We start from the raw sequence: 55182 nt of genomic DNA, 5'->3' as shown, positions 1-55182 counted from the left end.
ACCGAGCGGATGGTGTGGCAACAGGCTGCCGCGCGCATGTCCCTTCCCTACGATCCGGACATGGAGATCTACAGCCAGGACAACGACTTCATGACCCTGGAGCCGTGGGACTGGTCCACGCCCCGGTCCAAGTACCCGCTGCTGCTGAACTTCCACCCGCTGGTGATCTACCGGCACCAAGTCCTCAAGCAAGCGGACACGGTACTGGCGATGTTCCTCCAGTGGCAGGATTTCACGGCCGAGGAAAAGCAGCGCGCGTTCGATTTCTACGATCCCATCACCACCGGCGACTCCACCTTGTCCGCCTGCGTGCAGGGCATCATGGCGGCCGAAGTGGGCTACTCCGACGTCGCGCTCAAGCATTTCACCGAGGCCCTGTTCATCGACCTGGACAACACGCACAACAACACCGTCGACGGCGTGCACATCGCGTCTACCGGCGGCATCTGGAGTTCCTTGGTGTGCGGGTTCGCGGGCATGCGGGACCAGGGCCAGGTCCCGCACTTCGATCCGCGGCTGCCGGCCGAGTGGGACAGCCTGTCCTTCCGGCTCAAGATCCGCGGGCGGCTCCTCTCCGTCGAGCTGCGCCCGGGGTCCATCAGCCTTGCGCTGGTTCTGGATGCAGCTTCAGGTTCAGCTCCCGACGCCGGTGCCGAACCTTTGGAGGTCAGCGTGCGTGGGCAGCGGCTCGTCGTCGGCGTCGAGACGGTCACTGTGCGGCTCGACGAAGTGCCGGTCCCCGCGCCGTCGGTCTTTCCGAGCCTCTTCCCGACGGCGGGCCTCCCGGTGATCGGGAGCGCGCGGGTCTAGGCCATCGACTGCTCCCCACCGGCCCCCAGCCTTCGCAAGCTCAGGCCGGGGCCATCGACCGCTGAGTAACTGTCGTTCTGGGCGCTCAGAACGACAGTTACGGAGCACTGGATTCATGCCGAACCGCCAACGCCCGGCTGTAGATCGCGGGCTCTTCTCCGCTGACTGGGCGGCCTGTCCTCCGGAATGGCGACACACTTGCGACGGCTCTGACTGAGCCCGGGTCGTCAGCCCACGCGGATGTCATTGTCAGCGAGGAACTCGCGGGAGCGGCCCATCTGGCGGTCGGTGGAGAAGGCGTACCATTCTTCGCTGAGGTTCTCGCCGTGGACGAGGTCGCGGAACCGGGCGAAGGCACCTTTGCCCTCGATCGCGTGCTCAAGCCGCTCCCGGAGGGCTTTATCCTGCTGCCGTTCCGCGAAGGCCGCCATGTCCCGCCAGCCGTCCCGGGAATCGGTGCGGTCGATTCGAAGCCAACGCTCCGGTTCTTCCTCAACATCGACGGCGGCGTCCTCCCCGACGATCATCGGGTCGGTGGCGGCGTCGTCGTACACCTGCCCGGTATACAGGTCGAGGTAACCGCCGGTTGACAGTCCGGGACCCCCTTCCAACACGGCACTGAGCATGTCGAGGTCGACAGGCACGGCCTTGCCTGTCGGCGGCACGCCGCGAAGATACCCCAGAAGGTAATCGGCCAGCAGCTGGTCACCGGCGCCGCCGCGCCACATCAGCCGGTTGATGACCGACAGTGCCACCGGCTCGGCCTCCCGACGGCGCTGCTCCAGGGCCATTGGTATCCCGGCCCCCACCTGCTGCAGAACATCATCGATATCGTGTCCCATCACCGCTGCGAGGAAACGAGCAGCATTTGCCGCCGCGATGGCGCCCCGCAGTTCGGGCAGGTCAAGCCTGGGCACCTGCACCTGTAAGGGCCAGGCATGCAGCAGCATAGGGTGCGGCTGGCTCGGCTTCCGCGGCGCCCGGCCTTCCCCGTCGTCATCTGCCCACCGGCGCCCGTACTGGTCCGGGATACTGCCCCAACCCCAGTACGGCAAGGGGACACCAGGGCGGACACCCAACACATCCAACGGGTCCACTTTCACCTCCCCGACCACGCACCGGTGTATCCAAGAGTCACCGAGGTCAAACGTGAACTGAAACTCAGCCCCGGGCTCCAGCGTCCGGACGACCTTGAGAGCAGAAATGTCCATCGGCGCGATGATCGGGCCGCCGATCGATCCGGCCATCTCAGCTCCCGTCTCTTCATCAGTAATAACCCGGCCATCGGCCAGGGTAAACAGTGACAGGTGCGAGCGGTCCCACCGGGCGAAGGCATCATTGATGGCATTCGCGAGATCCATGAAGGTATGCGACGGCCCGACCGCGAAGACGCGCCCGGGCCACGGCCACAGCTCCTCCCCACGACCGCCGAGCAGTTCCACCGTCACCGATAACCAGGTACGTGCCATGACCCAAGGATGGCACGAACCGCTACGTAGCCATAAACTGCGCACTGGATCGATCCAGGAGCAAGCTCGCCCGCCTACACAGCACTCGATCGGCGAGCGAGGAACTCCTCGATAGCGTCGGCGGCTGCGGGGGCTCCGCCGGAACCGCGGACACGGGCACTCATCGCTTCAAGATTGTCCAGGATCGCCTGGTCGCCGCTGACTTCAAGGACCGTTTCCCGGATCAGCTCTGGGGAGAGCCCCTCCAAGGGGAGACGGCGTCCGAGTCCCAAGTCCTCCACGCGGCGTGCATTGGCGACCTGTTCCGGCTGCAGCGGGAAAGCTATCAACGGCACTCCGAAATAGAGCGACTCCATGGTCGAGTTCATCCCGGTGTGGGAAAGGAACGCATCGGCGCGGGGAAGGACATCCAGCTGCGGAAAGAAGGGCCGTACCTCAACGTTATCCGGGACATCCCCCAGCTCGGACTCCTCGACGCGCTCGCCGATTGCCATGGCAACTTGCCAGCCGGTGTCCGCAAATCCTTCCAAGCACATCCTGAAGAAGTCCGGCCGGTCATTCAACGGCGTGGTGCCCAGCGAGACGAACAACAAAGGCCCGTCCTTCTCCCGTGGCTGCCAGGCTTCCTCGTTGCCCCGCAGGCCAAGGCAGGGACCCACGAAGTGGAACCGGGCATCGAATGTTTCTCCCGAGGGCTGGAACTCCCTCGGGATGAAGGAGATGTTTAGCGACGCAGGAGGGCCTCCCATGAATTGCAGATGGCCCACGCCATGCTCCGCGGCGAAATCGTTGATCCGTTGGCTTACCTGTTTCCAGGCCTCGACCATCCCCGGCGGCGGCGGGCCGGGCATGAGATCCCGCATGGAGAAATGCTCATTGGTGGCATAGCTCGGAAGCAATGCGATATCGGGCAACGCCAACTTCGCTGCAGCCATCTTCCCCGAGAGCGTCATGGCGTCGTAGGCCACCCCGTCCGGCGGGTCCCCGGCCAGACGGGCCAGCAACGCCGGGAATTCCTCCCGTGCGCCCTTGAGAATCCGCTCAAGCAGTCCCGACATCATTCCGGACGGCATTCCGGCGAACATCCCCGTCATCTGTGACGGATCTCCACTGGCGGGCGCAGGGCCGCCCCCTCCCGGGGTCGGACCGCCTTCAGCGGAACGCTCGCGCGGCGGGAGGAAGGCCGCCAGGTCCTCTCCACTGGGAAAGAATGCGGCACCGGCAGATTCAACGGCTTTCGCGTACTTCGCCGACGTCGCATACGTGACCCGGTGGCCTCTGCGAACCAGCTCGGCGACCACTGGCAACGTCGGGTTCACATGGCCCGCTGCAGGCAGACAGATGAAGGCTATATGCATGGCTCCACCCCCAAGAACAGTGGAGGCGTCATTTGGAAAGTTCGGCGCCATGGACGCTGCGCCGGCGCGATTTCAGCCCGGTCTCCAACTTGGTCCGCACCTCGCGCTTCACGCGGGCGGCAAGCTCAGTCTCATGCATTTCAAGGAAAGTCCGGACGGCGCGCGGATCCCATGGCACCAAGGACCGCAACGCCCAGCTGACCGCCTTGACCACGGTGTCGTCGCGATCGTTGATCAAGATGCCGACGACGGCGAGCGTCCGTTGCGTATCACCCGTTCCCCACCGTGATCTCGTATTGAGGACGGTCGTGGAGACAAGGGCTATGCGCCGCCACCAACGGTCCGGGCTCCGCGCCCAGCGGTCGACGTCGGCGTCCGAGATGAGTCCTTCGCGCCACGCCGGCCCCACCAAGTCGGCCGCGAAGGCATCGGCCTGGCCCCACGTAGCGATGCCTTGTCCCAAATATTCAAGCCGGGCCGGCGTCAGCTCAGCGAAAGCCGCCCGATGGGAATTGATGAACTCCCATCCCTCCCAGTCAAAGCCCGCTTGTACGAGCCCTTCGGCGAGACTGAAGACGACGGCGGCGTCCATCGTGGCGATTTCCGCGGAAATCCTGCGTCGGACGGTGCGGAAGCTCGCGGCGTCGTGCTTCTCCAAAGCGCGCAGCTCGTCGAGGACGCGCGCCAACAATTGGCCCGGTTGAGTATCCCCGGGAGGGACGAGTACTCCGTGCGAAGCCACTTTCGGGCCCCCGATTTCGCAGGCTGAACGCTATTATGCGGGGGCGTCGTCGGTATCCGGCCCTTCGGCGGGTTCCTGGCTATGGAGGCCGGTATCGTGCGATACCCAACCCTCCGTTTCCCCTTCGGCAGGGGCGTCGCTGTGATGGCGGACCTCGTTGGGATCTGGTGCCTTGTTCATTCCGGATGCTTCCTGTCCTTCGTTGGACTGTTCCCGCGAACGCCTTAAAGTCTACGCCGGGGAGGGGGCGTGTGGCCTAGGCTAGGCCAAGGAACTACCGAACGAATCAACGGCTGAATGCAGAGGTGAAGAATGGCAAAGCGACCCAACCATGCAGTAAGGATTGCGCAGGAAACGGCCCACAACGCCATGTTCGACGCCAGTGGCAATGCCAAACCCGGTGTCCACAACGTGCTGCTCCGGGCCGTCGAGGTCCAACGTCCCCTTGTCCTGGCCAACCTGCGCCGCCTGCAACGCAAACACCCGCAGGCCACGGCGGCGCAGCTCGCCGCCAAACTGGAGCGCGACTACCTCGCCGCAGTCACCGGCGGGGGTGCCGCCGTCGGGGCAACCGCCGTCGTGCCCGGCATCGGCACCGCGGCCTCGCTGGGCCTTTCCGCGCTTGCCACCATCGGGTTCCTGGAAGGAACCGCACTGTACGCCGCTTCCCTGGCCGAACTTCACGGAATCCGCCTCACCGATCCGGACCGTGCGCGAACCATGGTCATGGCCATCATGCTCGGCGAGGAAGGCACAGCCCTGCTGGGCGCCCTGAGCGGACAATCGCTCGGCAGGGGCAAAGGAATCACCCAGGCCTGGGGCGTGACCCTCACCAAGAAGCTGCCCGGCGGAGGATTCGGGGTCATTCGCGATGCCATCCAGCGCGCCTTCCTCAAGCGCCTCGTCCAGCGCCAAGGCGCCGCTTTCCTCGGCCGTGCACTGCCTTTCGGCGTGGGAGCCGTGGTGGGCGGCGTCGGAAACCGCGTCATGGGCCGTGCCGTAGCGGCCTCGGCGAGGGAAGCATTCGGTCCCATGCCGGACATCATTCCGGGCGAGCTGCTTCCAGCCGTCCGCCAGAACGCGCTGGAAGGCGGAAATAGTGGATCTCAACGCTGATTCGGGGGAGTCCTTCGGCTCCTGGACCATGGGAAACGACGCTTCAATGTTCCGGATTGTCAGCAGCGCCAATGTCGCGTGCGGCTTCCATGCCGGGGATCCGGTGACCATGCTGGACAGCTGCCGTGCCGCCTTCGAGCTCGACGTCAGGGTCGGCGCCCACGTGGGCTACCGGGACCTGCACGGCTTCGGGCGCCGAGCGATGGACATGTCCTTCGATGAGCTCTTTGGCGACGTTCTGTATCAGCTCGGTGCCCTGGACGGCGTGGCCCACGCTGTCGGAGCCTCCGTGGACTACGTCAAACCCCACGGCGCCTTGTACAACAGGATCGTCCAGGACGTCGAGCAGGCCGAAGCCGTAGTGGCGGCGATTCACGCATACGATCCCGGGCTTCCTGTCCTCGGCTTGCCGGGCTCGGCGTTGCTGCGCCTCGCCGAGGAATCCGGGCACCCGGTCTTCCGGGAGGCTTTCGCGGACCGCGGCTACCTGCCGGACGGCACCTTGGTGCCGCGCTCGCAGGAAGGCGCAGTGGTGCACGACGCTGCCGCGGTAGTCGAGCGGGCCGTACGCTTTGCCGTGCGGGGCGAAGTGCTGGCGGTGGACGGCACGGTGGTGCGGGTGAAGCCCGATTCGTTGTGTATCCATGGCGACACTCCGGGTGCTGTTGAGCTGGCTGCGGCGGTGCGCGCTGGCCTTGAGGAAGCTGGTGTGGAGATTGAGTCCTTCGCCTGACCGGATCCTTCTGCCCTGCGGCGACAGCGCTTTCTTGGTGGAACTGCCTGAGCTGACCGCCGTCGTCGCGTACTACCGCGGGCTGACCGGGGCGGGCGCTTCGGTTGGCGTTTCGGCGCCGCCGGGGATCATCGACGTCGTGCCCGCCGCCCGCACCGTCCTCGTCACCTTCGATCCCGAGACGATCCGTGCTTCCGACGTCCGCAACTGGCTGGAGTCCGCGGAGCCTGCAGCGGGGGTCTCCGCCTCGGGCCGCGAAGTGACCATCGAGGTCTCCTACGGTGGCCCCGACCTTGCCGAAACGGCACAATTCCTCGGCATGAGCGGGGCCGAAGTGGTCAAGCTTCACACGAGCTCGGAGTGGACGGCTGCCTTTTCCGGCTTCGCGCCCGGTTTCGTGTACCTGGTCACCACGCATGAGCGGCTCCGCATTCCGCGTCGGAACACTCCGCGCACTGCCGTGCCGGCCGGCTCGGTTGGCCTCGCAGGCGAGTTCAGCGGCGTCTACCCGCGATCCTCGCCAGGCGGTTGGCAATTGATCGGAACCACGACGGCGGCACTGTGGGACGCGTCCAAAGCCGAGCCAGCGCTGATCCGGCCGGGCGACCTGGTCCGATTCGTGGAGGCCTGATGGGGATCGTAGTGGTGAACCCCGGCCCACTCACCTTGGTGGAAGACCTTGGCAGGCCGGGCTGGGCTTCGTTGGGGCTGAGCCCTTCCGGCGCCCTCGACCGGCAATCACTCCGGCTTGCCAATCTGCTGGTGGGGAATCCTGCGGAAGCGGCCGGATTGGAGATATTGCTGGGTGGGCTTCGCTTGAGGTTCGTCACCGCGTCGACGGTCGCGGTGACAGGGGCGGAGGGAATCGTGACACTCAACGGCGCCGAGATTCCGCTGAACCAAGCCGTACGGGTGGCGCCGGGTGCGGTGCTGGACTTCGGTGCTCCAGTGTTCGGACTGCGATACTACCTGGCGGTACAGGGCGGCATCGATGCTCCCAAGCTCCTCGGTTCAAGCAGCACGGACATGCTCTCCGGTGAAGGCCCCGCGCCGTTGAAATCGGGTGGGCAGTTGGGAATCGGGCATGCTTCCGTGGGCAACGGCCTGGTTTCCGGTATGGGTTCCGTTCCCGGTCCGGGATCTGGGTCCGGTGCGGGCATGGGGACCCTCAACAATGCGCATGCCCTCCCTGCCATCCGCCGCGCCCCTGATCCCGAGCGCGCGATCACGGCCCGCGTGGACCGCGGCCCCCGTGCGGACTGGTTCGACGACGACTCCTGGCGCCGCCTTGTGAGCCAGGAATGGACCCTGTCGCCTGATTCGAACAGGATCGGTGCCCGGCTGGTGGGCCGCCCGCTCACCCAGACCCGGCTCGAGGAGCTGCCCAGCGAAGGCATGGTGCTCGGCGCACTGCAAGTGCCGCCGTCGGGCCTTCCCACGGTATTTCTCGCTGATCATCCCGTGACGGGTGGCTACCCCGTGATTGCCGTGGTGCGTCGCACGGATCTGGACTTGTTGGGCCAAGCACGCCCCGGCCAGCGGATCCGTTTCCTGGGCTGAGGGTCCCCCCCACTGGACATGCGTCAGCCGAAAACCAAGTGCGCCAGGGTGAAGATCGCGAGCCCGGCAAGCGACCCCACCACGGTGCCGTTGATGCGGATGTATTGCAGGTCCTTGCCGACCTGGAGTTCGATCTTTTGCGAGGTTTCCTCGGCATCCCAGCGTGCGACGGTGTCCGTGATGACCCCCGCGATATCGGAACGGTAGGTTTTGACCAGGTATCCGGCAGCATCACCGATCCAGGCATTGACCTTTCCCGCGAGCTCGTCGTCGTTGACAAGCCGTGAACCGAAGTCCCGGACGGCACTCTTGAAACGCTGTGTCAGTTCGCTGTCGGGATCGTCGACGGCGGTGAGCAGCGCGTCCTTGATGGTGCCCCACGTGCGGGAAGCTAGTTCGCGGACCTCGGGATCACCAAGGACCTGGGTCTTGATTGCCTCGGCCCGGGCGATCATTGCGGGATCGTGCTGAAGATCCTGGGCAAGATCGCCGAGGTAGGTATCAATCGATTGGCGCACTTGATGATCCGGATCCTGCTGTACCGCCCGGACGAACTTGGCGATTTCGTTGTAGACCCTGTCGCCAACGATGTCGTCCACGAAGGAAGGAACCCAGAGGGGTGAACGGTCGGACACGAGCCGGTTCACCGTGGAGTGGTTCGCTTCCACCCAATCCGCCGCACGGTCAACCAACAGATCGACCAGCTTGTGGTGGTGGCCCTCGGCAAAGATCCGTTCGGCCATCCGGCCCACGGGCGGTCCCCATGGCGGAGTGAGGAGGTGCTTGCGGACCATGCCCTCGATCACTGCCTGGACGTCGTCGTCGTTCAGCACGGTGAACGCTCCGCGGATCAGTGCTGAACCTTCCTTTGCGATCCGCTCCGGGCCGCCCGGGGAAGCGAGCCACTTGCCGGCTTTCCGGGCGAGGTCCACGCTCGCGAGCTTCTCCTGGACCACCTGCTCGGACAGGAAATTAGTCTCCACGAATTCCCCGAGCGAAGCGCCGATCTGGTCCTTGCGCCGCGGAATGATGGCCGTGTGCGGGATTTTCAGGCCCATGGGGTATTTGAACAGCGCAGTGACGGCGAACCAGTCGGCCAATGCTCCCACCATGCCGCCCTCGGCAGCTGCCCGCACATATTCCAGCCACGGATACTGCCTCTGCAAGGCGAACGCGGCGGTGAAAACCACGGCCATCACAATCAGGAGCGCCAGCGCCACCGATTTCATCCGACGCAGGGCAGCGGCCTTTTCGGCGTCACCGTTTCGTTGCCCGACGCCGGCCGCAACCGTAGAGCTGGTCCCGGCACCTGCGTGCCGCGTGGCCTCCGCCGTCGGGTCGCTATCGCTCTCGGTCACCGGGATTTGTTCAGAGTTCACCTGCATGTGCCCAGCGTAGCCCCGTCGCCGTCGTGGGCGTGGGCTACCGTATCCCCATGACGAATGACGAGCCCGGTCGCCCAGAGCAAAGCACGGAGCAAAACACGCGGCCTATGGTCTACGCCCACCGCGGAGCGAGTGCCGCATTTGCGGAGCACACGCGTGCCGCGTACCTGAAGGCAATCGCCGACGGCGCCGACGGCGTCGAGTGCGACGTCCACCTGACGAGGGACCAGCACGTTGTCCTGCTTCACGACGCAAACTTGGACCGTACCTCGGACGGCACCGGTCCCGTAGCTGAGAAGACGCTCGAAGAGCTGCGGCAACTGGACTTCTCCTCATGGAAGGGCGCCCGGATTCCGGACCAGTACGGCGCAAAGTCGGACCAGCTCCTGACGCTCCCGGAGTTGCTGGAAATCCTGCGCGGTGCCGGCAGGACAATCGGCCTGGCCATTGAGCTCAAGCACCCCAGCCCTTACCAGCTCAAGCTTGAAGACCGCGTGCTCGAGCTTCTGGGCAACGAAGGGTGGAACGCAGAGACTTCCATGCTGGACAACATCCAGGTTTCCTTCATGAGTTTCAGCCCGGATTCGATCAAGCACCTGCTCCGGTTCGTTCCCGCGGAGCACATCTGCCAGCTCGTGGACGACGTCACTGTGGAGGAAATCCGCGATGAACTCGGCCTGGGCGTCATCACCGGGGGAGCGGTGGCCAACGTGATGAAGGCGGCCCAGCAGGAAGGCGAACGGATCCTGGACGACTGTGAGGTTGGACTGGCCGGCCCGGGTATCGACTACGTCCGCAAGCACGCCCGCACCGTCCAGCGCTGGCTTGAATCAGGCCGCCGCTTCCGGGTGTGGACCGTCGATTCGGAGAATGATGTAGCGCTTTGCCAAGGCCTGGGCATCCACGAGATCACTACGAACAAGCCGGCGCAGGTCCTGGCCCAGCTTTAGCATCCCAACTAGTCCCCACCGCCACCCTCGCCTCGCAAGTCCCACCGGCTCCCAGCCTTCGCAAGCTCAGGCCGGGGCCCTCGCCGGTGTGGCCCCACGGCCAGGGAACCCTGGCGGCGTGGGCCCACGCAGTTGTTGTCGTTTGCCCGCCCCAAAACGACAACAACTGCGAGTCAGATGACCGTGTTGCTGAGGGTTCCGATGCCGCCCAGGGTGATGTCCACCCGGTCGCCGGGCTGGACAGCCACGAAGGTGTTCGGAGCTCCCGTCATGATGATGTCTCCCGGTTCCAGGGTCAGCCATTCGGTGACGTAGACGAGGCACTCCGTGATGGAGGAGGGCAGGTTGAAGGAGCCGGACCTGGCTTTGACCTCGCCGTTGACTGCGACCTCGGTGCTGACGTTGTCCGGGTTTTCGATCTCTGTTTCGATCCACGGCCCCAGCGGCGTGTAGTTGGTGCCTGACTTGCCCTGGAAGAGCTTTTCGTCGACCTGGTTTTGATCCACGTTGGTGACGTCGTTGACCACGGTGTAGCCCAGGACGTGGCTCAAGGCGTTCTCGGCCGTGAGCTTGTCCGCCCGTTTTCCGATGACGGCGGCCAGCTCGCCTTCCACGTTCACCGTGCCCGCGTTGCGCACCGCCACGATGTCGTCACCGGGGCCGGCGATGCTGTGGACGGACTTGTGCCAGGCCTGGATGGGCAACACGTGGTTGTTGTTACCGAGGTTGTGCCCGATTCCGAGCACAACGGAAGGCCGGACCGGGGCGAGGAACACGGCGTCGTCAGTGGAACTGGATTCTCCGGTGAAGGAAAGAACCTCAGCAAAGGGATCCTCGATGTGGTCCCAGCTTCCATTGCGCAGGACTGCGTGCGTCGGGCCGGAAGGGGTCTGTAGTCGGGCGATGCGCATGGAACTCCTCATTGAATTTCTTGTGGCAGTGGACGGGCGGTGGACGGTGACAGGTACGGTCTAAAGAAAAACATACATCATGCTGAACTAAGTCCAATATTCTGAACGGGTAGGAATTGCATCCGACCGACCCGCCAACTCTTCGGTTACCGCGCCGGGCGGGGCTGTGGTTGCATGAATACATGCCTTTTTCATGGTCCGCCCGGACAACCCAGACAATCTCCGCGGCGGCCATGAGTGCACTGTTACTCGTCAGCGCCAGGAAGCACTTCCAGCAGCCGAAGTTCTTTGCCCCGGTCGTCCCGGATTATCTATGCCGCGTTGACAATCCGGGAGACGCCGAACTCGAAGCCGGCCAAGGCAAGGCCAACGCGACCGCACCTCGGAACGGCGCCTTCGCGGTCATGTCCCGGGAGGAATGGATCGCGGTGAGTGGACTGCTTGAGGCGGTTGCCGCCGTCGGACTCCTCATTCCTGCCACGCGTAGGGCTGCAGCCCGCGGCACTACGCTGATGTTCACGGCGTTCCTGGCCGGCCACGTGGACGCGCTCCGTCGCGCCTACTCGCCTACAGGGACGGTGTCCGCTCGGCGGATCCACACACTGCGGCTGCCCTTGCAGATCCCTCTGATCCTGTGGGCATGGAGCTTGGCCGGAGCGAAACGGGGCGCATGAAACTCCTCGAATCCCCGGCGGTGAAGGTGGGTCTCTCCATCAGCATCGCAACTGGCCTCTACGGCATCTCCTTCGGGGCGTTGGCCTCAGCTTCCGGGTTCAGTTTCTGGCAGACCATGGCGTTCAGCCTGCTCATGTTCAGCGGCGGCTCGCAGTTCGCCTTCATCGGCGTCGTGGCCGGCGGCGGTTCCGGCATTGCGGCCATGACCGCGGCCGCGTTGCTGGGCTTGCGCAACGGCATCTACGGGATGCAGATGAACGCGCTGTTGCGCCCCCGCGGTTGGCTCAAGTACCCGCAAGCACACATCACCATCGACGAGTCCACGGCCACTGCATCTGGACAAAGCGATTCCGACGAACAGCGCCGTGGCTTCTGGACCGCCGGACTCGGCATTTTCGTGCTGTGGAACATCTTTACGGCCGTCGGCGCGCTGGCCGGCGATGCCTTGGGCGATCCCAAGCAATGGGGGCTCGACGGCGCGGCCGTGGCAGCGTTCCTCGGCCTGCTCTGGCCGCGGCTCAAGGGTCATGAACCTTGGGCGATTGCCGCGGCGGCTGCCCTGGCAACCATCATCGCGGTCCCGTTCGTTCCGGCGGGCGTACCCATCCTCGTGGCCGCCGTCGTGGCCGGGGCCATCGGCTGGTTCAGCCACGGGCGCAGCGACGAAGGCATGGAGCCCGACGTCGATCCCTACCCGCACGGTCATTCCAGCGCCGACGCTGCCAGCCGCGAAAGGAACGCCGAATGAACCTTTGGCTCTGGATCCTCATCGCCTGCGGACTGGCGTACGTCACGAAACTTTCGGGCTATTTCGTGCCGGCGAAACTGCTGCGGAGTCCCCGCATGATGCGCGTGGCCGGCACGATGACCATCGGCCTGCTGGCGTCCCTGACAGTCGTCAACGCGGTGGCATCCGGACAGTCCCTCGCCTTCGACGCCCGGCTCGGTGCGCTGGCAGCGGGGGCCGTCGCGCTGTGGCTCCGTGCCCCGTTCCTTGTGGTGGTCATCGTCGGATCGGCGGCGGCCGCCTGCCTGCGGCTGCTCGGTTGGCGCTGAACCACCACGCGGGGTTTCCAACCATCGCCGCGGCGCGCAACGTCGTCGTGCGCTGGTTACTGGAAAGTCATCCCTGGGATGGGGGTCTGCTGCGGCAGCGGGCGCGACGGGCGTTCGGTGCGGATGGCGTCCTCAAGGAGGGCAACCGGCCGTTCCCAAGCGCGGGACCCCGGCTCCATGGTGTCCACGGCGCCGATCAGCATGGCAACAAGGCGCACCATGTCCTCAATGGTAATGTCCCGGCGCAGCGAACCCTGGCCCTGGCCGCGGCCAAGCAGCTCGGCCAAGGAATCGATCAAGCCGCCCGTGATGCCCACCAGGAGTCCGCGTCGGCCGGCGACGGCACCCAGCAGGTTCGCGTCTTCGCTGGCAACCTGCACCACGGCGTCGATCACGTTGATAAGCCCGACGGCGGCATCCATGCCCGCGAGGGCATCTTCCACGACCGGGTCCACATGAAGCCTGAGTTGCCGCGACAGGGCGGCCAAGACGAGTTGTTCTTTGTCAGCGAAGTTGCGGAACAGTGTAGCCGGGCCAACACCTGCGGTGGTGGCGATCGTCTGGAGGGGAACCTCCGGGCCCAGCTCGCGGAAGCACTGGCGCGCCGCCGTGATGATCTTGTCTACATTGCGCGCAGCATCAGCTCTAAGTGGCTTGCGTTCCAAGGGCCGGTCCATGCTGCTCACAGTAGCAACGGAGGGGCTCCAATCACTTTTGTGACATTCTTGCCCGTGAAAGACTGGATTCATGTTGCTTGCCTTTTCAGTTGCCCCGTCCGGCCAGCCCGCTGCTGGCGCCGCATCCGTTGATGGCTCGGTGCACGATGCCGTTGCCGAGGCCGTGAAGATCGTCCGCGAATCCGGGCTCCCCAACCAGACGGACTCGATGTTCACCACCATCGAGGGTGAGTGGGATGAAGTGTTCGACGTCGTCAAGCGCGCCACCGAGGCGGTGAGCAAGTACGGGAGCCGGGTGTCCCTGGTGATCAAGGCGGATATCCGGCCGGGATATGCGGGGGAGATTACGGGCAAGGTCGAGCGGCTCGAGAAGGCGATCGCCCAAGGCGAGTAGCCCTTGACGTGCTTGGCGATCTGGACGCCACCGCAAACTAAACAGATGAGCGGTAGACATCGTCGCTGGGCGCGCCCAACCCGCAGCAGGTCCACGATTTTCTGTACGTCGGTCTCCCGCGTTAGGAAATGTGCCGGGACCAGAAGGCGTCCTGCGCCCAGTTTTCGGGCACCCCCATCCCCGCGAGGTTCATCCGCGGGCGGGCGCTGACGAGACTATGGAGGCGTCCCGCCCAGCTGCTGCGCGGTGATATTGCGTCGAGCACGGACTGCAGCGAGACCAGGACGGGATAAAGGCGCTTCCTCGACCGCTCGGGCAGGGCGTCCTTGCCCCTCAGCCACGAGACTGCGGGCGAGGTCGGGATCGCTGGGTAGACACCGAGGCCGACGTTCCATAGCCGCCCGTGGTGCGCGCAGATGTTCCGGACGCGGACATAGCTCTGCAGCCAAGACTCAAGCAGGGGCGCAGTTAGGCCGATGCTTTTCGCGACCGCGGTCCGATCTGAGCGCAGATCCAGGTTGCGGTACACACTGCTCAGTTGGCCGATGGTCAGCGTCTCCACCATGAGCCATGAGGGCGGCAGGTCGGGCGAGCCGTAGGTCGTCAGGTAGTGCTCGAGAGCCGAGCGATGGACAAGCGAGTCCTCGCCCGCATCCGGCGATCCGCGCAGCCGCTCTGCGCACGTTTCGTTGACGATCCGCAGTAGGCCCGCATGCCTCCCTCGGTGCCGGAACCGGGACGGGTCCACGTACCAGTGCGGATCCCCGTACGCCGTCGACATGTGGTCGGTGAGCGCCGCGCGCACGGCGACCTCGACGCGCTCTAGCGCATCCATGACGAGTAGCCGGAGCGCGCGGTCGAAGACGTAAAGGTCGAGTACGTCGTCGAACGCAGTCCCCTCGCGGAAGAGGTGGTCGGGCCGACCCTGCTGGAAGGGAATCGTGTACGGCGAGAGCCGGTAGTAGCCGATATGCCGCAGGTATCTGGCCGCCCTGCTCGCATCGGGGATCCGAAGCCCCCGCTCGGCGAGTCGGCCCACGAGCTCTTCGTGCGTCATCGGCGGCTTGTTGTAGGGGAACGTGCCGCGTGGGCGCGGTGGTCGGGACATCGGCGCTCCTCCTCGCCCGTGGCAAAGAAAATCCCCCAAGTGCGCATCGCAGAGAGGCGTGGGGGATGTAGTGCGGCCAGTTTAGCACGGTCACCGAGCTAAAAAGACGCGCCTCCGTATAACAAATGTTGTTATACCTTCCGGAATTGAACCGGCGAGTATGCCTCGTTAGCCGGTCCTTCCCTCTGTCGGTGCCCGGTGCAAGACTGGGGCCATGTTTGAACACAAGGCCCAGCCCGGCTGGGTGGCTGTCGAGGAATACTTGTCCACCGCCGTCGTCCGCCCGAACGCCGCGCTGAAACACGCGGTGCAGTCCGCCCTCGACGCCGGGATGCCGCCCATCGAAGTAGCACCCAACGCCGGCAAGCTGCTCAAGATGCTGGTGCAGCTGTCGGGTGCGCGGCGCGTACTGGAAATCGGCACGTTGGCCGGCTTCAGCGCGATCTGGATGGCCCAGGGCCTGCCCGACGACGGCCGCCTGGTCACTTGCGAATACCTCCCGAAACACGCTGAAATCGCGCGGGCGAACGTGGACATGGCCGGGATCGGCCACAAAGTGGACATCCGGATCGGCCCGGCGTTGGAGACCCTGGCTGCGCTGGCCGAAGATCCCGAGCGGGACGGCCAGTTCGACTTCGTCTTCATTGATGCCGACAAGGAGAACGATTCCAACTACCTGGACTGGGCCATCAGGCTCGGGCGGCCAGGCACGGTGATCGTGATGGACAACGTCATCTGGGAGGGTGCCATCCTGGATCCTTCCATGGATGAGGTGAACGCTCCGGGCATCGTGGGGGCGCTGGAGATGATGGGCAGGGACCCGCGACTCGACGCAACGGCCATCCAAACAGTTGGATCCAAGGGATGGGACGGGTTCGCGATAGCCCGGGTGGTGTGACGCTAGGCTGAGCGAATGGAATTTACCCTCCGCCCGGCAACCGTGGACGACGCCGAGCCCTTGACCCGCATGCATCTGGCTGCCTGGCGGGAAAGCTACGGGCACCTCTTGCCCGAGGAGTTCTTTGCTCTCCATGAGGCCACCATCAACACGCGGATCGAAAGGCAACGTGAAGCCTTGGCGGGTTCGTACAAGCCGATGCTCGCCCACGATTCCGACGGCGCCTTGGTGGGCATCGCCTTCGCTCGCGAGGCCCCGGAGGAGGACCGGCCTTGCGAACTTCAACTGCAGGTGATCTACACCCTTCGTCGCGTGCACGGTCTGGGCGTGGGGCGAGCATTGATCGACGCCGTGATCGGCAACTCTGCCGCCTTTCTGTGGGTGCTTGAAGACAATCCGCGTGCCCAGGCTTTCTACCGCAAGAACGGTTTCCGGCCCGACGGAACACGCCAGCTCTTGCCGCCGGAGTGGCACGAACTACCGGAAATTCGGATGGTGCGTTCCGCCGTCGGGAGCTGACTGCACGATGGGGCGTTCCGCCGTCGGGGGCTGACCGCAAGGCTGCGGCTTCAACTAGGGTTGAAGCATGACCGGAAGAGGGCGGCAGTAGTGGCGAAGCGTGGCAAGGGCAGGGGAGCCGGGCAAGCTGCCGGGGTCATCGAGGTGCCCGCGGGCACGAAGCCGAACGGTCCCATGGAGGGCGTCTACTACATCGACACCGGCGACTGCGAGTTGGTTGCCGACCCCGACAATTCCAACGGCTGGCTCCTGAAGATCAACGGCGTCATGAGCTCGCATATCGATGTTGCAGAGCCGCTGTTCCTGGACTTCGAGTACATGCGCTGGATAGCCGCGCTGGTTGAATCCAAATGGCCGCCCGAATCCAAGCCGAAGTTGCGGGCCCTGCATCTCGGCGGCGGAGCATGTTCCCTCGCCCGGTACTTCCACGCCGCCTACCCGGACGCGCGCCAAGTGGTGGTGGAACTCGACGGCAAGCTGGCCGACTACGTGCGCGGTTGGTTCGATCTCCCGAAGGCCCCGCTGCTTCGAATCCGGGTGGGCGAAGCCAGGGAAGTCACGGAAGGCCTCACTCCGGCCACCCGCGACCTCATCATCCGGGACGTCTTTGCCGGCGCCCTCACACCGAGGGCGCTCACGACCCGCGAATTCAACGATCACGCGCAGAGGGTGCTGGCGCCGGGCGGCCTTTATGTGGTGAATTCCGGAGATGCGCCGGACCTCAAGAACGCCCGCGAGGACGCCGCCACCATCGCAGACACCTTCGCGCACACGATGATTATTGCCGATCCCGCGATGCTCAAGGGCAGGCGGTACGGAAACATGATCATGGCCGGCAGCCACAAGCCCTTCGGCGACGATCCCCAACTGGCCCGGAAGCTGCTCGGTGGGGCGGTTCCCGCGCATATCTGGAACGATGCCAAGGTCCGGGCATTCGCCGTAGGCGCCCAGATCCGGCACGACCCGCGGCCGGCCGCCTGACGGTCGAACATATGTGAGCGAGCGTCGGCCGGGGAAGGCTCATATGTGAGCGAGGGTCGGGACTCTAGCGGCGCGCCAGCAGCAGCTCGTGGTGGGCGGCCGTCTCTTCTTGAAGCGCATGCACGACGGCGGCAACGGCGGGGCGGCGCATCGAGTCGGGCCGCAGGACCATCCAGTAGGGGAGCAGCTCCGAGAAGTCCGAGGGCAGCAGCCGCACCAGGTCCGGGTGCCGGTCCGCCATGAAGCACGGCAGGAAGCCGATGCCGGCCCCGGCGCGCGTCGCCTCGACGTGGACGAAGACATTGGTGGAGCTCAAGCCGTCGCGCATGGAGGGGACCAGCCGGCGAGGGGCATCGAGATCGTCCACTTGCAGCATGGAGTCCACGAAATAGACCAGCTGATGCCGCGTCAGCTCTTCCACGGTGCCCGGCACCCCGTGAAAAGCCAGGTACTCACGCGATGCATACATTCCCAGCATGTACTCGCCCAGCAACACGGCCTCGGCCCGGTGCACCTGGGGTTCGCCAACCACCACCTCGAGGTCCAGGCCGGAACGCTGCTGGAGCGCCCGGCGGGTCACGGTGATGATCTCCACCGTGAGGCCGGGATGCGATCGCCGCAAGCGCGCCACGGCCGGTGCCGCGATGTAGGCGCTGAAACCGTCAGTTGCGGTCATGCGTACGACGCCGGCAATGGGGTCCGGCGCGCGGTCCTCCGGTCCCAGCGCGCCCACCGCCGCTTCGATCCGCTCTGCCACGTCCACGGCCTCCGCTCCGAGCTCCGTGACTTCCCATCCGCCTGCTGCCCGCGCGAGGACCCGGCCGCCGAGCGCCTTTTCGAGCGCGGCGATCCTGCGGGAAACAGTGGTGTGGTTCAATCCCAAGGCTTGGGCCGCCGTCGTGAACTTACCTGAGCGCGACACCGCGAGGAGGACGAGGAGGTCGTCGGGATTCGGATTCATATCTGCAATTCTGCACACACTTAGTGCCATTTTGGTTATTGAAGCCGCAGAAATGTGCGGCAATACTCATTGGAGCATTTCGTGTTGTGGATCACAACACGTGTCAGTGTGGACACTAAGGAGATGGACATGAGCGTAGGACAACGCTCCGCAGCAGGCGCCGCCACAGGCAAAGGCTCAGGCCTCAAGAAGATCGTCGCCGCCTCAATGGTGGGCACCGTTGTGGAATGGTACGAATTCTTCCTCTACGCCACCGCCGCAACCCTGGTTTTCGGCAAGTACTTCTTCCCGCCCACCGGCAACGACCTTGACGGCATCATCCAGGCGTTCCTGACGTACGCGGTGGGCTTCGTGGCCCGGCCCTTGGGCGGCATCGTCTTCGGCCAGATCGGAGACAGGCTCGGCCGCAAACCCACCCTGCAGCTCACCATTGTGATTGTCGGCGTGTCCACTTTCCTCATGGGTTGCCTCCCGGGCTTCGCCGACCTCGGTTACTGGGCGCCGGCCATGCTCGTGGCGCTCCGTTTCATCCAAGGCTTCGCACTGGGTGGCGAATGGGGCGGCGCGGTGCTGCTGGTGGCAGAGCACAGCCCCAAGGAGTCCCGCGGATTCTGGTCGAGCTGGCCGCAGGCCGCGGTTCCCGTCGGCAACCTCCTCGCCACGCTGGTCCTCTTCATCATGTCCACCACGCTCAGCGGCGCAGCATTCCTCAGCTGGGGATGGCGTGTGGCGTTCTGGCTCTCCGCCGTGATCGTCTTCGTGGGCTACTACATCCGCACCCACGTGACCGAGGCCCCGATCTTCCTCGAGGCGAAAGCCCAGGTGGAGAAGGAACAGGCCATCAGCTACGGTGTCGGCGAAGTCATCCGCAAGTACCCCAAGGGCATCCTGCAGGCCATGGGGCTTAGGCTCGCGGAGAACATCATGTACTACCTCGTGGTGAGCTTCTCGATTGTGTACCTCAAGAGCGTGGACAAGTACGACACCTCGTCCTTGCTGCTCGCACTGCTGATCGCACACGTTGTCCACTTCGTGGTCATCCCGCAGATCGGCCGGCTTGCGGACAATTGGGGGCGCAAGCCGGTTTACCTGATCGGTGCCATAAGCGGTGCGACCTGGCCGTTCTTCGCCTTCCCCATGTTCGACACCAAGAACCCCGTGGTAATCGTTGCCGCCGTGACCATCGGCCTCTGCCTGCATGCCTTCATGTACGCAGGACAGCCGGCCATCATGACCGAGCTCTTCCCCACCCGGATGCGCTACTCGGGCGTCTCCCTTGGCTCGCAAGTCACCTCGATTTTCGCCGGTTCGCTGGCCCCGCTCTTGGCGACGCAGTGGCTCAAGGACACCGGTTCCTGGATGCCTACGGCGATCTACCTGGTGATCGCCTGCGCCATCACTGCCGTCGTCGTCTTGACGCTCAAGGAGACCCGCGGAGTGGCGCTGGAAGACGTTGACAAGGCCGACGCTGTTCGCCACGGCCTCCCCATGGGTGTCCGCGCATGAGCCTGGAGGGCCGCAAGGCCCTGGTGACCGGCGGAGCGGGCGGCATCGGCGCAGCATGTGCCACGGCCCTCGCCGCGCGGGGCGCGAAGGTTGTGGTGGCCGACGTCGATGCCGCCGCAGCCGCGGCGCTCGCCGACAAGCTGGGCGGCACCGCCTGGGCCGTCGACTTGCTCGACACCGAGGCCCTGGCGGGACTCAGCCTGGATTGCGACATCCTCGTGAACAATGCCGGCATCCAGAAGGTTGCCCCCATCGAAGAATTCGAACCGGCAGACTTCCGCCGCATCCTGACCCTTATGCTCGAAGCCCCTTTCCTCCTTATCCGGGCAGCACTTCCGCACATGTACACCAACGGATTCGGCCGGATCATCAACATCTCCTCGGTCCATGGGCTGCGGGCATCGGCATTCAAGAGCGCGTATGTCTCGGCCAAGCACGGGCTCGAGGGGCTCAGCAAAGTGACGGCCTTGGAGGGCGGCCAGCACGGGGTCACCTCCAACTGCATCAATCCGGGATACGTGCGTACGCCCCTCGTCGAGAAGCAGATCGCGGACCAGGCGCTGCTGCACGGCATCCCTGAATCGGAAGTCCTGGCGAAGGTCATGCTGACGGAGTCCGCGGTGAAGCGCCTCGTGGAGCCGGAGGAAGTCGCGTCACTGGCCGCGTGGATAGCGTCCGACGACGCCGGCATGGTCACCGGAGCCAGCTACACGATGGACGGGGGCTGGTCCGCCCGTTAACTTACCCCTCGATGTCGTAGGCTGGTGCCCACGAGGGGAGCGAATATGGGTCTCGATCCGGTCAGCCTGAAGATAGCTCTGGGCATTGTCGCTTTTACGCTCTGCCTGCTGTTTTTCGGATCGTTCCGCCGGACCCGCTCCGCGTACAGCGGGTGGTGGTGCCTCGCCCTCGTTTTCTTGCTCTCGGGGAACATGGCGTACCTGCTCGCCGGGACTCCCCAGCAAATCTGGGCGGGGCCACTCGGCAATGCTTTGCTGGTGGCCGGGGCGTTCAGCGTGTGGGCGGGCTCGCGCTCCCTGCGCTTGCTTGCGACGCCGCGATGGCAGCTCCTCACCGGACCCGTCGCCACGGCTGTTGCCGCCACGCTGGAGAACCCAGCCACCAACGCATGGTCCGGCGGCCTGGTGTATTTGGCCATGATGTCCTTGGGCATGGGTTTGGCAACGGTTGAACTCTGGCGGTTGAAGCCCGGCGTTTCACGGGCCCATCGCTCCTTGGCGCTCGCCGCAGGAGTGCTGGGGTCGTTCTTCTTCTGCCGCGGGATCGCATATGTCGTTGAAGGACCCGACGGTCCGGATTTCGGCACCTTCCTCAGCTCGGCAACCACCAGCGTGGTCACCATCGTCCTTCTTGTCACTGTGTCCTTCAGTATGACTGCGCTAAGTAACGAGCAGCTCATCAACGGGCTCAACGAACGCGCCACCCGGGACGGCCTGACGGGGCTCCTTAACCGTACCGCCTTCATGGAGTTGGCCACCCAGGAGATCGGCAGGCTGCACTCTGCCGGATCGATCTCCACGTTGATCCTCGCCGACCTCGACCATTTCAAATCACTCAACGACAAGCATGGCCACGCCGCGGGCGACACCGCCATCCAGGCCTTCGCCGCGGCGTGTCAGGCCTCGGTCCGCCACACAGACCTTGTCGGGAGGTATGGCGGAGAGGAATTCACCATCCTGCTTCCCGGGGCCGATCTCGAGAGTGCAGAAATCATTGCCAACGAAATCAGCCGCCGTTTGGCCTCGGCAGAACCGCCGGACGGCGTCACCTTCCCCACTGTGAGCTATGGCATCGCCCCCAGCACCCTCGCCAACGCCGACGTTGCCCACATGATCGTGGCCGCCGACAAAGCCCTGTACCAGGCCAAGTCCTTTGGACGGAACCGCGCGGTCTGCGCAACTGCCTAGCCGCGTAGCCAGTCGCTGTGCGCTAACTCCCGCACCGCCGGGGCAACCCCGCAGCCTTCGGACCAGTCCGCCAAAACAATCTGCTTAAACGCTTGATCAAAAGTGTGACCTCGGTTACGCTTGCAGTGATCAAACGCTTTAGCAGAAATGGACATCAACGCCGATGACTTACTCAGTCTTCTTCCAACCCACCGATGGATGGGTCGGAGACGTGATCCCGTTCCAGAAGGACGGGGAGTTTTGGCTTTTCTATCTGCACGAGGTGCGGAACGACCCGAAGCCGGGAACGTCCTGGAATCTCGTGACCACCAAGGACCTGACCCGGTTCGAGGACCATGGAGTGTCGCTGCGCCATGGCGGGGAGGGCGAGGCGGACTTCAACGCATACACGGGCAGTGTTGTGTGCGACGATTCCGGGACACACCACCTGTTCTACACCGGACAGAATCCCCGGCACCTCGGCTCCGACGGGGTCCCGCTGCAACTCGTCATGCATGCCACGAGCACGGACGGAATGCTGACGTGGGTCAAGCATCCGGAGTTGACCTTCGGCGCCCCGGCCGGCTACGAATCCGGCGACTGGCGCGATCCTTTCGTTTTCAAGGACGAGGCCAGCGGCCTATGGCGGATGCTCCTGGCCGCACGGCACGCGGACGGTCCGGACCGCCGTCGCGGGCTGGTCGCCCAATGCGTCTCACCGAACCTGATGGATTGGGAGCATGCCGAGCCGTTCTGGGATCCCCGCCGGTACATCACGCACGAATGTCCCGACGTTTTCGCCTGGGGTGACTGGTGGTACCTGGTCTATTCGGAGTTCTCCGAGTCCTTCACCACCCGCTACCGTATGGCGAAAAGTCCCGATGGGCCATGGATCGTGCCGCCGCGGGACAGCGTTGACGGCCGCGCCTTCTATGCCTCGAAGACGGCCGAGCGGGATGGCCGCCGGTTCTTCTTCGGCTGGATCGCCAGCAAGACGGACAACCGCGACGACGGCGCCTGGCAGTGGGCGGGCACGATGTCCGTCCTCGAGGCCCGCCAGAACGACGACGGCACCCTCGCGTTTTCCCTCGCCGACGAGCTTGTCGAGAGCTTCTGGGACGAGATCCCGGTAACCTTCGGCAGCGCCCTTCCGGAGGTGCTGCATGCTCCCGACGGGTACTCGGCCTTGGTGTCCGATGAGGTCCTCCCGCGGCAGTTCTACGCCCGGGCGGTGCTGCAGATAGAACCCGATACCACCGAATGCGGCCTGCTGCTCCGCTCAAGCCCGGACGGAGACGAGTCCTACATCATCCGCCTGGAACCGAAGCGCGGACGCATGGTGTTCGACCGATGGCCCCGTCAGATCAACGGCGACGCGCAATGGCACGTCTCGGGGGATGTTCCCTTCGAGATCGAGCTGGAACGCCCCTGCGAGCTCGCTCCCGGAGAACACACCCTCGAAGTTGTCGTGGACGGGGACCTCTGCGTCGCCGTCGTCGACCGGCAGGTCGCCTTGAGCACCCGGATCTACGGGCTGCCGGACGGCCGGATCGGCGTTTTCGCCGGTGAAGGCACCATCACCCTCACTGACCTTGAGATACGTAAGCGCACTGACAACTAAATACCCAGCGCCAGACCTCCGTTCAAATCAAAGGAGATTTCCCCCATGAAGAAGCTCATACGAACGGCCGCCGTAGCAGCGGCCGCAGCCCTCGCACTCTCCGCCTGCGGCGGTGGAGGGGCCGGCAGCGCCTCCAACGTCAACCCCACCGGAGACATCAAACCGCGGCAAATCTCGTGGCTGCTGTCCCGGCCGGCCGACGGTGCAGTCATCAACGTCATGAAAAAGGTGGCCGACGAGTACGCCCAGACCCATCCCGGCTTTTCCCTCAACCTGATCACGACCCCTGACCGGCCCTCGTATATCCAGAAGTACGAAACCCTCGCAGCTGCGAACAAGCTCCCGGAGCTGTTCGATACGGACGCCACGCCCTTCGCCCAGCAACTCGCCAAGCAAGGCAAGATGGTCGACGCCGAGAAGCTGCTCAAGGACCTCGGTGTCTACGACACCTACCGGACGAACGCCCTGAATTACCAACGTTTCGACGACGGATCCCTCTACATGATCCCGTTCCAGTTCGAGCTCGAGTACTTCTGGTACAACAAGGCCCTTTTCCAGCAGGCTGGAGTGTCCGTGCCGAAGTCACTCGACGACATCCCCGCGATGTGCACCGCCCTGCGCAAGGCCGGCATTACGCCCCTCGCCCTTGACGGACAGGACCAGTGGCCGCTTGAGCGCTATGTCTCCTACCAGCCCTTCCGCGACGCCGGGCCCGACTTCTTGCAGAAGCTCAAGAAAGGTGACGCGAAGTTCAGCGACGCCACAGGCCAGAAGACAGTCAACTGGATAAGCCAGCTCGGAGGGGCAGGCTGCTTCCAGGACGGCTTCTCCTCGCAGGGCTACTCTGACGCCCAGAACCTCTTCACCTCCGGCAAGGCCGCCATGTACAACATCGGTACCTGGGAACTGCCCAGCCTCGCGACCGACAAGCTGAATCCGGCGGTGCGCAACGACGTCGACTACTTCACGCTTCCGGCCACGCCAAGTTCCGCCACGGCCGCCAACGAGTACGTGGCAACCTCAGGTATAGGCATGGCGGTCAACTCGAAGACCTTCGACCCGCTCGTGAGCGACTTCCTGAAATTCGCCCTCGCCAAGTACCCCTCGGAGTACGCGGCCACGGGTGCCCTCTCGCCGACGACGAACGTCCAGACGACGATTCCAGCCAACGCCACGCCACTGTACAAAAAGGCAGTTGACCAGGCGAAGGATCTCGGGTCGAAGCTCGCGATGCCGTGGGACACGCAGCTCGATCCGACCACCAACAGCAGGCTGCAACAAGAGCTCGTGCTCTTGGCCCAGGGCAACGTCAAACCTGCCGAGTTCACCAGCACGATGGATAGCACCATCGCACAGAACGCTCCCAAGTTCTTCAAATAACACGCAGCGGTGGGGGGCCCAGGCCCCCCACCCGAAAGGCCCTCCCATGCTTCCCAATCGATCACGACTCTCGGTCCTGGTCTTCCTGCTTCCGCCGCTGCTTCTCTACGGCGTCGCGGTGCTGTTCCCGATACTGCAATCGCTGTTCCTCAGCTTCTTCTCCTGGAACGGCATCAGTGACATGGAGTTCGTGGGCTTCACAAACTACGTACACATGCTCACCGGCGACGGCGTGTTCTGGCGTTCCTTCTTCAACGCCCTCGGCTACCTCGCCATCTGCCTCGTCCTCCAATTGGGCGGCGCATTGTTCGTCGCCAGTCTCCTGACCTCGCTGCGAAGAGGCCGCGAGCTCGTCAAAACCCTGTATCTCCTGCCGGCGGTGATCTCGACGGTTGCCATCGCCTTCCTCTTTGTGAGGATCTACTCGATCGATCCGGTGGGGCTCCTCAACCAAGTCCTCGGCTGGATCGGGCTGGGCAGCCTTGAACGCCCCTGGCTTTCGGACGTCAATACTGTCCTGGCGGCAGTTTCAGCCCCCGAAGGCTGGCGGTTCACGGGGCTCTACATGCTCATCATCTACGCCGCGCTGCTTGCCGTCCCGCAGGAACTTGAAGAGGCGGCACGCCTGGACGGCGCCAACCGGTGGCAGCTGTTCACCAAGATCAGGTTCCCGCACATCCGGCCCGTGTGGATCACCACAACCATCATGGCCACGACCTACGGCCTGCGTGGATTCGATATCCCTTACCTCATGACGAACGGCGGCCCTGGCCAGTCCTCGGAGCTCCTGACGACCTACATGTACAAAACCGCGTTCACCAGCACCGACTTCGGCTACGCCAGCACCATCTCGGTGTTCATCGTGGTGGAGTGCCTCGTCGCCGTCGGATTCATCTTGCTCATGCTCAAACGAAAGGCTGACGCATGACCGCGCAAACAGCCCCGGTTACCCGGCCGATCCCGGCCCCGCCAAGCAGCCCGGCCCCCCGACGTCGGCGGCGCAAGCCAAACGTCTTCCGAAGCTTGTCGAGGGTGCTGATCGTCCTCATCGTCGTCGTGCAGGTCTACCCCCTCGCCTGGCTGTTCCTCACGAGCCTGCGCAACGAGCACGACTTCGCCACGGGTGATCCCTTCGCGCTGCCGAGTTCCATCAGCTTCGACAACTACGCCCGCGCTTTCCAGACCGGCAACCTCGGCCAGAACATCCTGAACAGTTTCATCGTCACGATGGGTGCCAACCTCCTGATCGTCCTGCTGGGCATGATGGCAGCCTATGCCTTGCAGGTCCTCGGATTCCGGTTCAGCAAATTCGTCCGGGGCCTCTTCCTGATCGGCATCATCGTGCCGGTGCAGATCGCGCTGGTGCCGCTGTTCATCGACTACTCGTCCGTGAACCTGCTGGACACCTACCAATCGATGATCATCCCCTTGGCGGGGTTCGCCCTTCCCATGTCGATCTACCTCTTCTCGTCGTTCTTTGAATACATTCCCCGCGAGACCTATGAGGCAGCCTCCCTGGACGGCGCCGGCCCGTACCGGATCTTCGGGCTCATCACCCTTCCGCTCTCCACCAACACGGTAGTGACAGTGGTCCTGGTGAACAGCATCTTCATCTGGAACGACTTCATCTTCGCGAACACCTTCGTGCTTTCCGAAGGGCTCAAGACCATCCCTCTGGGGCTGCAGAACTACATCGGCGCAATGGGCAAGGTCGACTGGACCGCGACGTTCGCCGCTGTCTGCATCACCATCACCCCTTTGCTGCTCGTGTTCCTTGTCCTCAACAAGGCGATGATCCAAGGCCTCGAGAGCGGGGCGACGAAGGGGTGAGCACGAGGCCACTGGATAGACTGTGAGGGGAGGGCCAATGACGTCTGAAAAAAGCTTGAGAGAACCCGAGGTTAACCCCTCGCATCCACCGGCGACTCCGAGGACGAGTCATCCGGTCACGATGCGGGACGTGGCGGAAGGGGCTGGAGTCTCCGTTGCTACGGTTTCCCTGGTTGTTAACAACAAGAAAGACGCCAGGATCGGCGCCGGGACCCGCAAGCGCGTCCTGGAGACCATCCGCGAACTGGGATACCGCCCGAACGCCCTCGCGAAGAACCTCGTGAGCGGCAGTTCGCGGTTCATTGGCCTCGTCGCTGACGCGATCGCCACGACGCCCTTCGCGGGGCAAATCATCCACGGCGCCCAGGACGAAGCTTGGAAACACGGATTCGTGCTCCTGGTCGCCAACACCGAGGGCGACGAGCCTGTCGAAAAAGACGCCATCTCGATGATGCTCGAACACAAGGTTCGCGGCATCCTGTACTCCACATGGTTCCACCGCCCAACTCAGATCCCCGCAGCGTTGCAAGAGACAGACTTCGTGCTGGTCAACTGCTTCTCCCCGGACTCCGACGCCTTGGCCGTGGTCCCGGATGAAGTCCATGGCGGACGGGAAGCCACCGACATCCTTGTGCGCAAGGGACACCGGCGGATCGCCTTCATCAACGCCACGATTCCTGCACCGGCGAAGGACGGACGCCTCCAGGGCTACCGGGAAGCGCTCGAATCCGCCGGAATCGCATTCGATCCGCACCTCGTGTTCGACGCATATCCTGACCAGGAAGGTGGCTACGGAGCAGTCGAGGAACTCCTCAAACGCGACGTCACGGCAGTCTTCTGCTACAACGACCGCATGGCCATGGGTCTCTACGACGGGCTGAAGCAAGAGGGGCTGTCCATTCCCGATGACATGGCCGTGGTGGGTTTCGACAACCAGGAAGTCATCGCCGCCCACATGCGGCCACCGCTGTCCACCGTCGCGCTGCCGCACTACGAGCTAGGCGCCGCGGGTGTGCGCTTGCTTCTCGGCGTCGACGAACCGGCGGGGAGCCCGGTGCTTAAGCTTGAATGCCCGCCGGTGGAGCGGGATTCCGTTGGACCGATTACCCTCACGGGTTCCCGGCTGCTTTAGGGGGATTCTGCTCGGCTTCGTCCACGGCGGAATGCTCAATGTAGGACTCCACCGCCGACTCCGGAACGCGGTATGACCGCCCGAACCGCACCGCGTGGATGGCGTGCGAGTTCACGAGCCGGTAAACGGTCATTCTGGATACCCGCAGCGCCTGGGCAACCTCGGCGATTGTCATGAACCGGTTGCCTGGAATACCGGCGGCGGACATATTCACCACGGCCTCCGCAATTGGCGGTAGTCGTAGTAGACCAGGGTGCCACCTGTTGGCACGACGGTTCTCAAGCCAATCGATGGACCTTTGATGACGACCACCACGCCTTCCTTTGACCCGTTGAAGGGATCGTCTCCAGCCAGGTAGTCTCCCACCTTGAAAGGGGAGACGGTCGTTTTGACCTGCTTGGATGCGCGCGAAAATACCTGGCAAAGTCGCAAAGCCAGCGCATGGCGGCGCTGCTTGCGCATCCGAGCAGCGTGCCTTGAGTAAGGATCGAACATCGGAATCACTCCCTTGCAGTCGCGATCTTCCAACGGTAGGCGCCGACCACACGCAACACATGAGTGACTTGCACCCGTTATGGCACATGGGCCACTCACGTCACTTGGACCACTACTCGGACAGGCACCCCAGCGCAAGCAAGTGGTGACCCGAGTAGTCCGTGCAAAAGACGGGTAGGGGTTACGCATGCCAGGCCGGGCGAACAGTCCATACGCTCAAAGCAAATGTTCCGTCAGGTCTGGGAGGGGGAACAATGCAACGAGCGGCAAAAGCAGGAATTGTCGTTGCGGGGGTGGTGGCGGCCGGGCTGGCGGGGGCGATAACCCTCAACGCCACGCAGACATCATCAAACTCGATGGCCGGCGCCGCGCCGTCGGCCATTGTCAGTGCGGCGGCTCCTGCATCCGGTGCCACCAGGACACCGGCCACGACGCCGAGTGCCACCGCTTCAGCCCCAGCCGCCAGCGCTTCCGCCCCAGCCGCCAGCGCTGCTTCGGCCAGCGCTGCTTCTGCCAGCGCTTCCGCCAGCTCTGCGCCTTCAAGTCAGGCCCCGGTCCCTGCCCCGGCGAGCAGTGCCAAGCCCGATGCCCCGGTGCCGGCACCAGCCGCGCCAGCGCCGGCTCCCGCGGCGCCTGCTCCTGTGCAGCAAGGCCTCGACGCAGCCGGGATCCAGCGCATCAAGGACAGCTGCACCGCACGGCTGCAAAGCGATGCGGCGCACTCCTCAATTGTGACCGGAACGGTGGTACCCCGGCCATTCACAGTGGTTTCCATCGCGTTCTCGGGAAACCCCGTGCAGTCAACGGCGGCCTCCGGTCTGGCGTCGTACGACATCCTCATGAAGGTCACCCTCAAGCTTGTCGATGGTCCTGCCCAGGACAGCGTGCGGGTTTGCCGGGTCTACGACTCGGACTCGCACGTGGATTGGCTTCCTGCCGGCTGAGTCCGCAGTTGCATCTGGTCCTAGGCGCTAAGACTTGGTGCCTGTAAGCGCCAAGGTTCCGCCGAGCCCGATCATCATGACCCCGCCCGTGGCACCCAGGGTGGAGATCCGCCGCGGGGAGCTGGCAAACCAGTGGCGTGCCGTGCCCGCTGCGAGGGCCCAGATACTGTCGGAGACCAGGGCGATCACCAGGAAAACACTTCCGAGTTCGGCGAGCTGAAGCGGAATGCTGCCGCTCGAATATTCCACGAACTGGGGCAGCACGGCCACGAAGAAAACGATCGATTTCGGGTTGCTCGCACCGACGACAAAACCCTCGCGGATGAGCCGCCACATGGACCGCGACGGCGCGGGGCCAGCCGCCGTCGAACGCCCGCTGCGGTGGCGGATCGCCTGCACCCCGAGATAGACCAGATACGCCGCGCCACCGAACTTGATGATGGTGAAGAGCACGATCGATTGCGCCAGGACCGCACCAAGCCCGAGCGCCACGGCGATGATCTGCGGAACCATGCCAAGCGCGTTTCCGAGCACGCTCAGGAGTCCGCCTTTGCGGCCGAGGGCGAGGGAGCGTCCAATCACGAACAGGACGCTGGGACCGGGGATGGCGATGAGGACCAGTGCGGCCAGCGCAAACGCCAGGAGGTTGGTGAACGGAACCATGCCTGATGATAGCGCTGGCCGGCGGTGACGGTCGATGGCTAGCGCTGGCCGGCGGTGACGGTCGATGGCTAGTGGGGGCAGCCGCCGTCGGGCAGTGTCCGCTAGTGCCGCTGGGCGATCACGGGGATCGAGGCTGTTTCGTCCACGAGATCCGCACGAATGCGCCCGCCGCCGCGGACCCACAGCTTGTAGGCCAGCACCAGCAGTCCGAGCCACACGGCGCCCACGTACAAAGCCACTCGGGTGTCCTCGAAGACGCCAAGGATGACGATCACCAGGGCCATGAAGGCGATGGTCAGCACGGATGCTGCCGGCCACCATGGCGATGCGAATTCCGACGCCGGGAGTCCCTTGCGCTTGATCTCGCGCTTCATGGCGACGTGGGAGGCGAGGATCATGACCCACACCCACACCGTCGCGAAGGTGGCGATGGAAGCGATCACGAGGAACACGTCCTCGGGAATCACCGCGTTGAGCACCACGCCCACCAGCAGGATGCCACCCATGAGGACCACAGTCATCCAGGGAACACCGTGCCTTGAGATCTTGCCGAAACTCTTCGGAGCATGTCCTTGCTGGGAAAGACCGAAAAGGATGCGTCCGGCGCCGAAAATGTCGCTATTGATGGCTGACAGCGCAGAAGTGATGACCACGGCATTGAGGATGTGGGGCGCTGCGGGGATGCCGAGGCCGCTGAAGATCTGCACAAACGGGCTGCCGTTGTTCCCGATTTCATTCCAGGGGAACAAGCTCATGAGCACGCCGAGCGTCAGGACGTAGAACAGCAGTACGCGCACCGGGACGGTGTTGACGGCCTGCGGAATGACCTTCTTGGGGTCGGCGGCCTCGCCTGCCGTGATGCCGATCGTTTCGATCCCGCCGAAGGCGAACATCACGACGGCGAACGAGGCCAGGAGCCCGCCGAAACCGTTCGGGAACATGCCGCCGTGGTCAACGAGGTTCCCCAGCCCTGGTGCGGCGCCGCCGTTGCCCGAGTGGAAGCCGAACACGATGATCGCAGCGCCGCCCGCAATCATGGCGATGATGGCCACCACCTTGATGAGCGAGAACCAAAACTCAAGCTCGCCGAAGACCTTCACGCTCAGGAGGTTCATGGCGCCAAGGAGGAGGATGATCGCCAGGACCCAGATCCATCGGTCCACCTGCGGGAACCAGAAGCCCATGTAGATACTGAATGCCGTCACGTCCGCGATCGCCACGATGGCCATTTCAAAGACATAGGTCCACCCGGTGATGAATCCTGCCAGCGGTCCGAGGTAGCGGCTGGCGTACTGGCCGAACGAGCCGGAGACGGGGTGGCGGACGGCCATCTCGCCGAGGGCCCGCATCACCATGAAGACGGCGGCGCCACCGATCATATATGCGAAGAGAACCGACGGGCCGGCCTTTTGGATTGCAGACGCAGAACCGTAGAAGAGACCTGTTCCGATGGCCGAACCGAGGGCCATGAAGCGGATGTGGCGGACATTGAGGCCACGGCTGAGAACGGTGGTTACTGCGCCTTCGACGCCTTCGACTACTTTGGCGGCCGGCGTCCTGACGGCTGTTGGGGCTTGCTGCATGCGAATACCTTCTCGTCATTGGGAGGGGGACTGTTAACCAGCAGACCATTTCGGAGCGTCCTGTGATGGGTCTCACGGCGCATCGTTGTCTCGGTTCTCAGACGCTGCGCCGCGGAGTGATTGTCTCGCGGGCAAATGTCTGGTATTCCAGACACCTTAATGTTCTGATTGGCTTTTAGATCCGCTCCATGGGGCGCACGCTTAAGTACGGGATCCCGGACACCCACCTTGCCGTCTTTGTGGCGGAGGGGCGGGCCGGGCATTACCGTGCACTCGAAGAGGAGCCATGACCATACAGCCGTCCACCCAAGGCCGGGCCGCTTCCAAAGTCCCGGCCGCCGAGAACACCCTGCGCATCCTGAAGTTGCTCGCTTCCCGGCGTGGCCCGATGGCCGCGTCAAACATCGCCACGGCGCTTGGCCTTCCCCGGTCCAGTGTCTATCACCTGCTTGGCGTCATGGAGGCCAACGGCTTCGTCCTCCACCTGCATGAGGAGCAGCGCTACGGGCTGGGTATCAGCGCCTTTGAACTCAGTTCGGCGTACTCGCGGCAAGAGCCTTTGTCGCGGCTCGGCCGCCCCATGCTTGCCGCCCTTGTGGACGCGATCGGCGAGAGCGCCCACTTGGCCGTCCTGCACGGCCGCGATGTGCTTTACATCGTGGAGGAGCGGGCCAAGAACCGCCCGTCCCTCGTGACCGACGTCGGGGTGCGGCTTCCCAGCCACCTCACGGCCAGCGGGCGAGCGATCCTGGCCGCCCTGCCGAAATCGCAGGTCAGGGCCCTGTACCCGAATGCTGCCGCCTTTACGGCCCGGCACGAGATGGAATCGCCCATCATGAAGTACTCGGCCTTGTCCTCGCACTTGGACCAGGTCCGGCAGCGCGGCTACGCCACCGAACACGGCGAAGTCACCCCCGGCTTCGGCTCGGTGGCCGCAGCCGTCACCGACCATTTGGGATGGCCGACGGCGGCAGTCGCCGTGACATTCCTCGAGGACCGGGTGCCGGCTGAGGAATGGCCCGCGCTGGCCGCCCGAATCCAGAAAACAGCGGACGAACTGTCGATCCGCATCCACGGCCGCCCTTCCTAGCCCGCCCGGCCCAACTGACTCGCAGTAAGTGTCGTTTTGGGCGCTCATAACGACATCTACTGCGGGGCCCACGCCGCCCGGGTTCCCTGGCCGAGCTTGCGAGGCGAGGGTGGCGGTGGGGACAGTTGAGTCTGGTATTCCGGACAGCACCCTCCATAAAGCCATTCCAAGACCCTTGCGGAGGGGCTCTACTGGATACAGAAGGACTTCCACCTAGCAACCTCCAGAGACGAAGGAGTCATCATGGCACCCGCCGATTTCACTACCGGAGCCCGTCCGGTCAAGGCCGCGCGCGGCACGGAGCTGACCGCGAAGAGCTGGCAGACCGAAGCGCCGTTGCGGATGTTGATGAACAACCTGGACCCGGAGGTCGCCGAGCGTCCGGATGACCTGGTCGTGTACGGCGGCACGGGCCGGGCTGCCCGGTCCTGGGCCGCGTTCGACGCGATCACCCGGACCCTGGAGACCATGGAGAAGGACGAGACCCTGCTGGTGCAGTCCGGCAAGCCCGTCGGGGTGTTCCGCACCCATGAGTGGGCGCCGCGGGTGTTGCTGGCGAACTCGAACCTGGTGGGTGACTGGGCGACGTGGCCGGAGTTCCGCCGCCTGGAGGCCGAGGGCCTGATGATGTACGGGCAGATGACGGCCGGGTCCTGGATCTACATCGGCACCCAGGGCATCCTGCAGGGCACCTACGAGACCTTCGCCGCCGTCGGGAACAAACTCCGCGCCGCAGGCCGCCTGGCCCCGACCCCGGAAGGCTCCACCGAGGGGCCGTTGGCCGGGACCCTGACGCTCACCGGCGGGTGCGGTGGCATGGGCGGGGCCCAGCCGCTCGCGGTGACCCTGAACGACGGGGCCTGCCTGATCGTGGACGTGGACGAGTCCCGGCTGCGCCGCCGCGTGGGCAAACGCTACCTGGACGAGGTCGAAACCGACCTGGATACCGCCATCGCCAAAGTCCAGGCCGCCAAGGCCGAGCGCCGCGGCTGGTCCGTCGGTTACGTCGGCAACGCCGCCGAGGTCTTCCCCGAGCTCCTGGCCCGGCACCGGGCCGGGGAGATCAGCATCGATGTCGTGACGGACCAGACCTCCGCGCACGACCCGCTCTCCTACCTGCCCGAGGGCATCACCGTGGCCGAATGGCACGCCGAGGCCGAAGCCGACCCGGAAGGCTTCACGAAGAAAGCCCAGGCCTCCATGGCCAAGCACGTCCAGGCCATGGTCGAGTTCCAGGACGCCGGGGCCGAGGTCTTTGACTACGGCAACTCCATCCGCGACGAAGCCCGCAAGGGCGGCTACGACCGGGCCTTCGAATTCCCCGGCTTCGTCCCGGCCTACATCCGGCCCCTGTTCTGCGAAGGGCTGGGCCCGTTCCGCTGGGTCGCGCTCTCCGGGGATCCCGAAGACATCGCCGTGACCGACAAGGCCATCAAGGAACTGTTCCCCGAGAACACCCACCTGCACAAATGGCTCGACGCCGCCGCCGAACGGGTCGAGTTCGAAGGCCTCCCGGCCCGGATCTGCTGGCTCGGCTACGGCGAACGCGCCAAAGCAGGGCTGCTGTTCAACCAGCTCGTGAAAGAAGGCAAAGTCAAGGCCCCCATCGTGATCGGCCGGGACCACCTGGACTCCGGCTCCGTGGCCTCCCCCTACCGGGAAACCGAGTCCATGAAAGACGGCTCCGACGCGATCGCCGACTGGCCCCTGCTCAACGCCCTGACCGCCGCGTCCTCCGGCGCGACCTGGGTCTCCATCCACCACGGCGGCGGCGTGGGCATCGGCCGCTCCATCCACACCGGCCAGGTCTCGGTCGCCGACGGCACCGAGCTCGCCGCGCAGAAACTCGAACGCCTCCTCACCAACGACCCCGGCATGGGCGTCATCCGCCACGCCGACGCCGGCTACGACCGCGCCATCGAGGTCGCCCACGAACGCGGCGTCCGCATCCCCATGGAAGAAACCCGCTAACCAGACCCCACAACCCCAAATAGCTCGCACTAGATGTCGTTATGGGACCCCAAAACGACAACAACTGCGAGCCAGTTGGGAAGAACGAGGAAAGATGACTTTGACAACCCACGAACCGCTGACCGTTACCCTCGGCTCCAGCGGAGTCACGCCGGAGGACGTCGTCGCCGTCGCACGCCACGACGCCAAGGTGACCATCTCCCAGGAAGCCTTGGACACGGTCGCCAAGGTCCGCGCCCACATCGACGGCCTCGCCCACAGCGAGGTTCCGGCGTACGGCGTCTCCACGGGCTTCGGTGCCCTGGCCAACCGCCACATCCCCAACGAACTCCGCACCCAGTTGCAGAAGTCGCTCATCCGCAGCCACGCCGCCGGCATGGGCCCGGCAGTGGAGCGCGAAGTGGTCCGCGGCATCATGTTCCTGCGCGCCAAGACCCTGGCCTCGGGCCGCACGGGCGTTCGTCCCGTGGTCCTGCAGACCATGGTGGACGTCCTCAATGCCGGCATCACCCCCGTCGTGCGTGAATTCGGCTCCCTGGGTTGCTCCGGCGACCTCGCGCCGCTGTCCCACTGCGCACTGGTCCTGATGGGCGAAGGCGAAGCCACCGGCCCCGACGGCGAGCTCTACGGCGCCGCCGGTAAGAAGCCGGTTGCGGAGCTCCTCGCCGCGCACGGCATCGAGCCGGTGGTCCTCGCGGAAAAGGAAGGCCTCGCGCTGGTCAACGGCACCGAGGGCATGCTCGGCATGCTCCTCATGGCCATCGCCGACCTGCACCTGCTGCTCACGACGGCGGACATCACCGCCGCGCTCAGCGTCGAAGCGCTGCTCGGCACGGACCAGGTGTTCCTGCCTGAGCTGCACGCGGCCCTGCGGCCCCACCCGGGCCAGGCTGCAAGCGCGGACAACATGTTGCGCGTGCTTTCCAACTCGCCGATCGTTGCTTCCCACCGCGTCAACGACACCAAGGTCCAGGACGCGTACTCGCTCCGCTGCGCACCCCAGGTTGCCGGCGCGGTCCGCGACACAGTGACGCACGCTGAACTCGTGGCCTCCCGCGAGTTGGCCGCAGCCATCGACAACCCCGTGGTACTCCCGGACGGCCGCGTGTCCTCCAACGGCAACTTCCATGGCGCTCCGGTGGCCTACGTGCTGGACTTCCTTGCGATCGCAGTGGCGGACTTGTCCTCCATCGCGGAACGCCGTACGGACCGCATGCTGGACCCGGCGCGCTCACACGGACTCCCGGCCTTCCTTGCCGACGATCCCGGAGTGGACTCGGGCCTCATGATCGCCCAGTACACCCAGGCCGGGCTCGTCTCGGACAACAAGCGTTTGGCCGTCCCTGCGTCGGTGGACTCCATCCCGAGCTCGGCCATGCAGGAAGACCACGTCTCCATGGGTTGGCACGCTGCCCGCAAGCTACGCAAGGCCATCGAGAACCTGCGCCGTGTCCTGGCTGTGGAACTCGTCACGAGCGCCCGTGCCCTCGACATCCGCACCCAACTGTCTGGTGGCGAACTTACCCCGGGGCCGGCTGGCACCGCCGTGATCGAGGTACTGCGCGGCGTCGTCGACGGGCCCGGAACTGACCGTTTCCTCTCACCTGAGCTGGAAGCTGCAGACCGTCTTGTGGGCGCCGGCGAGGTGCGATTGGCCGCCGAATCCGCCGTCGGAATTCTCGCCTGACGCCGAACAAAATACGGTTCGAGTGAACAATAGGAAGCGCCCCGGAAATGTTTGGCAATACGCGCCCCGGGGCGCTTTCTGTGTAGTAAAACTTATGGGGTACGGCATGTCCACGCCGACGATGTCGTGGGCCTGCCGGGGAATATCCGTTTACAACTGAAAACAACGAACATCCACAAAGGGGTAGAAGTTCAATGAAGGCACGCGGGACAGTTCTGTCCAGGCGAATCGCACAGTCCGCCGTCGTTTCCAACTGGGGAACGTTGAAGGTGGGGGAGCGGATCGAAGTCGTAAGGCACGCACATGTGGTCGCGGCGGGGGAGGTGCAGGAAGTCTCGGGCAGCGGCAACGTTGTGTGGCTTGAACCCGCAGGGCCTGGCGCCGATGAAGCCGCCAAACAGCTTTTCATGAAGTCCGACGGCGTGGAGTTGCGCCGGGTGTAGCGACCTGCAAGAAACCGAGTTAAAGAACCGGGGCTTGTTTCCCATTCCGCGCCTTCTTGGCGTTGTCTGGAAAACAAGCCCCGGTTTTGTTGTACCTATTTCTAGGAGCGATCCTATGCGGCGAGGACCTCACGGGTCTGGCCGAACGGGACCGACTCGTCCAAGGCAACCGTGTAGCTTCCGGGCTCCCGGCGGGTCACCAGGATCCCGCAGCGGCCGTCTTCGGCAGCGGCTTCGATGAGCGTGCTGACGGCTTCGTCAAGTCCGGCATGGACTTCGTCGACGGACGCAAAGGACAAATGGATCTCGTTGTTTTCTATCGTGGCAGTGCTCATTGGGGGCCTCCTTCTGCAGGATGCCGCGTTGGGGAGCGGCAATTCCTGCATAAAAGATAGCAAAGTGTCATGGGATGTCTGTCATTCTGGGAGCTGGATCACCGGCGTACCATCGCGCGCAACAGCTTCACGGCCACGGAGAGTGCCGCGATATCCACCGGGCCGGGCTTGATCGCTTCCTTGATGGTGTCCTGGATGCGGGCGAGTTGTTCGATGTTTCCGCGTTCCCAATCCTCGATCCTCCCTACGGGGTCGGCGCTTGCCTCAGAGGAGCGGGGCGTGTGCCGGACCACGGCCTTGGTCATGTCGGCAAGCACCAGGTACATGTCGTCGCGGAGTGCTGCACGCGCCAAGGCTTCCCAGTGGGTGTCCCGCCGCAACAGAGTGATGTGTTCCAACAGGGGAATGGCTGAAATCCGTTCGAACACGGCGAAGTACACCTCGGCCACGTCCTCAACGGGCTCCTGCAATTCCTCGGCGATCGCGGAAATGTCCAGGAGGCCGTAGCTGACCAGGAGTTCGGAGGCCCGAAGTCCCAATTCGTGTGGCAAGCCGACAGAATCGGAGTGGGCAAGGCGCGTCAGCGAGTGTTGCAGGTTGATCCCGTGCAGGAAGCGCGCGAAGTTCGCCCGCATCAGGGACATGGGCCGCTCGAGCCGCGCAAAGGCGTCCGCTATGGGCTTGTCCCGGAAATCGTGGGTGACGTACCAACGGGTGGACCGGTCGAGGAGGCGGCGCATGTCCAGGGCCACGGCGCATCCATGTTCGCTGGGGACGTTTGCCGGTATTTGGGCGATGGCCGCAGTGACCGAATCGAAGTCCCAGATCCGGCGCATGACCACGAATCCACGCGCCACAGCGGCCGCCGAAACCGTGGTCTCTTCCATGGCACGGAACGCGAAGGCTATGCCGCCGAGGTTGATCATGTCGTTGGCCACCACCGTGGCGACGATTTGGCGGCGCAAGGGATGCGTGGAGAGGTCCTCGCCGAACCGTTCCGAGAGCTGACGGGGGAAATAGTCGCGCAGCGTTTTCGAAAACCACGGATCGTCCGCGAGCCCGCCCTCCGTCAGTTCCCGGGCGAGCTCGATCTTCGCATAGGCCGCCAGCACGGCGAGTTCAGGTGAGGTCAATCCGACTCCGGTCTCTACGCGGGCGTGGATTTCCTCGGTAGTCGGCAGGCCTTCGAGATGCCTGTCCAGGTCCGTGGCCGATTCGAGCCAGTCCATGGTCCGTTCGAAGCTCGGGCTCCACTCGAGGACCAGTTGCTTGTCGTTGAGGAGGAGGACGTTTTGGTCAACGTTGGTTTTCAGCACGAGCCGCCCCACCTCGTCCTGGAGTGAGTGCAGGAACTTCGTTCTTTCGTTCGGGGACATCTTGCCCGCGGCGATCATCCGGTCCAGGAAGATCTTGATGTTCACCTCGTGGTCCGAACAGTCCACGCCGGCGGAGTTGTCGATGGCATCGGTGTTTACGAGGATTCCGGCCAGCGCAGCCTCGATCCTGCCGCGTTGGGTGATGCCGAGATTGCCGCCCTCGGCGATGATCCGGGTTCGCAGTTGGGCGGCGTCGACCCGGATGGCATCGTTTGACTTGTCTCCGACGTCGGCATGCGTCTCGGTTGAAGCCTTGACGTAGGTGCCGATCCCGCCGTTGTAGAGCAGGTCGACGGGGGCCGTGAGGACGGCCCTGAGCAGCTCAGGCGGGCTCATCGCCGTCGTTCCGTCCTGCAATCCCAAGGCGAGGCGGACCGGTTCGGTGATGCGGATTGATTTGTCGGCCCGGGAGAACACTCCTCCACCGTGACTGAGCTTCGCGGGGTTGTAGTCGGCCCAGGATGAGCGGGGGAGCTTGAAAAGCCGTTTCCGCTCGGCGAAGGAAATGGCCGGGTCCGGGGTTGGATCCAGGAAGATATGCCGGTGATCGAAGGCTGCCACCAGCTTGATGTGATTCGAGAGCAGCATTCCGTTGCCGAACACATCGCCGCTCATGTCGCCGATGCCCACCACGGTGAAATCCTCGGTCCGGGAGTCGATGAGCAGTTCGCTGAAATGGTGCCGCAGGGACTCCCATGCGCCGCGGGCCGTGATGCCCATCTGCTTGTGGTCATAACCCACTGAACCGCCGGACGCGAACGCATCGCCCAGCCAGAATCCGTATTCTGCCGCGAGGTCGTTGGCAATGTCGGAGAACGTGGCTGTGCCCTTGTCCGCGGCCACCACGAGGTAATAGTCGTCGCCGTCGTGCCGTACCACGCGGGCCGGCGGAACAACCCGTTCGGCAACCAGGTTGTCCGTGATGTCCAGTAGTCCACGAACGAAGATCCGGTAGCTTTCCTGGCCCTCGGCCAGCCAGGCCGCCCTGTCTTCGGCGGGGTCAGGGAGCTGTTTGGGGTAGAAGCCGCCCTTGGCTCCGGTGGGAACGATGACGGCGTTCTTCACGGTCTGGGCTTTCACGAGTCCCAGGACTTCTGTGCGGAAGTCCTCACGGCGATCGGACCAGCGCAAGCCGCCGCGGGCAAGCGGGCCGAACCGCAAGTGGACGCCTTCCACCCGTGGCGAGTAGACCCAGATTTCGAACTGCGGCCGGGGCGCCGGTGCTGCAGGGATGGAGGAGGGAGTGAGCTTGAAACTCAAATACGGCTTGTTCAGGTAGAAGTTGGTGCGCAGGGTGGCCTCCACGAGGCTCGCGAGTGAACGCAACAGGCGGTCGGCGTCGAGGACCGGTACGGCGTCGATCGCTTCCGCCAGTTCCTTGCGCGCGGCGTTGGTGGCTTGTGTCCGCGAGCTGTACTTGCCGCGGTCCGTTTCGAACAGGTCGCTTCCAGCCGCCATCTGCTCAGCAGGCGTCTTGTCAGCGGGCGTCGGGGCACGCAGTTCAGGATCGAACAGATCGGGTTCGAACCGGTCCGGATCGAACTTCGCCTCGAAGAGCGAAAGCAAAGCGCGGGTTGCACGCGCATTCTCACGAAGGGTATCCGCGATGAACCCGTACGAATTGGTGCTCCCCAGCTGCCGAAGGTACTTCGCATATGCCCGCAGGATGGCTGTCCGCCGCCAGTCGATCCCCTCCCGGATGACCAGGGCATCGAAGGCGTCGGACTCCGCGTCTCCCCGCATCGCGGCACAGAACGAAGCGGCCAGCAGATCGCCGGTTACCACGGGATCAACTCCGCGCGGGTAGACGAGGCCCAGGTCGTAAAGGAAATAGGACCGCCCGTCGGCACGCTGCACGTCGAACGGCCGCTGGTCGAGGACGCGCAAGCCCAGGTTGTGGAAGAACGGCAAAATCTGACTCAGGCTTTGCGGGCGGGTCAAATAGAGCCGAATCCGCGCATCCTCGGCGAGGACGGCAGTTCCCTGTCGCTTGTAGACGGCGAGCAGCGGGTCCGCGGTGTCGCCGTCGGGCAGGTCCGCTTCCGGGGATGGGAAACTTTCGAACCGGACGATGTCCTGAACCGCGTCTTCCACCTCGTAATCGGCCTTGTAGCTGGCCGGGAAGGCTGTGGCCCACTGCCGGGACAGCCGGGCGGCCTCGTTCGCGGGGAACCTTGCCCGCAAGGCTTCGTCCAGGCCTTCCGCCCAGGACCGCGTCGCGGCGATAATCCGCTGCTCCAGTACGGCAGGGTCGACGACGGCGCGCGCTCCCTCCCGTGGCAACAGGACCCGGAAGGACACCCGGGCCATGGCGGATTCGCCCAAGCGGAGTTCGAACTCGATGGCCCCGGAACCGAAGGCCTCACGAAGTTCGCGTTCAATGTTGAGCCGGACGGCCGTGCTGTAGCGTTGCCGCGGCAGGAAAACCAATGCCGTCATGAAGCGGTTGTGCGAGTCCGGACGGAGGAACAACCGGGTGCTGTGCCGTTCTTGGAGGCGCATGATGTCCCGCGCGTGCTCCGCCAACTGCCTGGCGTCGATGTGGAAGAGCTCGTCGCGCGGATAAGCCTCCACCACGGCCAGGAGTTCCTTGCCACGGTGTGACGCGGGCGGGTAGCCGAACGTCCGCAGTACCTCGTCCACAGTGTCCCGGATGACGGGAATCTGGAGTGCCGAACGGGACGCCGAGCTGGGAGCGAAAAGGCCGACGAAGGTGCGCTCGCCGATGTTGTCAGCGCCGCCGAGGCTGATTTCGTCGAGGTAGGCGCGCCGGAGCACGGTCGAGCGGAGCGTCGATTTGGTGAGCGTCAGGAGGGGCCTTGCCGACGGCCCACCTTCGGACGGCTCGGATTCGGACGCGTCGACCGCCACCTTCCGGAGCAGGCCGAGACTCCTCCGGCCGCGGTAGCCGAGGAAGACGAAATTCCCGTCGTCCAGCCAGCGCAGCAACTCCTGGACCTCCTCGCCGCCGGACAAACCCTCCAAGCCCCTGATCTCGTCGGCAAGTTCCTGGTGGATGGCAGCCGCGTCTTCCGCGGCGGCCCGGACATCGCCAAGGACGCTCCGCAGCCGTTCAACGAGGTGTTCGGCACTCGTTTCGTCCGGAAGCCGGGAAATCTCGACGGCGATCCAAGCCTCCGTGAGCGGCCCGCCGTCGTCGTGGTCCAGAAGGGTGACCGGGGCGGAAGGCTCGACGCCGGATGGCAGTCCGGCCCGCAGGGGGCCGCGGTGGACGTCGGTCAGGCGATGGGTGGCTGGATCCCGGGTGACGGTGAAAGTGGGGTGGACCAGGAGCCGGATGGAGGCGTTGTCCCTGGCGATTTCCGCAGTGACCGACGGGACGAGATAAGGCATGTCCTCGGTGACAATGGCTACGAGGCTCGCGTCGGCCTCGTTCAGGACGCCGATCACAGCTTGCCCGGGAGCACGACGTTCCGCCAATGAGCGGTGATACCGGGCACGCTCGAGGAGTGTGTCCGTGGTGTAGTTGCGGACATCATCATCGGCCACGTGCTCGTAGTAGTCGGTCAGGAACCGGTCCGGGGTCCCGGGAGCCGCGCCTCCCAATGCGTGGTCCGCGGGCTCGATCCTGGGTGACATGTCGCTGCGCCTCCGCCGCGCAAGGAGCGGCCGTGCTGTAGCGGTCGGCGAAGTCCTGCGCCTGATTTCATGATGGCTGGCGCGGGGCGGGGCGTAAAGGCTTGGGGTGCCGCGAGTGGTGATAACGCAATGAGACGTGGTGGCGGGATTCGAACCCGCGTGCGCTGCTTTGCAGGCAGCTCCCTGGCCTCTTGGGTACACCACGTGCATCGAGGTTAGGCAGGCTGCGGCGCGCGATCCAATAATCGTTTCGAAGCCTTTCGCCGGGTTTCGGGGCGTTGCTTCAGGTGACCTCCCGCGACGCGCCTGGGGAACGCCTACGCCAGCAGCGTGTTCACCAAGCGCGCGGCCACCTTGGCGGTCCGGGAGTCGATATCGAACTCGGGGTTGAGCTCGGCAACGTCCAAGTGCAGGAGTTTCCCGCTCGCGGCAAGCTGCTTGCACACCGCGCTGATGACCGGCAGTGGCACGCCATACGCTGCGGGGGCGCTCACCCCCGGAGCCACCGACGCCGGCAGCACGTCCAGGTCAATCGTCAAGTAGAGCACGTCCACGGTGTCCAGGAACCGCGCCACGAATTCCTGCACACGCTCGGCGGAGCAGTCCTCATCCAGCAGGTATTTCACGCCCAGCCGGTCCGCCGTGTTGAAGAGGGTGCGCGTGTTGTTGGGCTCGGAGATTCCGACGACGGCGTAGTTCAGTTCGCGGCGCTCGGCGGCTTCGGCCCGGGCCATCTGCAGGAACGGCGTGCCCGAGCTTGGCGCCGGCTCATCCCGCAAGTCGAAGTGCGCGTCCAGGTTCAGGACGCCGAGGCGCTTGCCGCTTGTGACAGCCTCCGAGCCAGCCACGCCCAGGTAGCTGGCGAAGGCGGTTTCGTGCCCACCGCCGAGCAGCACCGTGAGTTTGCCGGCGTCGAGCAATTCCGAAATCACGCGGCCCGCGCGCTCCTGCCCTGCCTCCAGCGATCCTTCCTCGACAACGACGTCGCCGGCGTCGAACACGTCCCGGTCCAGATGGAAAGCCAGCGGGCCCAAGGCTTGGCGGATAGCTTCCGGCGCGGCAGCCGCGCCAATACGGCCCTTGTTGCGCCGCACGCCTTCGTCACTGCGGAAGCCTACGACGACGGCGGGCCGGGAGACCGCTTCAGTCGCGCCGCGGGCGGCCATATCGGGAGTGTGGGGCGCCACGGCTTGCCACCAGCGGCGGTGCTCGTCGCCGTCGCCGTCGAAACGGCCGGTCCACGGCGTCGGGCGGACATCGGCAACAGCGGGGGAAATCTCCATGATTCAAGCTCAGCGCATGACGGTGCCGAAAAGTACCGCTTGCAGGCCGCGGGTGTCCGGTATTCCGGAAAGGCTTATTTGACGCCCAGGATTTCCTCGACGGGACCGATCCCGAAGAACAGCAGGAACGCAGCGGCCACGGCCCACATGAGCGGATGGACTTCGCGGGCCCGGCCCTGGAACGTACGGATGAGTGCGAAGGAAATGAACCCGGCTCCCAGGCCATTGGCGATCGAGTAAGTGAACGGCATGAGGGCCATGGTCAGGAACGCGGGAATGCCTACGCCCCAGTCTTGCCAGTGGATCTTGCCCACCTGGGACACCATCATGAAGCCCACCACCACCAGGGCGGGGGCGACGGCTTCGAACGGGACCAGGTTGATGAGCGGGGTGAAGAACATGGCCACCAGGAACAGCAGGCCGGTCACGATTGAGGCCAGGCCGGTCCGTGCACCTTCGCCGATGCCGGCACCCGATTCCACGAAGATCTGGTTGGAGGACACGGATGAGCCGCCACCGATGATCGCACCGAGCGCGTCCACTTGCAGGACGCGGTCCACGTTGGGGATGTTTCCGTGCTTGTCGATGTTTCCCGCTTCCCTGGCGAGGCCCACCATGGTTCCCATGGCGTCGAAGAAGATGCTGAGCAGGATCACGAACGCCAGCAGCGTGGCTGCGATGATGCCAAGGTGCTGGAACGCGCCGATGGGGTTCGCCTTGCCGATGAGGGACAAGTCCGGCGCGGCCCACTCGGTGAACTTGGGCGCCACCAGCGACCAGCCACGCGGGTTGTAGGTCTTGCCGTCGAAGCTCGGGCCGATGTGGAGGGTGAATTCCAGGATGGCCGCGAGGGCCGTGGAGACGATGATGCCGATCAGGATGGCGCCGCGTACCTTGCGGACCACCAGGGCGATGGTCAGCACGAGACCCACGACGAATACCAGGGTGGGCCAGCCAAGCAGCTTGCCGTCGACGCCCAGGCCAAGCGGGACCGTGGTGCCGGCGGCGTCCGGGATGCGGCGCACGAAGCCGGCGTTGACCAGGCCGATCAGGGCGATGAAGAGGCCGATGCCCACGACGATCGCGGTTTTCAGGGCCTCAGGTACGGCTTTGAAGACCGCGGTCCGGAACCCGGTAAGCACGAGGATCAGCATGGTGAGGCCCGACAGCATCACGAGGCCCATCATGTCCGGCCACGTCAGGCCGGGGTGCGAGGCAATGGTGACTGCCACGAAGGCGTTGACGCCCAGCCCGGTAGCTATGGCGAAGGGGTGCTTGGCCCAGGCTCCCATGAGGATCGTCATGATGCCGGCTACGAAGGCCGTGGTGGCAGCGACCGCGGCGAAGCCAAGGGAAGCACCACTGGAGTCCGTCCCGGAAAGGATCAAAGGATTGAGGACCACGATGTAGCTCATGGCAAAGAACGTCGCGAAGCCGCCTCGGATTTCTCGCGAGTAGTTGGATCCGCGTTCCGAAATCTTGAAGTAGCGGTCGATGGCTGAGCCCTGCTTGAGCATGGAAGTCTCCGGGGATCGGGGAAGTGTGCTCTCAAATCCTATGCCCGCGGCTTCGGCCATCCCGCGAATTCGCCTAGTCTGTAAGGAATCCAACACCAAGGGAGTCATTCGCTCATGCGCCCTATCCGCCAGCTGCTGGCCGTCGTCGTCGCTTTCGCAGCGGTTCTTTTCTCTGCCGCGCTTCTCTCAGCGGCACCCGCCTTCGCGCACGACGTCGCCGAGTCAACGTCACCGGCCAATGGCTCAACGGTTGCCAACGTCCCGGACTCCGTGTCCATCACGTTCAACAACCGGCCGCTCCTGCTCGGCTCGCAGATCCGGGTGAACGACGCCTCAGGTCAGAACTGGGCAGATGGTTCCGTCGAGATTGTGGACGCCGTGGTGTCGCAGAAGCTGCGGCCGGGCGCGCCTGCCGGTGCCTTCACCGTCATTTGGCGAGTTGTCAGTTCGGATTCGCACCCCATCGAAGGCACCTTCACGTTCACCGCCAAGGCAGGGAGTACGACGGCGGGCAGCGGCTCCGCGAGCACCGCACCATCCGTGGAGGTGCCCACCGCAGGCACTGCCGCACCGGGTTCCACGGCGACGCCGGAGAAGGTACCCGATGCCTCCCAGCCGTTCCCTTGGAGCATTGTGGTGTTCGCGGTGGTTGCCGCGGGCCTGCTGGTCTTCCTGGGCATCACGGCACGACGCCGGCTCGCAGGCGGGGGTTCTGACGACGCCGAGGATTCTGACGATATCGAGGATGACGAGGACGAGCCTGGCAGCCTAGAGAAGAAGCCCTAGGCCAAGGCAGGAACAGCTGCAAAGGTGCCGGTGAGGGCCCCATGGACACTGTCCGGGTAGACCTTGGCGGATATCGCCTGGCCCACCACCTTGGCTTGGCGCAGGACTTCCTTCGGGGTGGGCGTGGCAAGTTCGCCGACGCCAACAAGGTACATTCCAATCGCGCGCATGGCTGCGACGAGGTTCTGGCCGATCGCGATGCCGAGCTCGGCGAGCATCCGCCGCAACTGGCTTTGTCCACAACGGGTGACAACGACGTGGTCGGCCAGGAGAACTCCGTTGGCGGTGTGGACGGCCCACTGGGTCCCCACGGCGGCTTCGTCCATTCGATCGAGCCGGACGGTTCGCGTGGTGCTCCGCACATCGAGCCCGTGACTGGCTGCGTAATTGCGCAGGTGCCGCAGAATTTCGCTGCGCTCCTGGAGGCACGCGGCGTCCGCGGCGTCGCAGCGCTGCAGGATCCCGGTGTTGAGCGGCTGCAAGGGTGCGTGGACATACATTCCGTCCACCACGATGGCGTCTACGCCGTAGCGGCTGAGTTCACTGGCCACGGCCAAGCCGGGCATGCCGGCACCGATGACCACAGCAGTGGTGCGTTCCGTACTCGCAGCAGGCATGGTTGACACAGCTTGGCTCCTCTTTGAAGGTGCGTTGCCGAGGCAACACCGTCGGTGGCGTCCGGGTCCCCAAACGGTCGCGAATGATGGCCGTTGATGTGCTGAAAAACACGATCCCCGGTCACCAGTGCCTCGAACATTACAGAAGAAATCGCGTGGTGGATAGCCCCGGCACCGGCATGTCCGCCGATGCGTTTTTCGCGCCCCGATTCGGCGGATTTCCACGCCCTCCTGCGGGTTTCCACATGCGCTTCTTCCGGCTTGATTCGCCCCTTGCAAACGAGAATAGTGAGCATTGGAGGCCGCAACTCACGGCAGTCAAGCGAGAAACACGTTGTGGGCGCGGCCTCTGGCAGAATAGCCGCAACATCAGCAGCAGTGCGAGGAGGCAGGCCCCATGGACCAGCACGGCAAACACTCTGAGAGCCATCGACCAGAGACCGAAGGCAACAGGGAGGAACCATCCATTGCCCCAGGCGGGATTGTGGTGGGCGTTGACGGCAGCGAACACGGCCAATGCGCCCTCATTTGGGCCGCCCGCGAGGCTGAACGCAGGCAGCTTCCCCTGCATGTAGTCACGGCTTACTCCGTGCCCATCTTCGCGGCTTCCGGGCTGGACGGCGGCTATGCAACAGTGGATGACTCCGTTATCCGGGACGGCGCCGAAGCAATCGTCAAGCAGGCCCTCGAGAAGGTTTCCGGCTACGCCATCGACGTCGATGGATCGGTGGAGAACGGAGATGCCTCCGGCGTGCTGCTCGATCTGTCCGAAACGGCCGAGCTCCTGGTCTTCGGCACCCGGGGACGCGGAGGGTTCGTCGGCCGGCTCCTGGGCTCCGTGAGCAGTGCCCTGCCGGCGCACTCCAAGTGCCCCACCGTGACAGTCCCGCTCTTCTGCGCGGACCGGTTGGGAGAAACCACAGAGGACAAGCACATCAAGGCCGAGCGGGCGAAGGCCGGTTCCCGCGTGATCGAAAACGTCGTCGCAGTCGGCGTGGACGGCTCCGAGCAGGCCCGCGTTGCCGTGCTGGAAGCCGCAGAGCAGGCCGAACGCATGGGCGCCAAGCTGCGCGTCATCTGCGCCGTACCCGAGTACAGCGGTTCCTTGGCGTGGGTTCCGGCACCCCTGGACCGGGAGGCACTCTTCAAGGACATCAGGGTTCAGCTCGACGCAGGCCTAGCGTGGCTCAAGAGCCACTTCCCCAAGCTTCAAGCGGAAACTCAACTACTTGATGGTTCGCCCGTGGAAGTTCTCGTGGAAGTGAGCCGCAGCGTCGAACTCGTGGTGCTGGGCACGCGCGGGCGGGGAGGCTTCGCAGGAATGCTCCTGGGGTCGACTTCGGATGGCGTCCTGCACCATGCCAAAGGGCCCGTGCTGGTTGTTCCCGACCGCGAGGACCCCAGGCTGGCGGACCGCGCCAACTTCGGTCCGATGCTCGCCGCATAACAGCCAAACCCAAGGACCGGTGGACGCAGGCGGACGGCAATGGTGGAGCACGCACAGCCCGGTGAGGCATCGCGCTTGATCGTCGAGCTGCGCCGGATCCGGGCAACCATGCTTCCAGAGGTCGGCGGCAAGGCGGCCAATCTCGGCGAGCTGATCTGGGCGGGACTTCCGGTCCCGCCCGGGTTTTGCCTGACAACGGAGGCTTACCAGCGTGCGCTTCAGCCCGATGGCAGCTCGGGGTCGGCGCTCCCGGACATCCTCCGTGGCCTTGGGGCCGTGGAACCCGGCGACCTTGAAGGGCTCGCTTCCCTCGCGGCCCGCGCCAGGGAAGCGGTGCTCGACGCCGGGATCCCGGCCGAGGTCGAAGACGCCGTTCGCTTGGCCTACTCCGCGCTGGGCTCGGAAGTGCCTGTGGCCGTCAGGTCCTCTGCCACGGCCGAGGACCTGCCCTTTGCCAGTTTCGCCGGCCAGCAGGACACCTACCTGAACGTCGTGGGTGCCGACGCCGTGCTGCAGGCCGTCCGGAAGTGTTGGGCGTCCCTGTGGACCGACCGGGCGGTCAGCTACCGGGCAAGCAACGGGATCGACCACGCCACGGTGACGCTCGCCGTCGTCGTCCAACGGATGGTGGAGGCTGAAGCTGCAGGGGTGTTGTTCACCGCCAATCCCGTGACCGGGCGGCGCTGCGAGGCGGTCATCGACGCCAACCCGGGGCTCGGTGAGGCCGTGGTGTCCGGCGCGGTGAATCCGGACCATTTTGTGGTGGATTCCCTCACCGGCAGGATCACGGAACGAAGGATCGGCGACCGGAAGCTCGTGATTCGCTCCATTCCCGGCGGCGGGACCGAAAGACTCGGCCCGGCGGCGCTGGCCGAAGACGGAACGGCCGGGGATGCCTGCCTTGCCGACTCCCAGATCAGGGCGCTCGCTGTCCTTGGCCAGCGCGTCGAGGAGCATTACGGAGCACCGCAGGACACTGAATGGGCCATCGATGGCGAGGGCAAACTGTGGCTCACCCAAGCCCGGCCTATCACCACGCTCTACCCCCAAATGACCCGCCAACCCGCAGTCCCCGGGCCCCACGCGTACCTTTGCTTCAGCCTCGCCCAAGGACTCACCCGTCCCCTGACTCCCATGGGCCTCGCGGGCATCCGGCTCATGGGGTCCTCGGTAGCCGACGCGGCGGGATTCCGGGTTCCCGAACCGCGGGACGGGCCTTCGCCCTACTACGAGGCAGGGCAGCGGATCTATTTTGACCTCACTTCCGTGTTCCGAAGCAAGGCCGGGCGGGCCATCGTGCCCAGGATCTTCGACGTCATGGAAGCACGTTCCGCGGCTATTGTGCGCGGCCTGTTCGAGGACCCGCGTTTCGCCGTCACCAGCAAGACGCCCTTCAAACTGCTCAGGCACATTGGCCCGATCGTGCTCCGCTTCCGCCTTCCGGAGATCCTCCTGCGTGCCCTCTTTCGGCCGGACGTTGCCCTCGACAAGGTGGAACAGCTGGGCGGGAAACTGGAGGCCATACATGAAGTTCCCGCCGATGCCGCTCCCCGTGAAAAGCTGGACAACGCCGAGCGGATACTTCGCGAGGGATTATTCCCCATACTGCCCAATATCCTGCCTCCGGTAGCTCTTGGTTTCGCGATGATCGGGGTGGTCCGGAAGATACTTGGCGAGCAGGCCTCCTGGGGTGAGCTCCAAACCATCATCCGCGGCCTGCCCAACAACGTCACCACCGAAATGGACCTTGCTCTGTGGCGGCTCTCGGCCAGCATCCGCGACGATCCCGCTTCCGTGGAGGCCTTTACCGGTGGCGATCCCGCTGCGCTCGGGGAGCGCTACCGCGGCGGCGGGCTTCCGGTCCTCGCGCAGGCGGGATTGGCCTCGTTCCTGCGCGACTACGGGCACCGGGCCATCGCGGAAATCGACCTGGGCATGCCCCGCTGGTCCGACGACCCCACCCACATCATCGGAGTCCTGGTCAATTACCTTCGCCTCGACGATCCCCGCCTGGCGCCGGACAAACAGTTCGAAAAAGCTGCCCACGACGCCGGGGAGCAAGTCGCCGTGCTAGTGGCCCGTGCACGGTCCAAGAGTCCGTTGCACGCGAGGATCGTCAAAATGGCACTTGAACGGACACGCATGTTTGCAGGACTGCGTGAGCTTCCCAAGTACCACCTCGTGCGGGGCTTCGCCGCGGTCCGCGCCCAGCTTTCGGAAGTAGGGGAGGCCTTGGCGGACGCGGGCGTCATCGACGACGCCGGCGACGTCTTCTTCCTGGATTTCAATGACGCCCGCCGCGGCTTGGACGGCAAGGATTTCCACGATCTGGTAGCGCAGCGGCGCGAGGCTTACGAACTTGAACTCAAGCGCCGGCACGTGCCGCGCGTACTGCTCTCCGACGGCACCGAGCCGGAAGCCCTGCCCGGTTTCCTGGGCGGTGGGACGGGGGTGCCGGCGTCGGATGGCATGCTGCTGGGAACTCCGGCTTCGGCGGGAACGGTGACGGCGGTGGCAAGGGTGATCATGGACCCGGTGGGCGCGCATCTCGAACCCGGAGAAATCCTGGTGGCGCCCTCCACGGATCCTGGCTGGACGCCCCTGTTCCTGACCGCCGGGGGACTCGTGATGGAGATGGGCGGGCCCAACTCACACGGCGCCGTCGTGGCCCGTGAGTACGGGATTCCCGCAGTCGTCGGCGTCCCGGATGCCACGTCCCGGATCAGTTCCGGCGATACGATCACCGTGGATGGTGCCGCAGGGACGGTCGCTGTCTAGCGCCTATCCCCAGCCGAGCTCGTGCAAACGGTCGTCGCCGATGCCGAAATGGTGGGCGATCTCATGGATCACGGTGATGGCCACCTCGTCGATTACTTCCTGGCGGGATCCGCAGATATCCAGGATCGGCTGCCGGAAAATGGTGATCCGGTCAGGGAGGGAACCGGCATCCCACCAAGAGTCCCGTTCCGTCAACGGCACACCCTCGTACAGGCCCAGAAGTACGGTGTCCGGATCGTCTCCAGGCTGCGGGGTGTAGTCGTCTTCGATGAAGATGGCCACGTTGTCCATGGCCCGGGCCGCTTTGTCGGGGATGAGGAGCAAGGCGTCGCTGACGGCCGCCTCGAAGTCTTCCGGCGACATCGCGAACGGAACGGTATTGAACTGCGCAGCCCCAGCGCTAGCGCCAGTGCCAACCCCCTCGCCAGCACCAGGGAGCCGGGAGGAAATGAGCTGGCCGCCAGGGGTATCGCCGTCGGGAACAATCGGCAGGCCGGGAGGTAGATTCGCGGGCATGATCTGACTCTAGTCCGTGGCCCGGTCGTTGACGCCGGATGTCGTGGCAGCTAGAGTTTTCCGCGGTGGTAATTCGTATAACTCTGCTCCAGGTTAAGCCCGGCCAGCCGTGCGGATCAGGTGCAAGCACCCCCAGCGCGTTCAACAGAAACACATTCAAGAGACAGGCTGGCCCATGACCCGCCCCGGAAGCCGTTCCGGCACGACGATGAACGACGTCGCTGCCGCTGCCGGTGTTTCCCAGGCCACGGTCTCCCTGGTGCTCAACGACGCCGCGGGAACCAGGTTCTCGGAGGAAACCCGGCGCAGGGTCCATGCCGCCGCCCACGAACTCGGATACCGGACCAACGCACACGCCAAAGTGCTCCGCGACGGAGTGGCGGGCATGATCGGCTTCGTGGGCGACTTCGTGGCCACTGCGCCATTCGCGGGCAAGATCATCGAAGGCGCCCAAGCAAGGGCTTGGGAGGCCGGACTGCTCCTCCTGACCGTCAACACCGGCGGTGACAAGGACCTCGAGGCCGCTTCATTGGAGGCCATGCTGTCCTACAAGGTGGCCGGAGTGGTCTACGCCGCCATGTACCACCGGGTCCTTGACGTGCCGGATGTCCTGGCCGAGGTGCCCTCCGTCGTGCTCAATTCGCGCGACCGTTCCGGGCGCTTTCCGAGCATCGCTCCCCAGGAGGAGCTGGGTGGGTACACCGCTACCAAACACCTGCTCGACGCGGGTCACCGCCGTATCGCGATGATCAACATCGGCGCAGAGGACGGTGAGCTTCCCGCCGCCGTCGGACGCCATGCGGGCTATCTCCGGGCACTCAAGGAAGCCGGCCTCAATCCGGACCCCGGGCTCCACAGGATCGGAGAAGGTCATGAATCCGGCGGCTTCGACAATGCCCTCGCGCTCATGAGGGGTCCGCAGCCACCCACCGCCATCTTCTGTGCCAACGACCGCACAGCCTGGGGCGCCTACCAAGCATTAAGCCAGCTCGGGCTGTCGATCCCGCACGACGTGTCGCTGGTGGGTTTCGACAACCAGGAAACGCTCGCCCCGCACTTGCGGCCCGGGCTGACCACGCTGGAACTGCCCTTCCTTGAGATGGGCCGGCGCGCCATCGAACTGCTGCTGGCCGGCGCGGAACGCGACGGCAGTACCGAATACTTTGAATGTCCCCTCGTCGAACGCCATTCCGTCGCGGCGCCCCTGAAAACCACCAGTAGCCACTGAAATCCCCAACCAAGGAACAGAAACCTATGAACCACTCGCCCCTTGCGTCCGAGCCTCTCGACGTCGTCGTGGTCGGCGAAGCCCTCATTGACATCGTCAACTCGCCCGCAGGCCAGACCGAATACCCCGGCGGCTCGCCTGCGAACGTCGCCTACGGCCTCGGGCGGCTCGACGTGAAGGCCGGGCTACTGACCGCCGTCGGGCGTGACTCCCGCGGCGAGTCCATCTCCGCGCACTTGGCAAGCGCCGGTGTGGTTGTCCTGCCGGGCTCGCAATCACTCGCGAAGACCGCGACGGCGACGGCGGAGATCGCCGCGGACGGTTCGGCCGAGTACACCTTCGACATCGAGTGGAAGCTGGGTCCCGCCGCGCTCCCTTACGCCCCGAAGGTGCTCCACACGGGCTCGATCGCCACGTTCCTTGAGCCCGGTGCCGGCGTCGTCAGGACCCTTCTGGAGCAGGCCCAAGGCGGGTGCATCGTCACGTACGACCCCAACATCCGCACCGACCTCCTGGGCAGCCACGGTGAGGCGCTCCGCATTTTCGAGGAACTCGTGCCGCTGACCAGCGTGGTGAAGCTCAGCGACGACGACGCCTTCTGGCTCTACCCCGGCAAGTCCCTGGAAGAGACTGCCAATCACATCCTGGGCCTCGGTGCGGGCCTGGCCGTCGTCACGCGCGGCGCCCAGGGTTCCCTCATGGCGACGCCGCACACCCAGCTGACCGTCCCCGCGGTGACTTCGGTGGTGGCGGACACCATCGGCGCCGGCGATTCCTACATGTCGGCACTGATCCTCGGGCTGCTGCTGCGCGGCAGCCAAGGGCTCGCGCCCACGGTCCTCGAACGGATCGGGCAGACTGCCTCCATGGCCGCTTCCATTACCGTGGGGCGGCCTGGAGCCAACCCGCCCACGCACCGCGAGCTTCTCGCCGGGATGGCGAGGTAGCCGCGGCGGGGGTTCGACGGCGTCGGCTCGACGGCGGCGCTAGCCGGACGTGATCCTAGCGGGAGCGGCGCCGCGTCAACCCGACGCCCACGAGGCAGATGACGCCGCCCACGAGGCCCCAGATGGTGGGGATCTCCTTGAGCACCGCCCAGGAAATCAGGATCGTGGCCCCCGGAACCAGGTACGTCGTGGCGGCGAGTTTCCCGGCCTCAATGAGGGACAGCGCATAGGCCCACGTGGTGAAGGCGATGGCTGTCGGAAAGATCCCGAGATACACCAAGCCGAGAGTGGCCGGAAGGGGTGCGGCCTGCACTTCGGCCACCAGTTGTCCGGCCCACGGCAGGCAGCACACGGCGCCCACCATGATGCCAAACCAGGTGGCCTGTGCCGCGGAGAACTTGCGCAGCACGGGTTTCTGGACAATCACGCTCACCGCGGCGAGCACAGCGGCAAGGAGGCACAACAGCACTCCGGCGACATCCGCCGTCGAGCGCTGTCCCGAACCGAGTGCGATGAGCGCAACGCCGCCGAACGCCACGAGGCTGCCGATGATCAGCCACCGCGGAAAGCCTTCTTTCAGGATGACGCCGGCGAGGACGGCGATCAGGATCGGCGAGACGTTGATGAGCATGGCGCTGGTTCCGGCATCGAGCATGTGCTCGGCGGCGTTCAGGGCGAGGTTGTAACCCGCGAACCACATGACACCGTAGGCCACGATAGGCAGCCATTCGCGGCCTTTGGGCCAGCGCTTGAGCCTGGGCAAGGCGACAATGCCGAGCGCGACGGCGGCAACCACCAGCCGTCCGAGCGTCAAGGATCCGGGGGAGAAGCTGGGTCCCACGGCCCGGATGCCCACGAAGGCGGATGCCCAGAGGACAACGGTGACGATGACGGCGGCGATGCCGAGCTTGCTGATGGTCCGGGAGGGGGTGGTCGCCGGAGAGATTGGGGTGCTTGTGGCCATGATGCCAATCTAGCCCGGGATGGCCTCGACGGACTGGCGGAATTCGGACGTCTTTCAACAAGAAACCGCCAACTCTGACGCAGTGGATTTGAACGGCGGTTTGAGGCCTGGTTTGCGTTCCGGTTTTCATCCTGGTTTGCGTTCCGCAGGGGGCGATTTGGGAATATCCCCGACTATGCTCTAAAGTTTTAGAGTCCAGTTCGGACGAGCGAGAAGCGGTAAACGCATAGCGTTGTTGACCGTCGCGAATTCGGATTGTTCCAGGCCCCCATCGTCTAGCGGCCTAGGACACCGCCCTTTCACGGCGGCGGCACGGGTTCGAATCCCGTTGGGGGTACGCAAGGAACTGGTCGGACCGGACTGAAAAGTCTGGTAGGCTGGAAGCCTTGAAAAAAGCGGTAGAGATACTGCAAACAAGCAAGGCCCTGTAGCGCAGTTGGTTAGCGCGCCGCCCTGTCACGGCGGAGGTCGCGGGTTCAAGTCCCGTCAGGGTCGCTCTGATTGCCGGAAGAAATTCCGGCAATCATGGTGACATTGTCACCTAAGGCTCTGTAGCTCAGTTGGTAGAGCGTTCGACTGAAAATCGAAAGGTCACCGGATCGACGCCGGTCGGAGCCACCACTGGGAAGCGTCAGTTCTTCGGAACTGGCGCTTTTCTTCATTTAACCTGCAGTTGAAAAGCCTGGGGTTATTCGGTTTGTGCCTAAAAGGCAATCATTTCGGGTTATAGGACAAAACGTGTGTAAATCCCGCGCGTGTCACGTGCGTCCTGCCCAACCTTTGCGGGCCCAGAGGCCTTCCTCTGCGGTGGCTGTGTTGCCGTATTCCTCGGGTCCGTGTGGCTGCTCGACGGCGGTTTGGGCCGCCGGGCGTGTGGGTGTGTAGTGCTCGGGGCGGATGAGCTGGGCGGGCTGGTCCGCAGTTTCGCTGTGGAGATAGAGGTACCACTCGATGGCCCGCTTCTGGTGCTCTTCGCTCATCCCGCGGTGGGCCCGCAGAATCAGGCGCAGCTGCGCGTTCGTGCCGCCTTCGATCCGGTTTGTCGTGGCCGCGATATCGAGTCCTGTGAACTCGGTACGCAGGTAGGTGAACAGGCTCCCTGCTTGGCTGAGCCGCTCCAGGAGGCGGTAGGCCTTCCGGAGCCGGTCATGGGTAAACCACCAGGCCTGATTCGCCCGCACCCACGCCGGTGCCGGGGAGGCTGCGGTGCGGTAAGTCCGGGCCCGGACCAGT

51 protein-coding genes, 4 tRNA genes and 1 pseudogene (1 of these 56 only partly in view) are annotated in these 55182 nt (G+C 64.8%); 34 read left to right on the top strand and 22 right to left on the bottom strand.

Translation table 11 applies throughout. The features are described 5' to 3' along the window. A protein-coding gene (locus ABEA18_RS03565; RefSeq protein ID WP_345447949.1) for a glycoside hydrolase family 65 protein crosses the window boundary here: on the top strand, positions 1 to 810 show its end. Its footprint begins 1578 nt before the window's first position; the window shows 810 of its 2388 coding nt (coding positions 1579–2388); the start codon falls outside the window, past its left edge; its stop codon occupies positions 808 to 810. A 227-nt stretch (positions 811 to 1037) separates the two neighbouring features. On the opposite strand, the gene ABEA18_RS03560 is transcribed toward ABEA18_RS03565, so the two are convergent. The 4 genes from ABEA18_RS03560 to ABEA18_RS03545 form a co-directional block, all read right to left on the bottom strand. Then, positions 1038 to 2279 carry a UPF0158 family protein gene (locus tag ABEA18_RS03560; RefSeq protein ID WP_345447948.1) on the bottom strand — a complete coding sequence of 414 codons (1242 nt, stop codon included), beginning with the start codon at positions 2277 to 2279 and terminating at the stop codon, positions 1038 to 1040. Between the two features lie 74 nt (positions 2280 to 2353). Next, entirely contained in the window at positions 2354 to 3637 is a 1284-nt protein-coding gene (locus ABEA18_RS03555; RefSeq protein ID WP_345447947.1) for a macrolide family glycosyltransferase, read from the bottom strand. A 28-nt stretch (positions 3638 to 3665) separates the two neighbouring features. Beyond that, positions 3666 to 4379, bottom strand: a complete 714-nt coding sequence (locus ABEA18_RS03550) for a DNA alkylation repair protein (protein WP_345447946.1) — start codon at positions 4377 to 4379, stop codon at positions 3666 to 3668. 33 nt (positions 4380 to 4412) lie between these two features. Further along, the gene (locus tag ABEA18_RS03545; RefSeq protein ID WP_306960266.1) at positions 4413 to 4559 is read right to left on the bottom strand and encodes a hypothetical protein; all 147 of its coding nucleotides are present in this window, start codon (positions 4557 to 4559) and stop codon (positions 4413 to 4415) included. Between the two features lie 132 nt (positions 4560 to 4691). On the opposite strand from ABEA18_RS03545, the gene ABEA18_RS03540 reads away from it, so the two are divergent. The 4 genes from ABEA18_RS03540 to ABEA18_RS03525 are packed head-to-tail and all read left to right on the top strand — an operon-like array spanning position 4692 to position 7788. Then, on the top strand, positions 4692 to 5495 hold the full coding sequence (locus tag ABEA18_RS03540; RefSeq protein WP_345447945.1) for a hypothetical protein: 804 nt from the start codon (positions 4692 to 4694) through the stop codon (positions 5493 to 5495). After that, positions 5479 to 6228, top strand: a complete 750-nt coding sequence (locus ABEA18_RS03535) for a LamB/YcsF family protein (protein WP_345447944.1) — start codon at positions 5479 to 5481, stop codon at positions 6226 to 6228. The genes ABEA18_RS03540 and ABEA18_RS03535 overlap by 17 nt, the downstream gene beginning before the upstream one ends. A gap of 37 nt (positions 6229 to 6265) precedes the next feature. Then, positions 6266 to 6859 (top strand): 5-oxoprolinase subunit PxpB, encoded by a 594-nt coding sequence (gene pxpB / locus ABEA18_RS03530; RefSeq protein WP_345447943.1) that lies wholly within the window; start codon positions 6266 to 6268, stop codon positions 6857 to 6859. After that, positions 6859 to 7788: a 5-oxoprolinase subunit C family protein gene (locus ABEA18_RS03525; RefSeq protein ID WP_345447942.1), complete on the top strand. Its 930-nt coding sequence runs from the start codon at positions 6859 to 6861 to the stop codon at positions 7786 to 7788. The genes pxpB and ABEA18_RS03525 overlap by 1 nt, the downstream gene beginning before the upstream one ends. 23 nt (positions 7789 to 7811) lie before the next feature. Here the strand turns inward: ABEA18_RS03525 and ABEA18_RS03520 are convergent, their stop codons facing one another. Next, a complete protein-coding gene (locus ABEA18_RS03520) occupies positions 7812 to 9017 on the bottom strand; it encodes a DUF445 domain-containing protein (protein WP_425550471.1) in 1206 nt (401 codons plus the stop codon). Positions 9018 to 9223: 206 nt separating this feature from the next. Here ABEA18_RS03520 and ABEA18_RS03515 point away from each other — a divergent pair, with 206 nt between their 5' ends. Next, positions 9224 to 10123 carry a glycerophosphodiester phosphodiesterase gene (locus tag ABEA18_RS03515; protein ID WP_345447940.1) on the top strand — a complete coding sequence of 300 codons (900 nt, stop codon included), beginning with the start codon at positions 9224 to 9226 and terminating at the stop codon, positions 10121 to 10123. A gap of 173 nt (positions 10124 to 10296) precedes the next feature. On the opposite strand, the gene ABEA18_RS03510 is transcribed toward ABEA18_RS03515, so the two are convergent. Then, positions 10297 to 11034 (bottom strand): fumarylacetoacetate hydrolase family protein, encoded by a 738-nt coding sequence (locus tag ABEA18_RS03510; protein ID WP_345447939.1) that lies wholly within the window; start codon positions 11032 to 11034, stop codon positions 10297 to 10299. Between the two features lie 182 nt (positions 11035 to 11216). On the opposite strand from ABEA18_RS03510, the gene ABEA18_RS03505 reads away from it, so the two are divergent. From ABEA18_RS03505 to ABEA18_RS03495, 3 genes are read left to right on the top strand one after another with little or no spacing between them, the layout of a single operon-like run. Beyond that, a complete protein-coding gene (locus tag ABEA18_RS03505) occupies positions 11217 to 11708 on the top strand; it encodes a DoxX family protein (protein WP_345447938.1) in 492 nt (163 codons plus the stop codon). Next, a complete protein-coding gene (locus tag ABEA18_RS03500; RefSeq protein WP_345448001.1) occupies positions 11705 to 12457 on the top strand; it encodes an AzlC family ABC transporter permease in 753 nt (250 codons plus the stop codon). Before ABEA18_RS03505 ends, ABEA18_RS03500 begins: the two co-directional genes overlap by 4 nt. Beyond that, the gene (locus ABEA18_RS03495) at positions 12454 to 12765 is read left to right on the top strand and encodes an AzlD domain-containing protein (RefSeq protein WP_345447937.1); all 312 of its coding nucleotides are present in this window, start codon (positions 12454 to 12456) and stop codon (positions 12763 to 12765) included. The genes ABEA18_RS03500 and ABEA18_RS03495 overlap by 4 nt, the downstream gene beginning before the upstream one ends. Before the next feature lie 56 nt (positions 12766 to 12821). Here the strand turns inward: ABEA18_RS03495 and ABEA18_RS03490 are convergent, their stop codons facing one another. After that, the gene (locus ABEA18_RS03490) at positions 12822 to 13442 is read right to left on the bottom strand and encodes a TetR/AcrR family transcriptional regulator (protein ID WP_345447936.1); all 621 of its coding nucleotides are present in this window, start codon (positions 13440 to 13442) and stop codon (positions 12822 to 12824) included. A 70-nt stretch (positions 13443 to 13512) separates the two neighbouring features. On the opposite strand from ABEA18_RS03490, the gene ABEA18_RS03485 reads away from it, so the two are divergent. Continuing rightward, positions 13513 to 13836 carry a thiamine-binding protein gene (locus tag ABEA18_RS03485; RefSeq protein WP_345447935.1) on the top strand — a complete coding sequence of 108 codons (324 nt, stop codon included), beginning with the start codon at positions 13513 to 13515 and terminating at the stop codon, positions 13834 to 13836. 121 nt (positions 13837 to 13957) lie between these two features. Here ABEA18_RS03485 and ABEA18_RS03480 read toward each other — a convergent pair whose 3' ends face one another. Further along, a complete protein-coding gene (locus ABEA18_RS03480) occupies positions 13958 to 14944 on the bottom strand; it encodes an Abi family protein (protein WP_345447934.1) in 987 nt (328 codons plus the stop codon). A 214-nt stretch (positions 14945 to 15158) separates the two neighbouring features. Between ABEA18_RS03480 and ABEA18_RS03475 the strand changes: the two genes are divergently transcribed. From ABEA18_RS03475 to ABEA18_RS03465, 3 genes are all read left to right on the top strand, one after another. Next, entirely contained in the window at positions 15159 to 15842 is a 684-nt protein-coding gene (locus tag ABEA18_RS03475; RefSeq protein WP_345447933.1) for an O-methyltransferase, read from the top strand. Between the two features lie 15 nt (positions 15843 to 15857). Continuing rightward, positions 15858 to 16361, top strand: coding sequence for a GNAT family N-acetyltransferase (locus ABEA18_RS03470; protein ID WP_345447932.1), 504 nt, complete (start codon positions 15858 to 15860; stop codon positions 16359 to 16361). Between the two features lie 90 nt (positions 16362 to 16451). Then, positions 16452 to 17342 (top strand): spermidine synthase, encoded by an 891-nt coding sequence (locus tag ABEA18_RS03465; RefSeq protein ID WP_345447931.1) that lies wholly within the window; start codon positions 16452 to 16454, stop codon positions 17340 to 17342. 64 nt (positions 17343 to 17406) lie between these two features. On the opposite strand, the gene ABEA18_RS03460 is transcribed toward ABEA18_RS03465, so the two are convergent. After that, on the bottom strand, positions 17407 to 18303 hold the full coding sequence (locus tag ABEA18_RS03460) for a LysR family transcriptional regulator (protein ID WP_345447930.1): 897 nt from the start codon (positions 18301 to 18303) through the stop codon (positions 17407 to 17409). A 129-nt stretch (positions 18304 to 18432) separates the two neighbouring features. Here ABEA18_RS03460 and ABEA18_RS03455 point away from each other — a divergent pair, with 129 nt between their 5' ends. The 8 genes from ABEA18_RS03455 to ABEA18_RS03420 all read left to right on the top strand — a co-directional run bounded on the left by ABEA18_RS03455 (position 18433) and on the right by ABEA18_RS03420 (position 27679). Beyond that, positions 18433 to 19809 carry an MFS transporter gene (locus ABEA18_RS03455; protein WP_345447929.1) on the top strand — a complete coding sequence of 459 codons (1377 nt, stop codon included), beginning with the start codon at positions 18433 to 18435 and terminating at the stop codon, positions 19807 to 19809. Then, entirely contained in the window at positions 19806 to 20549 is a 744-nt protein-coding gene (locus ABEA18_RS03450; RefSeq protein WP_345447928.1) for a 3-hydroxybutyrate dehydrogenase, read from the top strand. The genes ABEA18_RS03455 and ABEA18_RS03450 overlap by 4 nt, the downstream gene beginning before the upstream one ends. Before the next feature lie 45 nt (positions 20550 to 20594). Then, positions 20595 to 21737: a GGDEF domain-containing protein gene (locus ABEA18_RS03445; protein ID WP_345447927.1), complete on the top strand. Its 1143-nt coding sequence runs from the start codon at positions 20595 to 20597 to the stop codon at positions 21735 to 21737. Between the two features lie 163 nt (positions 21738 to 21900). Next, positions 21901 to 23337 carry a glycoside hydrolase family protein gene (locus tag ABEA18_RS03440; RefSeq protein WP_345447926.1) on the top strand — a complete coding sequence of 479 codons (1437 nt, stop codon included), beginning with the start codon at positions 21901 to 21903 and terminating at the stop codon, positions 23335 to 23337. Between the two features lie 45 nt (positions 23338 to 23382). After that, positions 23383 to 24717, top strand: coding sequence for an ABC transporter substrate-binding protein (locus ABEA18_RS03435; protein WP_345447925.1), 1335 nt, complete (start codon positions 23383 to 23385; stop codon positions 24715 to 24717). A 46-nt stretch (positions 24718 to 24763) separates the two neighbouring features. After that, the gene (locus tag ABEA18_RS03430; RefSeq protein WP_345447924.1) at positions 24764 to 25645 is read left to right on the top strand and encodes a carbohydrate ABC transporter permease; all 882 of its coding nucleotides are present in this window, start codon (positions 24764 to 24766) and stop codon (positions 25643 to 25645) included. Beyond that, a complete protein-coding gene (locus ABEA18_RS03425) occupies positions 25642 to 26547 on the top strand; it encodes a carbohydrate ABC transporter permease (protein WP_234754003.1) in 906 nt (301 codons plus the stop codon). Before ABEA18_RS03430 ends, ABEA18_RS03425 begins: the two co-directional genes overlap by 4 nt. 121 nt (positions 26548 to 26668) lie before the next feature. Next, positions 26669 to 27679 carry a LacI family DNA-binding transcriptional regulator gene (locus tag ABEA18_RS03420; RefSeq protein ID WP_345448000.1) on the top strand — a complete coding sequence of 337 codons (1011 nt, stop codon included), beginning with the start codon at positions 26669 to 26671 and terminating at the stop codon, positions 27677 to 27679. Here ABEA18_RS03420 and ABEA18_RS03415 read toward each other — a convergent pair. Both ABEA18_RS03415 and ABEA18_RS03410 read right to left on the bottom strand, forming a co-directional pair. Further along, positions 27657 to 27854, bottom strand: a complete 198-nt coding sequence (locus tag ABEA18_RS03415; RefSeq protein ID WP_425550469.1) for a helix-turn-helix domain-containing protein — start codon at positions 27852 to 27854, stop codon at positions 27657 to 27659. The genes ABEA18_RS03420 and ABEA18_RS03415 overlap by 23 nt on opposite strands. Before the next feature lie 35 nt (positions 27855 to 27889). Beyond that, positions 27890 to 28141 carry a hypothetical protein gene (locus ABEA18_RS03410; RefSeq protein WP_345447923.1) on the bottom strand — a complete coding sequence of 84 codons (252 nt, stop codon included), beginning with the start codon at positions 28139 to 28141 and terminating at the stop codon, positions 27890 to 27892. A 287-nt stretch (positions 28142 to 28428) separates the two neighbouring features. Here ABEA18_RS03410 and ABEA18_RS03405 point away from each other — a divergent pair, with 287 nt between their 5' ends. After that, positions 28429 to 29118 (top strand): hypothetical protein, encoded by a 690-nt coding sequence (locus ABEA18_RS03405; RefSeq protein WP_345447922.1) that lies wholly within the window; start codon positions 28429 to 28431, stop codon positions 29116 to 29118. A gap of 27 nt (positions 29119 to 29145) precedes the next feature. Here ABEA18_RS03405 and ABEA18_RS03400 read toward each other — a convergent pair whose 3' ends face one another. Both ABEA18_RS03400 and ABEA18_RS03395 read right to left on the bottom strand, forming a co-directional pair. Then, positions 29146 to 29781: a LysE family translocator gene (locus tag ABEA18_RS03400; RefSeq protein ID WP_345447921.1), complete on the bottom strand. Its 636-nt coding sequence runs from the start codon at positions 29779 to 29781 to the stop codon at positions 29146 to 29148. 101 nt (positions 29782 to 29882) lie between these two features. Then, on the bottom strand, positions 29883 to 31364 hold the full coding sequence (locus ABEA18_RS03395) for an amino acid permease (RefSeq protein ID WP_345447920.1): 1482 nt from the start codon (positions 31362 to 31364) through the stop codon (positions 29883 to 29885). 286 nt (positions 31365 to 31650) lie between these two features. On the opposite strand from ABEA18_RS03395, the gene ABEA18_RS03390 reads away from it, so the two are divergent. The 4 genes from ABEA18_RS03390 (at position 31651) to ABEA18_RS03375 (ending at position 36555) form a co-directional block, all read left to right on the top strand. Then, entirely contained in the window at positions 31651 to 32454 is an 804-nt protein-coding gene (locus ABEA18_RS03390) for an IclR family transcriptional regulator (protein ID WP_345447919.1), read from the top strand. A 243-nt stretch (positions 32455 to 32697) separates the two neighbouring features. Continuing rightward, positions 32698 to 34425, top strand: coding sequence for a urocanate hydratase (locus tag ABEA18_RS03385; protein WP_345447918.1), 1728 nt, complete (start codon positions 32698 to 32700; stop codon positions 34423 to 34425). 94 nt (positions 34426 to 34519) lie between these two features. Continuing rightward, positions 34520 to 36112, top strand: coding sequence for a histidine ammonia-lyase (hutH, locus tag ABEA18_RS03380; RefSeq protein WP_345447917.1), 1593 nt, complete (start codon positions 34520 to 34522; stop codon positions 36110 to 36112). Between the two features lie 194 nt (positions 36113 to 36306). After that, positions 36307 to 36555: a hypothetical protein gene (locus ABEA18_RS03375; RefSeq protein WP_059388455.1), complete on the top strand. Its 249-nt coding sequence runs from the start codon at positions 36307 to 36309 to the stop codon at positions 36553 to 36555. Between the two features lie 113 nt (positions 36556 to 36668). On the opposite strand, the gene ABEA18_RS03370 is transcribed toward ABEA18_RS03375, so the two are convergent. From ABEA18_RS03370 to ABEA18_RS03350, 5 genes are all read right to left on the bottom strand, one after another. Further along, on the bottom strand, positions 36669 to 36890 hold the full coding sequence (locus ABEA18_RS03370; RefSeq protein WP_059388456.1) for a hypothetical protein: 222 nt from the start codon (positions 36888 to 36890) through the stop codon (positions 36669 to 36671). A gap of 98 nt (positions 36891 to 36988) precedes the next feature. Beyond that, positions 36989 to 41866, bottom strand: a complete 4878-nt coding sequence (locus ABEA18_RS03365; RefSeq protein WP_345447916.1) for an NAD-glutamate dehydrogenase — start codon at positions 41864 to 41866, stop codon at positions 36989 to 36991. A 134-nt stretch (positions 41867 to 42000) separates the two neighbouring features. Further along, positions 42001 to 42071: transfer RNA gene (locus ABEA18_RS03360), tRNA-Cys, on the bottom strand. A gap of 112 nt (positions 42072 to 42183) precedes the next feature. Beyond that, positions 42184 to 43149 carry a formimidoylglutamase gene (hutG, locus tag ABEA18_RS03355; protein WP_345447915.1) on the bottom strand — a complete coding sequence of 322 codons (966 nt, stop codon included), beginning with the start codon at positions 43147 to 43149 and terminating at the stop codon, positions 42184 to 42186. 74 nt (positions 43150 to 43223) lie between these two features. After that, the gene (locus tag ABEA18_RS03350) at positions 43224 to 44666 is read right to left on the bottom strand and encodes an NCS2 family permease (RefSeq protein WP_345447914.1); all 1443 of its coding nucleotides are present in this window, start codon (positions 44664 to 44666) and stop codon (positions 43224 to 43226) included. A 114-nt stretch (positions 44667 to 44780) separates the two neighbouring features. Here ABEA18_RS03350 and ABEA18_RS03345 point away from each other — a divergent pair, with 114 nt between their 5' ends. After that, positions 44781 to 45452, top strand: coding sequence for a copper resistance CopC family protein (locus ABEA18_RS03345; protein WP_345447913.1), 672 nt, complete (start codon positions 44781 to 44783; stop codon positions 45450 to 45452). Here ABEA18_RS03345 and ABEA18_RS03340 read toward each other — a convergent pair. After that, positions 45449 to 46069 (bottom strand): NAD(P)/FAD-dependent oxidoreductase, encoded by a 621-nt coding sequence (locus ABEA18_RS03340; RefSeq protein ID WP_345447998.1) that lies wholly within the window; start codon positions 46067 to 46069, stop codon positions 45449 to 45451. The genes ABEA18_RS03345 and ABEA18_RS03340 overlap by 4 nt on opposite strands. 397 nt (positions 46070 to 46466) lie before the next feature. Here ABEA18_RS03340 and ABEA18_RS03335 point away from each other — a divergent pair, with 397 nt between their 5' ends. Together ABEA18_RS03335 and ABEA18_RS03330 are read left to right on the top strand one after the other, a co-directional pair. Then, on the top strand, positions 46467 to 47516 hold the full coding sequence (locus ABEA18_RS03335; RefSeq protein WP_345447912.1) for a universal stress protein: 1050 nt from the start codon (positions 46467 to 46469) through the stop codon (positions 47514 to 47516). Positions 47517 to 47555: 39 nt separating this feature from the next. Next, positions 47556 to 50294 (top strand): PEP/pyruvate-binding domain-containing protein, encoded by a 2739-nt coding sequence (locus tag ABEA18_RS03330; RefSeq protein WP_345447911.1) that lies wholly within the window; start codon positions 47556 to 47558, stop codon positions 50292 to 50294. 3 nt (positions 50295 to 50297) lie between these two features. On the opposite strand, the gene ABEA18_RS03325 is transcribed toward ABEA18_RS03330, so the two are convergent. Continuing rightward, a complete protein-coding gene (locus ABEA18_RS03325; protein ID WP_425550470.1) occupies positions 50298 to 50657 on the bottom strand; it encodes a metallopeptidase family protein in 360 nt (119 codons plus the stop codon). A 328-nt stretch (positions 50658 to 50985) separates the two neighbouring features. Here ABEA18_RS03325 and ABEA18_RS03320 point away from each other — a divergent pair, with 328 nt between their 5' ends. Together ABEA18_RS03320 and ABEA18_RS03315 are read left to right on the top strand one after the other, a co-directional pair. Next, a complete protein-coding gene (locus tag ABEA18_RS03320; RefSeq protein WP_345447909.1) occupies positions 50986 to 52038 on the top strand; it encodes a LacI family DNA-binding transcriptional regulator in 1053 nt (350 codons plus the stop codon). A 26-nt stretch (positions 52039 to 52064) separates the two neighbouring features. Next, positions 52065 to 52985 (top strand): carbohydrate kinase family protein, encoded by a 921-nt coding sequence (locus tag ABEA18_RS03315; protein ID WP_345447908.1) that lies wholly within the window; start codon positions 52065 to 52067, stop codon positions 52983 to 52985. A gap of 55 nt (positions 52986 to 53040) precedes the next feature. On the opposite strand, the gene ABEA18_RS03310 is transcribed toward ABEA18_RS03315, so the two are convergent. Beyond that, positions 53041 to 53949: a DMT family transporter gene (locus ABEA18_RS03310; RefSeq protein ID WP_345447907.1), complete on the bottom strand. Its 909-nt coding sequence runs from the start codon at positions 53947 to 53949 to the stop codon at positions 53041 to 53043. 264 nt (positions 53950 to 54213) lie between these two features. On the opposite strand from ABEA18_RS03310, the gene ABEA18_RS03305 reads away from it, so the two are divergent. The 3 genes from ABEA18_RS03305 (at position 54214) to ABEA18_RS03295 (ending at position 54570) form a co-directional block, all read left to right on the top strand. After that, positions 54214 to 54286, top strand: a tRNA-Glu gene (locus tag ABEA18_RS03305). 84 nt (positions 54287 to 54370) lie between these two features. Further along, positions 54371 to 54444 (top strand) — tRNA-Asp (locus tag ABEA18_RS03300). Positions 54445 to 54494: 50 nt separating this feature from the next. Beyond that, positions 54495 to 54570, top strand: a tRNA-Phe gene (locus ABEA18_RS03295). A gap of 137 nt (positions 54571 to 54707) precedes the next feature. Here ABEA18_RS03295 and ABEA18_RS03290 read toward each other — a convergent pair. Next, a pseudogene (locus ABEA18_RS03290) lies at positions 54708 to 55182 on the bottom strand (IS256-like element ISAar5 family transposase); the annotation flags it as partial.

Origin of the sequence: Arthrobacter gyeryongensis, assembly GCF_039543785.1 — a bacterium.
Lineage (GTDB): Bacteria > Actinomycetota > Actinomycetes > Actinomycetales > Micrococcaceae > Arthrobacter > Arthrobacter gyeryongensis.
Note: the sequence above shows the minus strand (reverse complement) of the source record. Positions and strands in the feature narration are given on the sequence as shown.

What these genes read in the sequence shown, in the direction of transcription:
- ABEA18_RS03560 (WP_345447948.1), bottom strand. Translation starts at nt 2,279, where the DNA reads ATGGCACGTACCTGGTTATCGGTGACGGTGGAACTGCTCGGCGGTCGT.
- ABEA18_RS03555 (WP_345447947.1), bottom strand. Translation starts at nt 3,637, where the DNA reads ATGCATATAGCCTTCATCTGTCTGCCTGCAGCGGGCCATGTGAACCCG.
- ABEA18_RS03545 (WP_306960266.1), bottom strand. Translation starts at nt 4,559, where the DNA reads ATGAACAAGGCACCAGATCCCAACGAGGTCCGCCATCACAGCGACGCC.
- ABEA18_RS03540 (WP_345447945.1), top strand. Translation starts at nt 4,692, where the DNA reads ATGGCAAAGCGACCCAACCATGCAGTAAGGATTGCGCAGGAAACGGCC.
- ABEA18_RS03525 (WP_345447942.1), top strand. Translation starts at nt 6,859, where the DNA reads ATGGGGATCGTAGTGGTGAACCCCGGCCCACTCACCTTGGTGGAAGAC.
- ABEA18_RS03520 (WP_425550471.1), bottom strand. Translation starts at nt 9,017, where the DNA reads ATGAAATCGGTGGCGCTGGCGCTCCTGATTGTGATGGCCGTGGTTTTC.
- ABEA18_RS03515 (WP_345447940.1), top strand. Translation starts at nt 9,224, where the DNA reads ATGACGAATGACGAGCCCGGTCGCCCAGAGCAAAGCACGGAGCAAAAC.
- ABEA18_RS03510 (WP_345447939.1), bottom strand. Translation starts at nt 11,034, where the DNA reads ATGCGCATCGCCCGACTACAGACCCCTTCCGGCCCGACGCACGCAGTC.
- ABEA18_RS03505 (WP_345447938.1), top strand. Translation starts at nt 11,217, where the DNA reads ATGCCTTTTTCATGGTCCGCCCGGACAACCCAGACAATCTCCGCGGCG.
- ABEA18_RS03500 (WP_345448001.1), top strand. Translation starts at nt 11,705, where the DNA reads ATGAAACTCCTCGAATCCCCGGCGGTGAAGGTGGGTCTCTCCATCAGC.
- ABEA18_RS03495 (WP_345447937.1), top strand. Translation starts at nt 12,454, where the DNA reads ATGAACCTTTGGCTCTGGATCCTCATCGCCTGCGGACTGGCGTACGTC.
- ABEA18_RS03490 (WP_345447936.1), bottom strand. Translation starts at nt 13,442, where the DNA reads ATGGACCGGCCCTTGGAACGCAAGCCACTTAGAGCTGATGCTGCGCGC.
- ABEA18_RS03485 (WP_345447935.1), top strand. Translation starts at nt 13,513, where the DNA reads ATGTTGCTTGCCTTTTCAGTTGCCCCGTCCGGCCAGCCCGCTGCTGGC.
- ABEA18_RS03480 (WP_345447934.1), bottom strand. Translation starts at nt 14,944, where the DNA reads ATGTCCCGACCACCGCGCCCACGCGGCACGTTCCCCTACAACAAGCCG.
- ABEA18_RS03475 (WP_345447933.1), top strand. Translation starts at nt 15,159, where the DNA reads ATGTTTGAACACAAGGCCCAGCCCGGCTGGGTGGCTGTCGAGGAATAC.
- ABEA18_RS03470 (WP_345447932.1), top strand. Translation starts at nt 15,858, where the DNA reads ATGGAATTTACCCTCCGCCCGGCAACCGTGGACGACGCCGAGCCCTTG.
- ABEA18_RS03460 (WP_345447930.1), bottom strand. Translation starts at nt 18,303, where the DNA reads ATGAATCCGAATCCCGACGACCTCCTCGTCCTCCTCGCGGTGTCGCGC.
- ABEA18_RS03455 (WP_345447929.1), top strand. Translation starts at nt 18,433, where the DNA reads ATGAGCGTAGGACAACGCTCCGCAGCAGGCGCCGCCACAGGCAAAGGC.
- ABEA18_RS03450 (WP_345447928.1), top strand. Translation starts at nt 19,806, where the DNA reads ATGAGCCTGGAGGGCCGCAAGGCCCTGGTGACCGGCGGAGCGGGCGGC.
- ABEA18_RS03445 (WP_345447927.1), top strand. Translation starts at nt 20,595, where the DNA reads ATGGGTCTCGATCCGGTCAGCCTGAAGATAGCTCTGGGCATTGTCGCT.
- ABEA18_RS03440 (WP_345447926.1), top strand. Translation starts at nt 21,901, where the DNA reads ATGACTTACTCAGTCTTCTTCCAACCCACCGATGGATGGGTCGGAGAC.
- ABEA18_RS03435 (WP_345447925.1), top strand. Translation starts at nt 23,383, where the DNA reads ATGAAGAAGCTCATACGAACGGCCGCCGTAGCAGCGGCCGCAGCCCTC.
- ABEA18_RS03430 (WP_345447924.1), top strand. Translation starts at nt 24,764, where the DNA reads ATGCTTCCCAATCGATCACGACTCTCGGTCCTGGTCTTCCTGCTTCCG.
- ABEA18_RS03425 (WP_234754003.1), top strand. Translation starts at nt 25,642, where the DNA reads ATGACCGCGCAAACAGCCCCGGTTACCCGGCCGATCCCGGCCCCGCCA.
- ABEA18_RS03420 (WP_345448000.1), top strand. Translation starts at nt 26,669, where the DNA reads ATGCGGGACGTGGCGGAAGGGGCTGGAGTCTCCGTTGCTACGGTTTCC.
- ABEA18_RS03415 (WP_425550469.1), bottom strand. Translation starts at nt 27,854, where the DNA reads ATGACAATCGCCGAGGTTGCCCAGGCGCTGCGGGTATCCAGAATGACC.
- ABEA18_RS03410 (WP_345447923.1), bottom strand. Translation starts at nt 28,141, where the DNA reads ATGCGCAAGCAGCGCCGCCATGCGCTGGCTTTGCGACTTTGCCAGGTA.
- ABEA18_RS03405 (WP_345447922.1), top strand. Translation starts at nt 28,429, where the DNA reads ATGCAACGAGCGGCAAAAGCAGGAATTGTCGTTGCGGGGGTGGTGGCG.
- ABEA18_RS03400 (WP_345447921.1), bottom strand. Translation starts at nt 29,781, where the DNA reads ATGGTTCCGTTCACCAACCTCCTGGCGTTTGCGCTGGCCGCACTGGTC.
- ABEA18_RS03395 (WP_345447920.1), bottom strand. Translation starts at nt 31,364, where the DNA reads ATGCAGCAAGCCCCAACAGCCGTCAGGACGCCGGCCGCCAAAGTAGTC.
- ABEA18_RS03390 (WP_345447919.1), top strand. Translation starts at nt 31,651, where the DNA reads ATGACCATACAGCCGTCCACCCAAGGCCGGGCCGCTTCCAAAGTCCCG.
- ABEA18_RS03385 (WP_345447918.1), top strand. Translation starts at nt 32,698, where the DNA reads ATGGCACCCGCCGATTTCACTACCGGAGCCCGTCCGGTCAAGGCCGCG.
- hutH (WP_345447917.1), top strand. Translation starts at nt 34,520, where the DNA reads ATGACTTTGACAACCCACGAACCGCTGACCGTTACCCTCGGCTCCAGC.
- ABEA18_RS03375 (WP_059388455.1), top strand. Translation starts at nt 36,307, where the DNA reads ATGAAGGCACGCGGGACAGTTCTGTCCAGGCGAATCGCACAGTCCGCC.
- ABEA18_RS03370 (WP_059388456.1), bottom strand. Translation starts at nt 36,890, where the DNA reads ATGAGCACTGCCACGATAGAAAACAACGAGATCCATTTGTCCTTTGCG.
- ABEA18_RS03365 (WP_345447916.1), bottom strand. Translation starts at nt 41,866, where the DNA reads ATGTCACCCAGGATCGAGCCCGCGGACCACGCATTGGGAGGCGCGGCT.
- hutG (WP_345447915.1), bottom strand. Translation starts at nt 43,149, where the DNA reads ATGGAGATTTCCCCCGCTGTTGCCGATGTCCGCCCGACGCCGTGGACC.
- ABEA18_RS03350 (WP_345447914.1), bottom strand. Translation starts at nt 44,666, where the DNA reads ATGCTCAAGCAGGGCTCAGCCATCGACCGCTACTTCAAGATTTCGGAA.
- ABEA18_RS03345 (WP_345447913.1), top strand. Translation starts at nt 44,781, where the DNA reads ATGCGCCCTATCCGCCAGCTGCTGGCCGTCGTCGTCGCTTTCGCAGCG.
- ABEA18_RS03340 (WP_345447998.1), bottom strand. Translation starts at nt 46,069, where the DNA reads ATGCCTGCTGCGAGTACGGAACGCACCACTGCTGTGGTCATCGGTGCC.
- ABEA18_RS03335 (WP_345447912.1), top strand. Translation starts at nt 46,467, where the DNA reads ATGGACCAGCACGGCAAACACTCTGAGAGCCATCGACCAGAGACCGAA.
- ABEA18_RS03330 (WP_345447911.1), top strand. Translation starts at nt 47,556, where the DNA reads ATGGTGGAGCACGCACAGCCCGGTGAGGCATCGCGCTTGATCGTCGAG.
- ABEA18_RS03325 (WP_425550470.1), bottom strand. Translation starts at nt 50,657, where the DNA reads ATGTCGCCGGAAGACTTCGAGGCGGCCGTCAGCGACGCCTTGCTCCTC.
- ABEA18_RS03320 (WP_345447909.1), top strand. Translation starts at nt 50,986, where the DNA reads ATGACCCGCCCCGGAAGCCGTTCCGGCACGACGATGAACGACGTCGCT.
- ABEA18_RS03315 (WP_345447908.1), top strand. Translation starts at nt 52,065, where the DNA reads ATGAACCACTCGCCCCTTGCGTCCGAGCCTCTCGACGTCGTCGTGGTC.
- ABEA18_RS03310 (WP_345447907.1), bottom strand. Translation starts at nt 53,949, where the DNA reads ATGGCCACAAGCACCCCAATCTCTCCGGCGACCACCCCCTCCCGGACC.